A 55,872-nucleotide genomic window follows, 5' to 3' on the forward strand; every position below is an offset into this window, starting at 1 on the left:
GCGCAGGCCTATGATCTCGCGGCCCGCGATCGTCTGCGTGCACTCAGCCTGGAGCTCTGCGGACTGCCGGCGCGGCCCAGTGCCTGAAGCGCTTTCACTCTCTCATTCATCACAAGTCACGGAAGGAAATCATATTATGTCATCGCAACATGCAGTCATCGTAGGAGGCTCCTCGGGCGTGGGGCTGGCCACCGCGGGTACACTCCTAGCACGCGGATTTCGCGTCACCATCACCGGGCGCGATGCGCAGAAATTGGAAAAGGCCAAGGCATCGCTGAGGGGCGATATTCACGCTCTGGCGATGGATGCGGCCGATGCGGCAAACGTTGCGGAGGGCTTCGCGGCGATCGGTCTCTTCGATCATCTCGTGCTTGCCATGAGCGGCGGAAGGGGCGGTGGTCCCTTCGCCTCGGTGCAGGCAGCCGATATCAGGGCGGCCTTCGATGAGAAGATGTTTCCACATTTTACAACAACGCAGGCGGCGTTGCCGCGGCTTTCGAAGACCGGCAGCATCACCTTCGTCTCGGCTGTTTCGGCGCATGCCGCCTTGCCGGGAACCGCGGGTCTCGGCGCGGTCAATGCGGCGGTGGATGCGCTAGTGCCGATCCTTGCCAATGAACTGAAGCCTCTGCGCGTCAACAGCGTATCCCCAGGCGTTCTGGATACGCCGTGGTGGGATTTTCTGGCCGAGGAACAGAAGACGGCGCTGTTTACCGAATATGCGGCCAAGACGCCGGTCGGCAGGATCGGGCGTCCGGAGGATGTCGCCGAGGCGATCGCCTTCCTGATCGGCAACAGCTTCATGACCGGCCATGTCTTGATCTGCGACGGCGGCGTCCGGCTCGCGATCGCGAGCTAGCCGTTGGGTTCCAGAGCCGGCATTGCCGTCCCTGTCAGGCCGGCAATGCGCGTTTCGGCCTGTCGGCCGATCGCCTGAAGGTCGCGGGGCAGTCCGGCAAGCTTCTCCATCGCTGCGATCGCGACATCATTGGCGACATAGTCGGGCTTGTGGCCGAGATTTCTGATAGTGATGAGTTCGGCGCCGGGAATATCGCGCGCCAGGCCGCGGGAATGCAGCTCTTCGAGCACGACGCCATCACTGTCGCCGGTGATAATGACAGTCGGTGCGGTGATCTCGCGGTAGCGAGGCGATTCGGCGGTCACATAGGCCAGCAGCCGGGCGACATCGACGGCATTGTTGCGGAAGGCATGCGGCCGGAGCACCAGGGCAGGCCCGGTCTTTGCCACATAGTCTTCGGGCCGTGCATTCGGCCTGAAGACGCCAAGCGTGCCGCTTTCAAGCCTTCGCATGCCCATCGGTACGACAAGCGAGCGGGTGAATAGCCAGCCCAGGAAGGGCATTGCCGCGAGCGTATAGTACCAGTCTACGCCGCCGGGCCAGGGATGGGTTGCCGGCGCCAGAAACAGCACGCCGATCGTCCTGTCCGGGTGGCGCAACGCGAAGGCAGCGGCAATGGCTCCGCCGAAGGAGTGGCCGACGATGATGGCCTCGTTGATTCCCCGCTTCTCCATAAGCCTTGCGATCGAATCCGCCTGGCCCGAAGGAACGGCGTTTTCCGGGCCGCCGCGCTCGGAATAGCCGTGGCCCGGGCGGTCGACGAAAAGCATTTCCGCCCGTTGTCGGAGGGGATGGCTGAAAGCTTCGAACTGGTCGCGGAGATTGCCGCTGGCGCCGTGGATGAAGATGAGCGGCGGAAGATCCGCATCGGCCGGCCGTGCCAGATGGACGGCGTTCATGCGGAAGCCGCCGATGTCGGTCAGTTCGCCTATGTTCGGGTAAGTCCGTTCGATCTGCGCAGCATGATAAGCGGAATAGCCGAGACTGGCAGCGATCATCACAAGGAGAACGATGACAAATGTGAGCAGCATGGAGTCCAGGATCAAACTCGGTCAGACATCAGATGCATCGTCGCCAGTCCGACCATCGAAGTGTATTGCTTCAGGCTATGTTCGGCTGCCGGCGAGCTTTTCGGAAAGCGTGTCGACCTGCTGCTGGGCAGCACGGTTGGCGGGAAAGATTTCGAGGAACCGCTCCCAGGCCTTCAATGTCACCTGATCGTTGCCGCTGTCGCCGAGAATCGCGGCCATGCCGGCCAGCGCGCCGAAATGGCGCGGCTCGATGCGCAGCACCTGATCGATGTCTTCCATGGATTTGCGATAGTCGCCCAGCGCGTAATTCAGCGTGGCGCGGCGATTCCAGGCTTCGGCATAATCCGGCTTCAGCGCGATCGCCTGGTCGAGAAAATCATAGGCTGCCGCATTCCGCTTCTCGGCAATCGCCTTGTCGGCCCATTGCATCAGCAGATTGATCGTGGCGCTGCCCGAATCGGCCCATTCCATCCGAATCTGGTCGGCGATGATATTGGCCCGCTCAGGATCGCGCTCGCGCTTCAAGTCGGCGAAAAGCTGGTCTAACCGCTGCTTTGGGGTCGTGTCAGCGCCCTGCTGCTGCTCGGCAGGCTTCGAATCGTCAGCCGCCGCGAAAGAAGGAACGGTGAGACCAACAACGAGAAGAATCGGCAAGGCCGAGCGTGACAAAACATAAAAGCGCATGGCGGTCATAGTAGCCCGCCAGCGCTGAAGATCAAAGCAATTTTGATGTGATCACGGCAAAGCGACCTGTCTCAGGTCGTTCCGCGCGCCGGCTCAAGGCAACGGCGCGGCGGACAAGCGCACGCGAAAAATCAGCCCTGACGAGCCTTGTAGCGCGGGTTCAGCTTGTTGATGATGTAGATGCGGCCCTTGCGGCGAACCAGACGGTTGTCACGGTGGCGAGCCTTGAGCGACTTGAGCGAATTCTTGATCTTCATTTTTCTGATCCGCGATGTTTGGGGGAATGTCACATTCGCCCGTATCTCTATTAAACAATCAAAAGCGCGCTCAGGGCGCGCTCTTTAGGGTGGGGAGCAAATACCCTGTCGCCCTTTGCCTGTCAACCGGTGCGGCGGGGTTTTTCCCCTCCGTACTGGCAGGCATTCCCTAAAGAAGCTGCGTTATATGGCCCATTTTACGGCCGGGACGCGATTCCGTCTTGCCATAGAGATGGACGAGAACGTTGGGGCGCTTCAGCCAATCGGGCACGTCGAGAACGTCGTCGCCGATCAGATTCTGCATGACACAATCCGAGTGCCTAGCGGGATCGCCGAGCGGCAGGCCCGCTATGGCGCGGATATGCTGCTCGAACTGGGAGACGACGCAGGCCGCCTCCGTCCAGTGGCCGGAATTATGGACGCGCGGCGCGATCTCGTTGGCGATCAGGCTGCCGTCGGCAAGGACAAAGAACTCGATCCCGATCACGCCAACATAATTCAGTGCGGCAAGGATCTTCTCGGCGGCCTCACGGGCAGCCTCGGCGGTTTCGTCCGAAATGCGGGCGGGCAGTGTCGAGGTATGAAGGATGCCGTTGCGGTGGACGTTCTCTGCCGGATCGTAACAGGCGACCGTGCCATCGACGCTGCGAGCGGCGATGATCGAAATTTCGCGTTCGAAATCGACGAAGCTTTCCAGGATGAGAGGCACGCCGCCGAGCGCGTCATAGCCGCTCTGTGGATTATCCGCAGGCGAGCGATAGACGCGCTGGCCCTTGCCGTCATAGCCGAAGCGGCAGGTCTTCAGAACGCCTTTGCCGCCGAAATCCCGGAGGGCCGATTCGAGGTCCGCCTGGCTGTCGACCGCGTGGAACCGGGCGGTCTCTATGCCACAGCCGTTGATGAACTGCTTTTCTATCAGCCGGTCCTGCGCCACGTCGAGCGCTTTCGGCGGCGGATAGACCGGTACATCCTTTGCAAGACGCTCCGCTGCAGCAACCGGCACGTTCTCGAATTCGTAGGTGACGAAGTCGCAAAGGCCGGCCAGTTCGGCAAGCCCGGTCGGATCATCGTAAGCCTTGACGATCTGATGATTGGTCAGCTGCGCCGCGGGGCAATCATCCAGGGGTTCCAGGATGACGGTGTGGAAATTCAGACGTGAAGCCGCGATCGCGAGCATGCGGCCGAGCTGGCCACCACCGATAATGCCGATCGTCTGAGACATCACAAATCGTCCATTGGGTATTCGGCAACGGCGGCACTCTGGCGTGCGCGCCACTCGTCGAGCCGCTCGGCCACCTCTTCATCCGAAAGGGCGAGGACGGCTGCTGCAAGCAATGCGGCATTCACGGCTCCCGCCTTGCCGATGGCAAGCGTGCCGACCGGAATGCCGGCTGGCATCTGGACGATCGACAGAAGGCTGTCCTGTCCCGAAAGGGCTTTCGATTGCACGGGAACGCCGAAGACGGGCAGAGGCGTCATCGACGCCGCCATGCCCGGAAGATGGGCAGCACCCCCTGCACCGGCAATGATCACCTTGAAACCCTCGTCGCGCGCACCTTTGGCAAAATTCACCAGGCGGTCGGGTGTACGATGTGCCGAGATGATGCGGGCGTCATAGCTGATTTCCAGCGCTTCCAGCGTGTCTGCGGCATTCTTCATCGTCTCCCAGTCGGATTGACTGCCCATAATGATGGCAACGGGAGGTCTTTCTGTCATCGTGTCGTCTATTCCTCAGGCGATGATATCGGGAATAATCTGGTCTTCCAGCTTGCTCAGCTTGTCCTTGATTACAAGCTTCTTTTTCTTCATGCGCTGAACTCTGAGCGCGTCGCAGCCCGTTTGGATCATGGCGTTGATCGCGGCGTCATAATCTTCGTGCTCTTGGCGCAGGCGCGCTACCAAAAGCCTGACTTCCGCCTGTTCCTGATCGGCCATTTCAAAATCCCCAGTATCGCCGTCGGAATCGTATCTCCCCGGCGCATCAATTGCGCAAGCTCCTATCACCAAATAGTGGTAACGGGAAGTTATCCTTGATCACGAATTTGCCGCGGACAAGTCATGTTTTCGCCTTCGACACACACGGAATATTATGGCACACTAAATAGGTTGACACCTAGAGCCCCAGCGATGGATGGCTGGGGCGGGTAAGAGGAAGGAAGGGTCAAATGACTGTTCAAGCTCATCTTGAATCGCTCCAGAAAAAGCATGTCGCTCTTGAGGAGGAGCTGCATTACGCAATGACGTCTCCCTCTATGAATGATCGTGACATTGCAGAAATCAAACGTAGAAAGCTCCGTATCAAAGACGAAATCCAACGTCTGAGATCCTCAGTTCATTGATGACTGAACATGTCGAGGTCGCCGCATATTGGAGTTGTGACAGGGTGAAGTGAACTTCGAAGTTCCAAAATTCCATCCGAATGCGATGATCCGAAAAAAGAATTGATGCGCCAGCTTCTATAAGTGCGGAGTGAAGTTGGCGCCATCCTCGGTAAGGCAAAGCTTAAAGCCGGTCCGCAGCCCCCACATAATTCCGGCTTAACCCCAGAACTGATCCAGCCACAAATTCAGCTTGTCGAAGCCCCGGCTATTGACCGCATAGATGCGCTTGGTCCCATCAGAGGTCACCGAAACAAGATTGCTGTCGAGCAGCGCCTTGAGATGCTGGGATACGGCCGGGCGGCTGATCGGAAGGCCCTGCGCAAGCTCGTTCACCGTTTTGGGTGCCCGCCGCAGTTCCTCAAGCAGATAGCGCCGGTTCCGGTCGGCGATCGCGGCGAAGGGATCCATGTTCGACATGCCGAAAAGCTACGTCAAACGCCTGTAGGCGGCAAGTCAATTGTGCTGCGCAAAGGTAGTAGAGCACTATCAGTTCGAGGGTTCCGATCCGCCTGAGTTGTAGAAATTATCATCCATCCGGAGGTTATTCACTGCCTTTGCTTCGTTGCGGCGTTCGGTGGGGTAAAACCAGGCCTTGTTTTCACGACATCCTCTTGTCAGCCCGGCCCAACGGATTTACTCACACTGGATCGTTAGCGGCATGGTCCTATATGGCTGACCAGGCGCCCAATATGGAAGCTCGCATGACCGGACCGGAAAACCGCTGCCGCCTCGTTCTCATCGTCCCCGACATGGCGGACGCCAGCGAGCAGGCGACTATCGTTGCCGATGCGCTGAGGGGCGGGGATGTCGCCTCCGTCATCATTCCTCAATATGGTCTCGACGATGGAACCTTCCAGAAACATGCCGAGAAACTGGTGCCCGTGGTGCAGGCAGCGGGTGCGGCAGCCCTGATTGCCGGCGACACCCGCGTTGCGGGCCGCGCCAAGGCGGACGGATTGCACGTGACCGGCAGCCCTTCCGAACTCGAAGAGGCGATCGAGAAATTCGTGCCGAAGCTGATCGTCGGCGGTGGCAATGCGACGGACAGGCACCATGCGCTTGAAGTCGGTGAGTTGCGCCCCGACTACGTCTTCTTCGGCAAGCTAGACGGCGACATCAAGCCGGAGGCGCATCCGAAGAACGTGGCGCTCGGCGAATGGTGGGCTTCGATGATCGAGATCCCCTGCATCGTGATGGGCGGCACCGATCCGGCCTCGGTGCTGGATGTTGCGGCCGCGGGCGTGGAGTTCGTGGCGCTGCGTCTTGCGGTATTTTCCGATCCGGCGGGCGCACCTTCGATCGTTGCGCAGGTGAATGCGCTTCTTGACGAAAAAGCGCCACGGTTTGAAGATTGATATCACGGCATGTCGCTCACGCCCCAGCATCGGCTTCGGCCATTTCTTGTCACGCTCGCAGCCTGTCTGACGGCTTTGCCGTTGGTCGCGGCAGCGCAGCAGTCCGATCCCAGTGTCGTTACCCGTCCGCCGGTCGAAAATCCCGGGACATTCAAGAACGAGCGCGTCGAGCCATCCAATGAACCGAATGCGCAGCCTTCCCAGGGGGGCGACAAGCCGGCAGCGTCGGCAGGCGCCAATGACGTCAAGCCTTCCGAAGGCATCGGCATTTTCGACCGCATGGGCGCCAAGCTCCCCGATCTGCCGCCGGAAAAAACCTATAAGGGACCGGTCGACGACGCCTATGGTGCGTTTCAGCGCGGCTATTACCTGACGGCCTTCCAAAAGGCGTTGCCGCGCGCCCAGCTCGGTGATCCGGCAGCCCAGACGCTGATCGCCGAATTGATGTCGCAAGGCCTCGGCGTCAAGCGGGACACGAAGAATGCCGCCTTCTGGTATGGCAAGGCGGCCGAGGGTGGCGATGCCAGCTCGATGTTCAAGTATGCGCTTATCCTGATGGAAGGTCAGGACGTGCCGCGCGATCGCAAGAAGGCCGACGAGTGGATGAAGAAGGCGGCCGATGCCGGACAGGCTTCCGCCGAATTCAACTGGGCGCAGAGCCTGACGGCCGACAATCCCGGTCTCAAGGGTCTTCAGCTTGCGCTGCCTTATTACGAGAAGTCGGCGGCGCAGGGGATCGCAGATGCGGAATATGCAGTCTCGCAGCTTTACATGAGCCTTCCCGATATCTCGCCGGAGAAAAAGAGCGAGGCGCGCATATGGCTACTACGCGCAGCCAATGCGGGTTACGATACGGCCCAGCTCGATATGGGCGTCTGGCTGATCAACGGAACCGGCGGCAAGCCTGATCTCGAAGCGGGCTTCACCTGGATGAAGATCGCGGCCTATCGCGGCAATGTGGCCGCGCAGAACAAGCTCTCCCATCTCTATATCAATGCGATCGGCACGAAGCAGGATCCGATCGCAGCGGCCACTTGGTACGTCATCTCCCGCCGCGCCGGGTTCAAGGACCCGGAGCTCGAGGATTTCTATCTCGGTATCGAGGACGATCAGCAAAAGGCGGCGATCGACGCCGCCAACAAGTTCCATCCAGCAAAGTAAGGTCGGGCCGGGGACACGAATTTCGGTCCCGGGCCCAATCTTAGAACAGCGCGTCGGCGAAAAGGTCTTCGTCGTCTTTCTTTTCGGTTTCGACGAGAGTGAGGACCGGGGCGCCGTTTGCGGCCGGGATGACGTCGCGGTGGACGACGCGTTCCTGCGACATCGTATAGACCTTGAAGATGCGCTCGCTCAGCGGCGCAATGACTTCTTCGAGATCGGATATGTCGGCAATGTAGTCGCCGGCCATCTCGCTCAGGGTGTCGGCACAGCTGCTCAGAACCTCGCCGAGATCGTGCTGGAAGTCGAGCTTGCTGATCGACAGCGTAATCTTGCTTGCGACCTCGCGGCCGTGCTCCGATAGCGTGGCCAGTTCGCCTTCCATGACGTTTGCGGCGGAACGCAGGTTCTCGACAGCTCCGCTCAGGCGTTCGTCGAGGCGACGGCCGCCAGCCTCCTGGCCGGAGGCGATGTTTGACGCCGCGCCTTCAAGGCCGGTCAGGCCGGTGACGATGTGGTCGGCGGATTCATCGAGCTTGGCTGCAAAGATGCGAAGCTCGGCCGTCACGACGTTAATCGAGCGGCCTTCTTCGCCCATGCGGCTGCAGCGCAGGTTGGTGTTCAGCGCCATATAATGGATGTCGGTCTTGACGGCGCGGATGGTCTCGATGCGCTGAAGCAAGTTCGATGCGGTTCCGAGCGTCGACTGGCTGATCTTGTCGGCCTGAAGGCGTGCGGTTTCGACCTGACGGACGATGCCGAGGGCCGTCGAGACGCTCGCCTCCAGTTCGCGCATGAAATTGCCGTCGGCGCTGTCGCCCTGACCCTGCATTTCATCGCGAAGATCGAGAATGCCCTGCGTGTCGCCGCCGAAGCTCGCAATCGTCTTGACGACGCTGCTGGAGTCCCGCTGAAAATCCGCGACCATGTCGCGCATCTGCGCTGCGGTCAGGTGGTGAATGACGTTCTCGATACGCTCGCGCGCATCGGCATTGAGTGCCCGGCCTTCATCGCTGGCGAAGAAGTCCTCCAGGAAAGCGAAGGAGCTCTGTACGTGCTCGATGCGCTGGCGGGTAATGTCGCCGATCTGCAGGGCCGAAAGAGTGGAAGCGACCTTGCCCTGCACACCGCGGGCAATCGCGCCAACCTGGCTTGCAATCCTTGCCAGTTCCTTGCGGTGGCCGGAGATGGTCTGAACATCTCTTTGAAGTGCTTCGACGACCTTGGGGACCGTAGTGTCATAGGCCTTGGCCGTCGTCGAGCCGAAGCTCATTGCGACCTTCAGGTCTTTTTCAAGCGCATTCAGCTGTGCTGCGAAATCGTTGACTTCGGTCGTGCCGGAGTGGATGCGCTCCAGGATTTCTTCCGCGAAACCGGCAAATTCGGCAATGCCCGCACCGGTTATCTTTACGGTAACAGCGAAGGTGCGGAGGTAGCGCATCGTCTCCTGCATGTCGGTCACATGCGTGCGCAGTTTGGTACCGGCCTCGGAGAGCACACCAAAATTCTGCTGCCGCTTGGCTTCCATAGCAGGGAGGTCGAGCAGGCTCCTGATCGTCTGGGCAAGATCCGCTGCCGTATCGCTCGCGCCGTCGCTGTCGAGCGCCTTGGTCAGCCGGTCGAGGGAGTTCAGGAGCTGGTTCAGGACTTCCATGACGGAAAGCAGAACGGCGCCGCCGTCGAGAAAGCGCTTTTCGACCTGGCTGCGTGCTGATTCAAGGGTACGGCTTATGTCGATATTGGGTTTTGGTGCCGCCTGATACGCGAGTGCTGTTCCACTTGTCATTGTTATCTCTTTACTTTGTGAAAGGCCCTGTTTGACTCGGAACCTAACGCATAGATGGAAAATTCCGGTAAATTCCCCAGACTCGCGGACGTTGTATCGTGGTTAACGCAAGCCACAGTTAATAAGGGGCTAAGCGACTATTATCATTTCTAGGAATCGGAAATTATGCGTTTGAAAAACAACGTATTTTTCTAACTCATGTCGGGGCTCTACTATTTATATCGGGTAAAAAATAATCCCTCCGAGACTCGCGGGAATTGCAATTCCTGCAACCAGCATTTACGCGCTATTAAGGCTGACATGAGATTCCTAGATATGTTCCTCAAGTATTTATTTTGCCGGAAGGGGCAGTAATAGGATGGACTCTGCGTATTCTGAAGCTATTTCTATGCCTAATTCTTTGTTGATCAGGAATATTTCCGATCTGCACTCTACTATTACTGCGCAAATTCAAGGCGGAAAATCGATCGTCCTCGAAATCCCGCCGGACGCTGAGGCCGATCTCAGCTTCGTTCAACTGGTGGAGTCGGCGCGCATACACGCGAAGTCGTCCGGAAAATCCCTCCGTCTTTCTTTGCCCGCCAGCGGATCTGTTCTGAAAGTACTGCAACGGGGTGGGTTCATCGATGCTTTCTCGGTGGAGGACGCCCAATTCTGGTTACATAACGAGGTACATCAATGAGTGCGAAGATCCTGACGGTCGATGATTCCGCGAGCATCCGTCTTACAACCAAGATGACGCTGACCAATGCCGGCTACGATGTCACCGAAGCCGTGCACGGTGCGGAAGGCCTGGAAAAGGCGAAGGCCGGCCATTTCGATCTGATCGTGACCGACCTCAACATGCCGATTATGGACGGTCTGACGATGATCGAAGAGCTGCGCAAGCTGCCGGCCCATATGGGCGTACCGATCATCTTCCTGACCACTGAATCCGACGCGGACCTGAAGGCGCGCGCCAAGGCTGCAGGCGCCACCGGCTGGCTGACCAAGCCGTTCGATCCCGAAAATCTCGTCAAAATCGTGAAGAAGGTGCTGGGAAGATGAGTTCGCCTGATCCGATTGCAGTATTCCGTACAGAGGCTGCCGAATGCCTGGAGCAGATCGAAGCCGGCCTTCTCGACCTGACGCATCGCCTTGACGACAAGGCTCTGATCGACGCGGTGTTTCGCGGCCTTCATACGCTCAAGGGCTCCGGCGCAATGTTCGGCTTCGACGCGCTGGCCGCCTTCACCCACCATTGCGAAACTGCCTTCGATCGCGTCCGCAAGGGCGAAGTACCGGCAACGAGCGAACTGGTCGCCGCCGTCCTGAACGCGCAGGATCATATGCGTGCCCTGGTCGACGATCCGACCGGCGATCACGGCGCGACGAGCGAGCGCCTTCTGGCTCAGCTTCATGCTGCAGTCGGCGCCAAGGGCGAGGCTGCAAAGCCTGCACAAGCCGCCGCCGCCGTTGAGGCGGCTCCTGCCGCGCCGGCGAGCAAGGCCAAGACCTTCCGCATTCATTTCAGCCTGCCGCAGAATGCCATGATCAACGGCACCAATCCGCTGGGCCTTCTCGACGAACTGCGCGAGCTTGGCGATTGCCGGATCCTTGCAAACACATCGGCCGTTCCGTCGATCGATGCGCTCGTTCCGACCGAGCTGCACATTACCTGGGATGTCACCCTTACGACCGAGCAGCCACGCTCGGCAATCGACGATGTTTTCATCTTCGTCATGGATGACATGGTGCTTGAGGTCGAAGAAGTCGGCGCTGCAGCCGCTGCTCCGGCCGAGGTCAAGGTTGCCGCCCCCGCTGTGGTCGCCCCCGTCGCGGCGCCCGCTGCCCCGGCACCGGTCGTCGAGATCGCGCAGGTCAAGCGCGAGGCTGCACCGACGCAGCAGGCGCCCGCAGCCGCGGACAACCGCCAGGCAAAGGCGGCAGAGAGCGTGCGCGTTCCCGCCGAACGTCTCGACGAACTGATGGACCGCGTCGGCGAGCTTGTCATTGCGCAATCGCGCCTCAGCCAGCTTGCAAGCTCCAGCAGCGACATTGCGCTCCGTTCGGTCTCAGAAGAAATCGAGCGCCTCTCCGGCGAACTTCGCGACACGATGATGGTGCTGCGGATGGTGCCGGTCGCAACTCTTTTCGGTCGCTTTCGCCGCCTCGTTCACGATCTCGCCCGCGAAACGGGCAAGGTTATCGAGCTGGTGACGGAAGGCGAGACAACGGAAGTCGACAAGACAGTTATCGAACGGCTTGCCGATCCGCTCGTCCATCTGGTTCGCAATTCCATCGACCACGGCCTCGAGCCGCCGGAAGAGCGCCTTGCTGCCGGCAAGACGGAGGCCGGAACGGTCACCCTGTCGGCGCGCCAGGCAGGTGGCGAAGTCATCATCTCGATCAAGGACGACGGCCGCGGCATCAACCGGGACCGTGTCCGCGCCAAGGCGGAATCGTCCGGCCTGATCCAGCCCGGCCAGCAGCTCACCGACTCCGAGCTGCTGCAGCTGATCTTTGCTCCGGGCTTCTCGACGGCTGCCACGATCACCAATCTTTCGGGCCGTGGAGTCGGGATGGATGTGGTCAAGAAGACGGTCGAGGCCCTGCGCGGCGCGATCGACATCACCAGCCATAACGGCGAAGGCTCGGACGTTTCCCTGCGCATCCCGCTGACGCTTGCCATTATCGACGGCCTGCTCGTCCGTGTGGGAGCGGGAAGCTATGTCATTCCGCTTTCGGCGGTCGAGGAATGCCTCGAACTGTCGCTGGAGGAAGATCTTCGTTCGCGCGGCCGCAGCTTCATCTCGCTGCGCGACAGCCTTGTGCCCTTCCTGCGGCTGCGGGAAGTGTTCCGCACCGGCACCAAGCCGGACATCCATCAGAAGGTGGTCGTGATTTCGACCGGCACCGAGCGTGTCGGCCTGGTCGTCGACCAGATCATCGGCGATCACCAGACCGTCATCAAATCCATGTCGAAGCTGCATAGCGACGTTGCCCATTTCTCCGGTGCAACGATCCTCGGCGACGGTAGCGTCGCGCTGATCCTCGACGTGACCCATCTGGTCAGTGCCGGCCAGCAACAGGAGGCGCAATTGCGCGCAGTAGGATGAGCGAAGCAGCCCTGAAGATCGACAATCACTGGAACGATGCCGAGGAGATGGAGGTCCTGACCTTCGATCTCAACGGTGAAACCTTCGCTCTCGAGGCGGTCATGGTTCAGGAAATCCTGGATCTGCTTCCGGAAACCGCCGTTCCCGGCAGCCAGCCCTTCGTGGGCAGCGTCATCAACTTCCGCGGCAAGGTCATACCCCTTGCCGATCTGCGCCTCGCTTTTGGAATGGAAGCAGCAGAGGCAACCATCGATAGCCGCATCATCGTTATCGAACTTGACCTGCAGGATGAGCCCACGCTGGTGGGTCTGCGGACTGACAAGGTGAATGAAGTCACCACCCTTGCAAAAGCTTCTAGCGAAGCACCGCCGAGCGTGGGGATGCGTTGGCGTCCCGACTACATCAACTGCCTGGTCAAGCGCGGAGGAGAATTCATCATTCTTCCGAATCTCCAGGCAATTTTCGCAGCCAGACATGACAAGGCGGCTTCCGCCTAGCGTCTTCGGCCGCTTACTTCAGAGGGGACATACCGATGCGTTTAACAATTAAAGCCAAGCTGGTGGGGGCATTCACCTTCATCATTCTTATGCTCATAGGTACCGCGGGATATGCGGTCATGAGCCTCAGTTCTTTTAATGATACTATTAGCAATGTTCTAGAAGGTCCCGCAGCTCGCCTCGAGCTGACACAGGAAGTCAATATCGCGGTGCTGGAAGCTATCCGCGAACAGAAGAGCTTGCTGTCTGCCCGCAGCGATGACGACACGAAGAACGCTATCCAGCGTGGTGACGAGGCGCGCGGAGATATCGCAACAGCACTCGCCGGCCTCGACAAGGTCGCTACAGCAGAAAACGGTGCCCAGCTGACCGCGCTGAAGTCGATCATCGACCGCTTCGAGAAAGCAGATGACGAGATCAGGGATTATATAAAGGCAGGCAACAAGGACAAGGCTGCCGATGTTTCGTCGACAGACGGTAAGGCTGCCAACAATGATCTCGACACCAATATCGACAATATGTTGAAGGTCGAAAAGCAGGCGATGAAGGCAGCGGATGACGACGCCGACGTGCAGTTCGCCAACATTCGCAACATGATGATCGGGATTACCGCCGCCGCGCTGCTGATCGCTGCTATTACCGCTTTCTGGATCGCAAGCTCGATCAGCAAGGGCCTCAGCCGCGCCAACACCGTTGTTCGTGAAGTCTCCGAAGGCGATCTGACGAAGACGGCAGAGGTCACGAACCGCGACGAAATCGGCGAGCTGCTTGGCAACGTCAATGTCATGATCGAACGTCTCCGCGGCGTCGTCGGCGATGCGCTTTCCGCTGCAGACAATGTTTCGTCGGGCAGCCAGGAACTTTCGGCCAGCTCTGAGCAGGTCTCGCAGGGCGCGACCGAGCAGGCAGCATCTGCAGAAGAGGCTTCTGCTTCGATGGAGCAGATGGCGGCCAACATCAAGCAGAATGCCGACAACGCTGCCCAGACGGAAAAGATCGCCCGTCAGTCGGCCAAGGATGCCGAGGCTTCCGGTGAAGCGGTGACCCGTGCTGTCGGAGCCATGCGCACGATCGCCGAGAAGATCGGCATCGTCCAGGAGATCGCCCGCCAGACCGATCTTCTCGCTCTGAACGCAGCCGTCGAAGCAGCTCGTGCCGGCGAACACGGCAAGGGCTTTGCGGTCGTTGCGTCAGAAGTCCGCAAGCTCGCCGAGCGGTCGCAGTCGGCGGCTGCCGAGATCAGCTCGATGTCGGGTGACACCGTCAAGGCAGCCGCTGAAGCCGGTGACATGCTCGGCCGCCTTGTGCCCGACATTCGCAAGACCGCCGAGCTGGTTTCCGAGATCAGCGCCGCCTGCCGTGAGCAGGATATCGGTGCGGCCCAGATCAACGAGGCAATCCAGCAGCTCGACAAGGTGACGCAGCAGAATGCCGGCGCTTCCGAGCAAATGTCGGCAACCTCCGAGGAGCTTGCCGCCCAGGCTGAGGAACTGCAGACCTCGATCGCCTTCTTCAAGGTCGATACGGCCGGACACAAGGCTGCTGCCCCAAGGAAGGTGGCGGTCAAGGCAACGACCAAGGTGGTTTCCGCATCACCGACGGCTCGCAAGACAGCCCCCGCGCATGCACCCATCCATGTGGGCAGCAGTGTTGCCGCCCAGCAGGCACGCGCCAAGGGTTTTGCACTCGATCTCTCTATGGGCGGCCCTGACGCCAGCGACGCCGACTTCCGCGAGAGCGCCTGATAAGATCAAGGACGGCCTCGAATAGAGGCCGTCCTTTCGTGCATGCCGGACGCGTGAACGCGTCACGATCAGGGTTCATGAGGAGCCTGGTCCCAAGGTCGATCCGGGCTTTCGCCCTTTGGACGCCGAGTTTCAAAACCCGAACATGACCTGTTTCATTCCCGTCGGGAATAAGTGCCGCTATCGGTGCCTGTTTGAGGCCCCGATTATCCAATCCCCAACGTGTGTATGCGTTGGCGTGAACTGAAAGATGTCTGTCCGCCGGAGAAGTGAATGTCATCGCACATTCGTCGGAAGCCTTTCACCCGCCATGACGCGCTGCTCCCAAGGCTGCGTCAAACATCTGAAATTGCATTTACGTATGGGGTATTAAAATGCGTTTCACCATTAAGCTCAAACTGGCTTTGGCCTTTGGTTTTGTCATTGCGCTTCTGATCGGCAGCGCCGTCTATGGCGTTATCAGCCTCGGCTCGCTGAACGACGCTATCGGCGATCTCATCGCCGGACCTGCGGCCAAGTTGGAGGCTGCGGAAGAACTCAATATCAATATGCTTGAGCTTGTTCGCGACCAGAAGAACATCATCACGGCAAGCAACGCCGACGAGATGGCACAGTATGAGACCTCGGCCGAAGGCAACAAGAACGATGTCAACAAGATCATCACCGACCTGATAGCGGGCAGCACGTCCGACGACGCAAAAAGTCGTTGGCTGCAGTCCAAGGCGCTGATCGACAAATTCATCCAGACGCATGATCGCGTCGTCGGCCTGATGAAGGCTGGCAACGCGGCCGAAGCAGCAGGCCTTTCCAACAAGGACGGCCGACAGATCACAGACGAACTGGACAAGCTGATCGACTCTGCGATCGACAGCAGCAAGGGCAAGATGAAGGACGCGGACGATTCGACCGACGTCCTTTATGCCAATACGCGCCTGCTGATGATCATCACCGCCGCCGTCGCGAGCCTTATCGCCTTCGGCGCCGCGTTGTGGATTGCGCTCGGCATCAGCCGCGGCCTGAACAAGATCAAGATGGTCGCCAATGCGGTTGCCATCGGCGATCTCGAACAGAATGTCGAGATCAAGACCAATGACGAGATCAAGGATCTGGTCGACACGATCAACGTCATGACCGGCAACCTGCGTAACACCGCCAGGATCGCCAATACCATCGCCGAGGGCGACCTCACCGTCATGCCGACACCGCTGTCCGACAAGGATACGCTCGGTTTCGCGATGAAGGGCATGGTGACGAACCTGCGCGCAACATCCGATATCGCGACCCAGATTTCTACCGGCGACCTGTCCGTCACGGTCAAGCCGCTGTCCGACAAGGATACGCTCGGCCTTGCGATGCAGAGCATGGTGACAAACCTGCGGGCAACGTCAGAGGTCGCGAACCAGATCGCCGAGGGCGACCTGACCGTGATGACGAAACCGCTATCCGACAAGGATACGCTCGGCATCGCCCTGGAGCTGATGGTGGAACGCCTTCGCAGCGTTGTCGCCGATGCACTTTCGGCCGCTGACAACGTCTCTGCCGGCAGCCAGGAACTCTCGGCGAGCTCCGAGCAAGTCTCGCAGGGCGCGACCGAACAGGCCGCATCCGCCGAAGAGGCCTCCGCCTCGATGGAAGAGATGGCGGCCAACATCAAGCAGAACGCTGATAACGCGGCCCAGACGGAGAAGATCGCCCGCCAATCCGCCAAGGATGCGGAAGTGTCCGGCGAGACCGTCAATCGCGCGGTCAATGCCATGCGCACGATCGCCGAGAAGATCAGCATCGTTCAGGAAATCGCCCGCCAGACCGACTTGCTCGCTCTGAACGCCGCCGTCGAAGCTGCCCGTGCCGGCGAACACGGTAAGGGCTTTGCCGTCGTCGCTTCCGAAGTGCGCAAGCTTGCGGAGCGCTCGCAGGCCGCGGCGGCTGAAATCAGCTCCATGTCCAGCGACACGCTGAAATCCGCGCAGGAGGCCGGCGACATGCTCGGTCGTCTGGTGCCGGATATCCGCAAGACGGCAGAATTGGTTTCCGAGATCAGTGCGGCCTGCCGCGAGCAGGATATCGGTGCCGGCCAGATCAACGAGGCTATCCAGCAGCTCGACAAGGTGACGCAGCAGAATGCCGGCGCATCCGAACAGATGTCTGCAACGTCAGAAGAGCTCGCTGCCCAGGCGGAAGAACTGCAGGCCTCGATCGCCTTCTTCAAGGTCGAAGTCAGCACTGCGAAACCTGGCCGAGCGCCCGCCGCGAAATCGACCCGCTCGCATCTGACGGCGACAAAGAAGGCGCCTGCTGTCAAGGGCGCCAATACGGTTGCAGGCCAGCAGGCCCGTGCAAAGGGTTTTGCGCTGGACCTCGCAATGGGTGGTCCTGATGCCGCGGACGATGATTTCAAGGAAAGCGCCTAAGGCGCTTTCCACCCATTGGTTCCCCCGACCGTACGGCTCGGGGGAAAGGAATGACCAACGCGTGTATGCGCTGGCGCAGTGATGTTGAGATGTCCGGAAAAAGGGGAGGCGGATGAGCTGATCTCCCCGATTGGTAGGCTCTTTGGGGTGGCGCATTGCTCGAAGGTCGGGCCGCCGTTTGCCTTACCGTTTCTTTTTATCCTAGGGGATTATTCATGCGTTTCACCATTAAATTGAAACTCGGACTTGCATTCGGCGTTATGACGCTGCTGCTCATCGGCATTGCCGTATACGGCAGCATCAGTCTCGGCAATCTCAATGACTCCAGCGGCGCCATGATCGATGGCCCCGTCAAGCGCCTGCAATTGGCTCTGACTGCGAATGTCAACGTGGTCAACGCCATCCGTGCGCAGAAGAATGCGCTGCTGACGAGCGTCCCGTCCGAAACTGCGGCTTTCTACAAGGAGTCGGACGGATACATGCAGGCAGAGGCATCCAATGTCCAGGACGGCCTCGCCATCGCATCTCCTGAGGGAAAGCCTTACTGGGAGAAATTGGTTTCGCTCGGGCAGACCTTCCGTCAGCGTTCGAACGATCTTCAGGCATTGGACGCCAAGGGCGACCAAGCCGGTGCACAAGCTCTGTCGGTGGGTGAACTGCGTGACCTGACCAACCAGATGACGGACGCCGTCAATACCTTGATCCAGGTTCAGCAGAAGGGCCTTGCCACTGCAAACGCGAACAACGACGAGCTTTACGCCAGCACTAAGATGGCGCTGACAATTGCTTCGGTGGTCGCGCTGATCGTTGCTCTGGGTGCCGCATTCTGGATCACGCTTGGTATCAATCGCGGCCTTTCCAAGGTTGCCAGTGTCGCGAAGGCGGTTGCGCTCGGCGATCTGGGCGTGAAGGTCGAGGTCAAGACCAATGACGAGATCAAGGATCTGATCGACACCGTCAACGTTATGACCGCCAACCTTCGCGATACGGCTGCCACCGCTGACCGTATTGCTATCGGTGACCTTTCCGTCATGGCGAAGCCGCTGTCCGATAAGGACGTGCTTGGCATTGCCATGCAGAGCATGATCACCAATCTCCGTCAGACCGCTGAGATCGCCAAGCAGATCTCCGATGGCGATCTGATGGTCTCTCCGAAGCCCATGTCCGACAAGGATGCGTTGGGCCTGGCACTCGAGCAGATGGTCGAACGCCTTCGCGGTGTGGTCGCCGATGCGCTTTCCGCCTCGGAGAACGTCTCTGCGGGCAGCCAGGAGCTTTCGTCCAGCTCAGAACAGGTCTCGCAGGGCGCGACTGAGCAGGCAGCATCGGCCGAAGAGGCTTCGTCCTCGATGGAGCAGATGGCAGCCAACATCAAGCAGAACGCCGACAACGCCGCGCAGACGGAAAAGATTGCCCGCCAATCCGCGAAGGATGCCGAAGCTTCTGGCGAAGCAGTCAGCCGGGCAGTTGGTGCCATGCGCACGATTGCCGAGAAGATCGGCATCGTACAGGAGATCGCTCGCCAGACCGATCTGCTCGCTCTGAACGCAGCCGTCGAAGCCGCTCGTGCAGGCGAACACGGCAAGGGTTTTGCCGTCGTCGCCTCGGAAGTGCGTAAGCTTGCTGAACGCAGCCAGTCCGCCGCCGCAGAGATCAGCTCGATGTCGAGCGATACCGTCAAAGCGGCAGCTGAAGCCGGCGACATGCTTGGCCGTCTGGTCCCTGACATCCGCAAGACAGCTGAACTGGTCTCGGAAATCAGTGCGGCCTGCCGCGAGCAGGATATCGGTGCGGCCCAGATCAATGAGGCCATCCAGCAGCTCGACAAGGTAACGCAGCAGAATGCCGGTGCTTCCGAGCAGATGTCGGCGACTTCTGAAGAGCTTGCTGCGCAGGCGGAGGAACTGCAGGCCTCCATCGCGTTCTTCAAGGTCGATACATCAGGCACCAAGAGCAACCGTGTCGCCGCTGCTGTGGTGAAGACGCGCAAGCCGCTTCCGGCCACTCGCAAACCGCAAATGACCAAGACCGGGGCAACCGTTTCGGCGCAGCAGGCGCGCGCCAAGGGTTTTGCACTCGATCTGTCGATGGGCGGGCCGGATGACGGCGACGCCGACTTCCGCGAGAGCGCGTGACGATCGCTGGTGCGGCACCACAAACGTATCCCGCGGGGGTTCAAACCTGCGGGATGCAAGGAAAATGTCCCTCACGATGGGCATTTCTTAATGAATTCAACAAAATATCTGTAGCGAGGAACAGCCAATGACCACCAGCCGCAAAAAAGGAATTTTCCGTTCCATCGGCGCCAAAATTCTTGCAATCCAGGTTAGCTCCAGCATTGCGATTGCCGGGGTGATCGGTGGTGGCGCCTATTACGGCATGAACGCCATGACCGAGTCGATGAAATCGATCTATGACGACCGGGTCGTTCCGCTGCAGCAGTTGAAGCAGGTCTCGGACGCTTACGCCGTCAGCATCGTTGACACGACACATAAGTTGCATGCGGAGAAACTGGACTGGCAGCAGGCGGCCACCAATATCGAAACCGCGAAGCACGTGATTTCCGACCAATGGTCTGCCTATCTGGCGACCGAACTGACGCCTGAAGAAAGCGCGATCGTCGAAAAGGTAAAGGCCGACATGGCCCAGTCCGACGTAAAGGTCGGCGAGCTGCAGAACATCATTCAGGCCCGCGACGCGACGAGGCTCGATACATTTGCCAAGAACGATCTCTATCCTGCGATCGATCCCACGACGGGTGGTATCAGCAAGCTTACCGAATACCAACTCGAAGCCGCCAAGGAGCTGCGTGAGCAGGGTATAGCGCTGTTCCACTCTCTCATTGAGATGACGATAATTTCGGGTCTTCTGATTACGCTTGCCGCAATCGGTATCGTCGTATTCGTGACCAATGCCATTAAGCGCAATCTCTCTTCGGCCACCGAACTTGCAAACGCCGTAGCGCGAGGTGACGTCTCTGCAACGGCCTCGGTCAATTCGAATGACGAAGTCAAGGATCTCGTCGACGCTCTCAACACCATGACGTCGAACCTCCGCGGCACCGCTGAGATCGCCGACAAGATTGCCAATGGCGATCTGACGGTTTCGCCAAAGCCCATGTCCGACAAGGATACGCTCGGCATCGCCCTGGAGCAGATGGTCGAGCGCCTGCGCGGCGTGGTCGCCGATGCGATCTCTGCCGCCGAGAATGTTTCGGCCGGTAGCCAGGAACTGTCTTCGAGCTCGGAACAGGTGTCGCAGGGCGCGACCGAGCAAGCAGCATCCGCTGAGCAGGCCTCGTCTTCGATGGAAGAGATGGCAGCCAACATCAAGCAGAACGCCGACAATGCAGCACAGACGGAAAAGATCGCCCGCCAGTCTGCAAAGGATGCGGAAGCGTCCGGCGATGCGGTTTCCCGTGCTGTCAGTGCCATGCGCACCATCGCCGAGAAGATCGGCATCGTCCAGGAGATCGCCCGCCAGACCGACCTTCTGGCTCTCAACGCCGCCGTCGAGGCCGCTCGTGCCGGCGAACACGGCAAGGGCTTTGCGGTCGTCGCTTCCGAAGTGCGCAAGCTTGCCGAACGCAGCCAGTCGGCTGCTGCCGAGATCAGCGCCATGTCGGGCGATACCGTCAAGGCTGCCGCCGAAGCCGGCGACATGCTTGGCCGCCTTGTGCCCGACATTCGCAAGACCGCCGAGCTTGTCTCCGAAATCAGCGCCGCCTGCCGCGAGCAGGATATCGGTGCCGCCCAGATCAACGAGGCAATCCAGCAGCTCGACAAGGTGACCCAGCAGAATGCCGGCGCGTCGGAAGAGATGTCGGCTACCTCGGAAGAGCTTGCCGCGCAGGCGGAAGAACTGCAGGCCTCCATCGCCTTCTTCAAGGTCGATACGGCTGGACACAAGGGCGGACGGGCTGCGGCACGCGTGACGGTCAAGGCGCCAGCAGCGCTGGTACGCAAGCCCAAAACCGTGAAGCCTGCCAACACGGTTGCGGCGCAACAGGCACGCGTAAAGGGCTATGCCCTCGATCTCTCCATGGGCGGTCCCGATGATGGCGACGCCGAATTCAAGGAAAGCGCATGATCATGGCGACAACATCAACGGAATCTCAATTCGTTACTTTCAGCCTCGGCGAGGAAGTCTTCGCCGTCCCGGTGGAAGTGGTCCGGGAAATTCTCGACTATGCCGAGGCCTTCAAGATCCCGAACGGCCCTGACTATCTTCTCGGCCTCAGGGACGTCCGCGGCCAGGGCGTGCCGACGATCGACCTGCGGCTGAAGCTCGGCCTGTCGAAGACGGTGCCGACCTCCCATACGCGCGTGCTGGTGCTCGATGTGCCGATCGAAAGCCGCGTGCTGACGCTCGGCCTCGTCGCCGACCGCGTCTTCGAAGTCACGCCGTTCCGCCAGGATCAGATCGAGGCGGCACCCGATATCGGCATTCGCTGGCGCTCGGATTATATCGCCGGCGTGGTGCGCCGCGAGAACGGCTTCGTCGTCATCGTCGATCTCGCGCGGCTGCTGTCGCGCGAAGACACCATGGCGCTTGATCCGCGCGCTGCAGGACATGCTGCATAATCTGGGAGTAGGGGGACATGTTTGGCATGGGGAATGCTGCAATAAAAGAAGGTCAGCAGCTGGTCGGTGATCACATCAGCAAGCGGAACTTCGAGAAGCTCGCGCGCTTCATCTACGACTATAGCGGCATCAAGATGCCACCGACAAAACTGACCATGCTCGAAGGGCGCCTGCGGCGTCGCCTGCGGGCAACCAATATTTCGTCCTTTGACAGCTACTGCGACTTCCTCTTCGACGGGGGCGGGTTGGAGCAGGAGGTCGTGCATCTCATCGACGCAGTGACCACCAACAAGACCGACTTCTTCCGCGAGGCGAAGCATTTCGAATATCTGCAGACGGTTGCCCTGCCTGATCTGGTCAAACGTGGCAGCCGTCGCCTTCGCGCCTGGAGTTCCGCCTGCTCGACGGGAGCCGAGCCATACACGCTAGCGATGGTTCTCGCCGATTTCGTTGCCGACCGCTCCGACGTCGACTATTCCATCCTTGCGACCGATCTCAGTACCGATGTGCTGCAGGTCGCAAAGCGCGGGATTTACGCCGATGATGTCGTCGCGCCTGTCCCGACGGATCTCAGGCGCAGATATGTCATGACGGCGTCGCAGCCCGGACGGCGCGAGGTCCGCATCACGCCGCGGTTGCGATCCAAGATCGGCTTCGGCCGGATGAACCTGATGGACAAGACCTATTCCGTCGGGGATCCCATGCACATCATTTTCTGCCGCAATGTGCTGATCTATTTCGACAAGCCGACGCAGGCCGACGTACTTGGCCGCCTGTGCGATTGCCTGGCACTGGGCGGGTACATGTTCATCGGCCATTCCGAGTCGATTTCGGGCTTCGACCTGCCCTTGAAACAGGTTTCGAACACCGTCTTCCAGCGCTACTAGTCGAAGGAGCGAGCATGCAGAAAAAAATCCGCGTTCTCATCATCGATGACTCGGCAAGCGTTCGTCAGACCCTGGCAACGATCCTGTCGGAGGATCCGGAAATCGAGGTGATGGGGGTTGCGACCGATCCTTTCATGGCCGCGCGCAAGATCCAGGAAGAGATTCCTGATGTCATCACGCTCGATGTCGAGATGCCGCGCATGGATGGCATCACCTTCCTGCGCAAGCTGATGTCGCAGCGGCCCATTCCCGTTGTCATGTGCTCCTCCTTGACCGAGGCGGGGTCTGAGACCCTGCTTCAGGCCCTCGAGGCCGGCGCGGTCGATGTCATCCTCAAGCCGAGGATCGGCGCTGCCGACCATCTCGCCGACGAAGCCATGCGCATTCGCGAAGTGGTCAAGAGCGCCTCGCACGCGCGGCTTCCCAATCTGAGGCGCAGTGAAAGCCGGTCGGCTTCGGCCACCGGTCCGGCCAAGAAACTGACGGCGGATGCGATGCTGCCGCCGCCGACGGGCAGAGCCATGGCGAAGACCACGGAAATGGTCGTCTGCGTCGGGGCATCGACGGGCGGAACAGAAGCCCTGCGCGAAATGCTGGAGGCGCTTCCCGCCAACGCGCCGGGCATGGTCATCGTGCAGCACATGCCGGAGAAGTTCACTGCCGCCTTTGCCAAACGCCTCAACGGGCTTTGCGAAGTCGAGGTCAAGGAGGCGGTTGACGGCGATCCCGTGCTGCGCGGCCATGTGCTGATCGCGCCCGGCGACAATCACATGCTGCTCGAGCGGCAGGGCGCCCGCTACTATGTTACCGTCAAGACGGGGCCGCTGGTGTCGCGTCATCGCCCTTCCGTCGACGTGCTCTTCCGCTCGGCTGCGCGTGCGGCCGGCTCGAATGCCATGGGCGTCATCATGACGGGCATGGGCGACGACGGCGCGAAAGGCATGCTGGAGATGCACCAGGCCGGCGCCTTTACCATTGCCCAGGATGAAGCGACCTCCGTTGTCTTCGGCATGCCGAAGGAAGCGATCGCCAAGGGCGGCGTGGACCGCGTCGTCCCGCTCGATCACATCGCCCGGGAAATCCTGATGGCGCAGCAGAAGTTTTGAAGTTCGGCAAAGGGCGACAGGTGTCGCCCTTTCTGTTCCGGGCGATCAGGCGAGATAGCCGCCGTCGATCGTCAGCGCCGAACCGGTGATGAAGGCCGCTTCGGGGCCTGCGAGATAGGCGGCAAAGCCGGCGATCTCTTCATCCTTGCCCATCCGGCCGACCGCGAGAAGCGGCTTCGTCATCTCTTCGTGTTCGGCAGACATGTCCGTCAATGTCGGACCCGGCTGGATCGCGTTGACCGTAATGCCGCGCGGGCCGAGATCGCGTGCAAGGCCGCGGGTCATGGCGGCGACGGCTCCCTTGGTCATGCTGTAAACCGAAGCGCCGGGAAAGCCCGAGCGGTCGGCGGCGACGCTGCCGATGGTGATGATCCGTCCGCCCTGGCCCATCTCCCTTGCGGCTGCCTGTGTGGCGACAAAAACCGCACGCACATTGACGGCGAACATGCGGTCGAAATCTGCAAGATCATATTCGCCGACATCGCCGCGGATCAGAATGCCGGCATTGTTGACAAGGATGTCGATGCGGCCAAGGCGTTCGACCGTTTGCGCGACGGCTGAGCGTACGGCATCCGCATCGGCGCTATCGGCACGGATCGCCAGCGCCGAGCCGCCGGCCTCGTTGATCGTGCGCGCCAGCAATTCGGCCTTTTCGCTCGAGCTCGAATAGGTGAAGGCTACGCTTGCGCCTTCGTCGGAGAGACGCTGGACGATGGCGGCGCCGATGCCGCGCGAGCCGCCAGTGACCAGGGCGATTTTTCCGGCGAGCGTCCTGACGATCGATAGAGACACTGTAATTTCCTTTCCTTTTTTGGACTGATTAATCTAGAATTGAGCATGCAAAAGCGGCTCTTCAAAGTGCAGTCTTAGGTGAGGCTTCGAAGCGCCATGCGGGCGATAGCGCGCAGCGTCTCAGGGGAGGCACCGTTGCGGGCGCCGACCTTCAGGCCAGAGAGGGTCGAGCCGAGGAAGTGGACGGCCGTCTTCACATCGAGATCCGAGGCGAATTCGCCTTTCGCGACGCCGTCGCGCAAAACGGTCTCGATAGCGGATGACAAGATGCGGCTGGCGCTATCCGTGAGCATCGAGACTTCGGCATCCGAACGTCCGAATTCGCAGACGGCGCTGACGCCGAGACAGCAGCGCGCGGCTTCTTCGGGCGGTCGCGAGGCAAAGGTGACGAGGGCTGCTTCTAGCCCCTTGCGCGGTGAACCATCGCTATTGATATCGGCGATCAGCCTAGAAATGCTGCCGGCATTATACTGCTGGAGTGCCTCGAGATAGAGGCTGCGCTTGTCGCCGAAGGTGTCGTACATGCTCTGCCGGCTGATCTTCATCGCCTTCAAGAGGTCGTCCGTCGACGTGCCTTCGTATCCATGATCGGAAAAAACCTGGATCGCAGCAGCCAGCGCCTCGTCGCGCTCGAATTCCTTGTGTCGTGCCATGAATCTCATTTAGTATTTCTGGATCAATCTGTCCAGAAATATTTCCGACGACGCGTTTCTGCTCTTTGTCGCATTGCGGGTCGGCTGTGATTGCAGCAGTTTGCGGTTTGGTCGAGAGGCGGACATTACGTCTCAGAGAGGATTTCAGATTTTGAAAACCGATGCCGGCGGGTGTGACAAGTCCGAACCCCGCGTGGATGCGGCAAGCTTCATTGCGGCAAACATGGTGATCGCGCCTGCGCCCTCCGTTCCGGAGATCAACCTCTATACCGCCCATCCCGGCAGCGGGCTCTGGCGGCTGGTCGGGCGAGGCGAGGCAGGCGAAGAGCCACCATACTGGGCTTATCGCTGGGCCGGCGGGATGGTGCTTGCGCGCTACATCCTCGACCATCCGGAAACGGTATCGGGAAAACGCGTGCTTGATCTCGGCGCCGGCTCCGGAATCGTCGGAATTGCGGCGATGAAAGCTGGGGCAACGAGCGTGGTCGCAGCCGATATCGACGAGAATGCCGTTATCGCGATTGGCCTCAACGCGGCGCTGAACCATGTGCCGGTTGAAGCCATGCTTGGTGATCTCACCATCGGCCCGCCGCCTGCTGTGGACCTTATCGCCGTCGGCGATCTCTTCTACGAGCCGTCGCTAGCTCTTCGGGTCACAGCCTTTCTCAGGCAATGCCTAGCCGCCCGCATCCAAATACTGGTCGGCGATCCGGGTCGTGCCTTTCTACCGCATGCCCATCTGCTGCCTGTCGCTGAATATCCGGTCTCGGATTTCGGAGAAGGCGATGCGATCGAGAGGAAGCCGAGCGTGGTGTTTTCATTCATAGAAGCAGAGGAGTGATCGGCGAAGCGGTTGCCGATAAGTGTTCCAAATGGACGGAATGACATTTGCGTCCGTCGAAGAGCGATACTAAGCTCCGCAACCTTGGAATGCGCTGCGATTACCGATATGGGCCAGCGATCAAATGGTTGAAAGGAACCGATCTTGGGCTCGCTGATCCTCGGGGGAATTGTCAGTGTCTGTCTGTGTATTGCGACCGGGCTCGGGATGTGGATGCGCGCGAGGCTTCCGGACCATCATTTGAATGTCGATTCCAAGGAAGTCATCCGTCTTGCGACCGCGGTGGTCGGCACGCTTTCCGCACTTGCGCTGGGGCTGTTGATCGCATCGGCGAAGTCAGCCTATGACAATGCCGATCTGGAGCTGAAATCGTCCGCCGCCCATGTGGTGTTGCTCGATCGCCTCATGGCGCATTATGGCCCGGAGACCAGCGATGCCCGCGATCTCCTGAAGAGCATTATCGAGAAGCGGCTGGAGCGCGGCTGGACGGTCGATGACTCCGACGAGACGACAGGGCAATTCCGGGGGGAGTTCCAGGATATCGAGGCGGTCCAGAACAGCCTTCGGACGCTCAAGCCGCAGACCGATGCCCAGCGTCTGATCCAGACGCGTGCGCTTGACGTCAGCGGCGTCGTTGCAGAGGGCCACTGGCTGTTGGTCGAGAGGAACAATGAAGGCTTGCCCTGGGCGTTCCTGACAGTTCTGATTTTTTGGCTTGCGCTGCTTTTTGCAACCTTCGGCCTTCAGGCGCCGACGAACGGTACGGTCGCAATCATCCTCGTGGTCTGCTCGATCTCGGTCGGCGGCGCCGTTTTCCTGATTGTCGACATGGCGAAGCCCTATACCGGTGTGATCCATGTCTCCGACACGCCGTTGCGCGCCGCCCTTGCACGCCTGGGGCAGCCGTGAGACGGATGGAGGTGGGCACAGGATCCGTGGTAGCGAGCTCAGGATGGAAGCCGGAAAACAAAGCCGCACTTGAAATTCGCCCCATTTTGTGTTCTTGAGGCCGCCAATCATTTTCGCGCTGCCGATCTTGCTCCGCCGGGGCTCCTTTTCAGGTCCGGCTGGCGCCTTTTGCGTTACCCAAGGAAAACCCGATGGCCCGTTCTGCTCTTCTCAATGTCATGGTTCAGGCCGCCCTGAAGGCTGGCAAGTCGCTCAGCCGCGATTTTGGCGAAGTGCAGAACCTGCAGGTTTCGGTCAAGGGACCGGGAGATTTCGTGACCCAGGCCGACCGCAAGGCGGAAAAGGTCATTCGCGAAGACCTGCTGAAGGCGCGGCCCACCTACGGCTTCCTCGGCGAGGAGAGCGAGGAGATCAAGGGAACGGACGGCGCGCATCGCTGGATCGTTGATCCCCTTGATGGCACGACCAACTTCCTGCACGGCATTCCGCTGTTTTCCGTCTCGATCGCGCTGGAGCGCAATGGCGAGATCGTCGCCGGCGTCGTCTTCAACCCGGCGACCGACGAGCTTTACACCGCCGAGCGGGGCGGTGGGGCCTTCCTTAACGATCGCCGTCTGCGGGTTGCGTCGCGCCGGGTGCTTTCGGATGCGGTCATCGGTTGCGGCATTCCGCATCTCGGCCGCGGAAATCACGGCAAGTTTCTCGTCGAGCTGCGCCATGTGATGGGCGAAGTGGCCGGCATCCGCCGTCTCGGTTCAGCGGCTCTGGATCTGGCCTATGTGGCGGCTGGCCGTTTCGACGGCTTCTGGGAGGTCGGTCTTTCGCCCTGGGACATCGCTGCCGGCGTGCTTCTCATCCGTGAAGCTGGTGGTTTCATCAGCGACTGGGATGGCGGCACTGATATGGTCGAGAGCGGTTCCGTCATCGCTGGCAACGAGCATATCCAGAAGTTGCTGTCCGAAGTCGTCAAGCGGCCCGTTCCGACGCGTTAATGCCGCACCCTGCGGCGCATTTACCCTGCGGCGAAACTGTCTGTTGCCAAGCCAAGCTTTTATGCTTGCGACTCTTCAATTCGGCGCAATGTTGCTCTAGTCTCCGCGACGGAAACTGCGGTGGCTGAGGTACCCATGGAAAATGTGAAATTGACGGAGTTGGGGTCGACGGACAATTCTCTCGATGATCGTGCCTACAAGCTTTCCAGCCCGATGGCCTTCTTCTGGACGATGATCCTGTTCCTGATCATTGTTGGCTTCATCGCCGCAATCCTCTTCAGGCAAGCACAGACGGCCTTCATGCACAATCCCGGCCTGAACGGGCTCATCCTCGGCGTCCTTGCCGTCGGTATTATTCTGGTCTTCAATCACGTTCTGTCGCTGAGACCGGAAGTTCGCTGGTTCAATTCCTTCCGCGCCGTCGGCAGCATCGACAAGGTCGGCCGGACTCCGAAGCTGCTCGCGCCGATGCGCTCGCTGATCGGCAGCCGCAAGTCGATGGCGCTGTCGACCACCACCTTGCGCTCCATCCTTGATTCCATTGCCACCCGCTTGGACGAATCGCGCGACACCTCGCGCTACCTCATCGGCCTTCTGGTCTTCCTCGGCCTGCTCGGCACCTTCTGGGGCCTGATCGGCACGATCGGCTCGATCAACCAGGTCATCCAGTCGCTGGACGCCGGCTCGGGCAACACGGCCGATATTCTCGGCGCGCTCAAGGAAGGCCTTGCCGCGCCGCTGGTCGGCATGGGCACGGCCTTTTCGTCCTCGCTGCTCGGTCTTTCCGGTTCGCTGATCCTCGGCTTTCTCGATCTGCAGGCTGGCCGCGCCCAGAACCGCTTCTATACCGAGCTGGAAAACTGGCTGTCCTCGGTGACGGACATCGGCTCCGATCTGACGCCGGTCATCGATGCGGCCGCGGCCGGTGGTGCGTCCTCCGAAGATGTCCGGGCGCTTTCGGAATATCTGAAGCGTATTGCGGAAGAGGGCGGTGGCGGCGGCCAGCGTTCGGTAACCGCGATGGCCAATCTCGCCGAGGGTATCCAGGGTCTGGTCAAGAACATGCGCAACGAACAGCAGATGCTGCGCGACTGGATCGAGGCGCAGCAGGAAGAGTCCAAATCCATGCGCCGCACGCTGGATCGCCTCTCCGATCGTATCGGCAGCATCGAAAAGACCGGGAGCAAGTAAGCCATGGCGCTCGCGAGAAATCGTCGCACCCAAAGGAGCGTCGACTATTGGCCGGGCTTCGTGGATGCGCTCTCCACGCTGCTGATGGCGATCATGTTCCTGCTGACGGTTTTCGTGATCGCGCAGTTCGTCCTCAGCCGCGAAATCAGCGGTCGTGACGAGGTACTGAGCCGGCTCAACAGCCAGGTCAACGAGCTGACGCAGCTGCTGGCGCTGGAAAAGAGTGGCAAGCAGGACCTGGAAGATACCGTCGCCAACCTCCAGGCCTCGTTGACGTCGGCCCAGAGCGAGCGGTCGCGGCTGCAGGCTCTGCTTGATGCCGGTTCCGGAAATTCGCAGGCAGCGCAGCAGCAGATCGGCACGCTCACGCAACAACTCGACGAGCAGAAGCAGACGAGCACGCGCGCTCTCAGCCAGGTCGATCTCCTGAACCAGCAGATCGCCGCGCTGCGCAGCCAGATTGCTGCCGTAGAGGCGGCGCTGCAGGCTTCCGAGGACAAGGACCAGAGTTCGCAGGCCAAGATTGCCGATCTCGGACGCCGGCTGAACGTGGCATTGGCGCAGAAGGTGCAGGAACTCAACCGCTATCGCTCGGATTTCTTCGGACGCCTGCGGGAGATCCTCTCCGATCGCGACAATATCCGCGTGGTGGGCGACCGCTTCGTATTTCAGTCCGAAGTGCTGTTCCCGACCGGTGCCGCCGATCTCAATCCTGTCGGCCAGGCCGAGATGACCAAGCTTGCCGCGGCATTGATCGATATCGCCAAGGAAATTCCGCCTGAGATCAACTGGGTGCTGCGCGTTGACGGACATACGGACAACGTGCCGCTGTCAGGCACTGGCCGCTATCCGGATAACTGGGCGCTCTCTTCAGCGCGTGCCATCTCGGTGGTCAAGTATCTGATTTCGCAAGGTGTTCCGGCTGATCGGCTCGTCGCTGCCGGCTTCGGGGAATTCCAGCCGATCGATCCGGCCAACACGCCGGAAGCGCGCGCAAACAACCGCCGCATCGAACTCAAGCTGACCGAAAAGTGATCAAAGCCTTGCGGTCAGCGCAGCTTGTCGATCGCTGAGGAACCGGCGAACGGCGGCGCTCTCGCTAAGGCCGATGGCAGTCATATAGGCTTCTGAAGCGGCGGCTACATCGCCCTTCTGCGCAAGAAGATGGGCGCGCACGGCCCAATAGGGCTGATAGCTTGCAACCTCCTTACTATCGATCGCTTCCAGCGCGGTAAGTCCGGCCTCGATGCCTTCGCTGCGGGCAATGACTGCGGCCTGGCTGACGCGGCATCCCAGCGTCGGCTTGATCAGCATCAGCGCCCGATAGAGGGTTTCCAGCGCTTGCCAATCGGTCCTGCCGGAGCGTCGGCGCTGTGCATGGACGGATTGGATCGCCGCCTGGCATTGAAAAGTGCCGAAGCGATCGAAGTTGCCGGCGTCGTGCAGAAGCCGGTCGGCCTCGGCGATCACGATGGCGTTCCAGCGCGTGGCGTCCTGCTCGTCGAGCGGCACGTAGTCGCCCTCGGTGGTGCGGCGTGCATTGCGGCGCGCTTCGCAATAGAGCATCAGCGACAGCAGGCCGAAGACTTCCGGCTCTTGAGGCAGCGTTGCAAGCAATGCGCGCCCGAGCCAGATCGCCTCCTCGGTCAGGGCCAAGCGGCTGTCGTCCTCGCCATCGAGCCCGTCCCATCCCAGCCCGTAGGCCGCATAGATGGCGGAGAGGACAGTGGCCAATCGCGCCGAAAGCTGGGATGTGTCGGGAACCTGAAACGGAATACCGGTATCGCGGATCTTGGTCTTTGCCCGCACTAGCCGCTGGCTCATTGTCGTCGGCGACACGACGAATGCCAGCGCGATCGTTCTTGCATCGATGCCGAGCACCGTCTGCAGCATCAGCGGCGTGTGGATTGCGGCATCGATGGCGGGATGGGTGCAGGCAAAGAGCAGCTTGATGCGCTCGTCGGGGAAGGGCGTGTTGCCGGCGGCGTTCATCCGCTGCTCCGCCTCATCGAAGGCCATGGCAATGGTATCTGCGCCGTTCGCCTCAGTGTGGCGACGGCGGGCCATGTGATTGAGGTTGCGCCGAGCCGCGACCAGAAGCCATGCCTCCGGATTGCCGGGAATGCCACGTTCGGGCCAGACGAGCAAAGCGGTCGTCAGCGCCTCCGACAAGGCATCCTCGGCTGCGGGAACATCGCGCGAGCGGGCGGCCAGGAAGGCAACGAGCTTGCCATAGGATTGGCGCGCCACCTTCTCGGCAGCGCGCGCAGCGTCAGGGCTCATCGCCGTCTCACATCTGCAGGCGAGCGCGGATCTCGACCGAGCCATCAGCGGAAACCGGAACGCGCATCGCCCATTCCAGCGCCGCGTCGAGATTCGGCACGTCGATCAGATAGAAGCCGCCCAGCTGCTCCTTTCCTTCCGGATAGGGGCCGTCCTGGACATCATGATCCTCGCCGCGGCGACGCACGACCGTTCCCGTTTCCGGCGTCGTCAGGCCGGCGCCGCCGGTCATGATGCCTGCCTGCACGAGAGCCTGGGTATAGGCGATCCAGCCGTTCTTATAGTTCGGGTCTTGGCGCTTGGCGAAGTCTGCGGCGGATTCGCGAATGATAAGGGCATATTGCATTGCTCACTCCTGCTCGTGGTTTGCGTTGATCCGGCGGGCTGTCCTATCTAAGGACCTGATCTCAGAGACGGCAACCGTTTCCCGGGAGAGCGGCTTCCAGCCGTTCCGATACAATGAGCCGTAAAGCGAATGCATTTCGACAGCGCGGTCGAAATTTTTTCGTTCAGCCTGATTTAGGCAACAAAAAAGCGCGCAGACCATCCCGCGCGCTTCCAGGAAATTTCGAACTGTCGGTAGGCGTCAGGCGACAGCAGTGGTCTGGTCGTCGATCGCGGCGCCGGGAGTGTGTTTCTGGATAGACTCAATGGCGTGCATGGCCGAAGCCTTCGCCTTGTAGCCTTCCGAGGAGAACATCGTTTCACCATTCGAGGCCTTGAAGCGGAAACGGAATTCGCCAGCCTTGTCCTTGTAAACTTCGAACTTATACATTCATCGTCTCCCAATGTCGCATGATGCGCCCTGACAACATTGGCAATCTATAACAAGTCTTTGGCTATTTCCACCATCTGCATCAGTGGTGTCCGATGCTCAACACCTTCTATTTGAAGAAAAAAGACAGCATCGCGATCACGATGTGGTGGGCAGATTATTTTACAGCGGTCAGCCGGTCTTCCACTCCGGCATCAAACTGAAGCCGGGCGAGCTTGGCGTAGATGCCGCCATGGCTGACCAGAGTCTGGTGCGTGCCTTCCTCGACGATCCGGCCGTTGTCCATCACAAGGATGCGGTCGGCCTTGAGAACGGTTGCCAGCCGATGGGCGATCACGATGGTGGTGCGTGCCCGCATCAGGCCGTCGAGCGCCTTCTGGACCAGCGTCTCACTCTCGGCATCGAGCGCCGAGGTTGCCTCGTCGAGCAGCAGGATCGGTGCGTTCTTCAGGATGGCGCGGGCAATTGCGATGCGCTGGCGCTGGCCGCCTGACAGCGTGATGCCGCGTTCGCCGACCTGCGTCTCATAGCCTCGATCCAGCCGCGAGATGAATTCGTCGGCCTGGGCTGCGATGGCTGCCGCACGCACTTCGTCTTCCGAAGCGCCGGGACGGCCAAAGGCGATGTTGTCGCGAATGGATGCTGCGAAGATCGTCACATCCTGGGGCACGATCGCGATCCGGTCGCGCAATGCATCGGGATGAACGCGGCGGGCGTCGATGCCGTCGATTGCGACGCTGCCCTGCTGCGGGTCGTAGAAGCGCAACACCAGCGAGAAGACGGTGCTCTTGCCGGCGCCGGAAGGCCCGACGATCGCGACGGTTTCGCCGGGATTGACCTTGAGTGACAGGCCATGCAGCGCGGATCTGCCTGGGCGGGACGGGTAGGAGAAATGCACGTCGGAGAATTCGACGCGGCCGAGCGGCGGCTGTGGCAGGGGCAGCGGATCGGAAGGGACGGAGATCGGCGAGACTTCAGCGAGCAATTCGCCGAGACGATCGGCGGCGCCCGCTGCTTGAGACAGTTCGCCCCAGACTTCGGAGAGTGCGCCCAGCGATCCGGCGGCAATGACGGAGTAGAGCAGGAACTGGCCAAGCGTTCCCGCAGACAATGTTCCGTCGAGGACATTGTGCGCGCCGACCCAGAGGACCGCAACGACGCTGCCGAAAACCAGGGTGATCGCAAAGCCGGTCAGCAGCGAGCGCGACTTGATGGCGGAGCGAGCGGCCTGATAGGCATCTTCAACCGCGTTGCCATAGCGGGCGGCTGCCGAATCCTGGCCATTGAAGGCCTGGACGGTGCGCGTGGCGGCAATGGTTTCGTTGGCGAAGGCCGATGCGTTGGCAAGCGTATCCTGGGCCGCACGTGAACGCTTGCGGACCGACCTGCCGAAGGCGACCAGCGGAAAGACGATCAGCGGGATTGCGAGCAGCACGATGCTCGAAAGCTTGGGGCTGGTGACGATCATCATCACGATGCCGCCGAGACAGAGGATGAGGTTGCGCAGTGCAACAGAAGCCGTCGCACCGACGGCGGACTTGATCTGCGTGGTGTCGGCCGTCAGCCGCGAAACAATCTCGCCGGATTGGTTGACGTCGAAGAAGGAAGGCGACAGGCGCGTGACGTGGTCGAAGACCTCGCGGCGAAGGTCCGAGACGATGCGCTCACCGAGCGTGATGACGAAGTAATAGCGCATGGCGCTCGCAACGCCGAGCACGATCGCCATGATCAGGATGACGACAAAGTAGCTGTTGATGAAGGTGCTGTCGGAATGCGTGAAGCCGTGATCGATCATCCGGCGGACGGCCAGCGGCAGGGCAAGCGAGGTGATTGCCGCGAGTGCCAGCGCAATGAGCGCGCCTGCCGCCATGCGCTTGTAGCGCTTGAGATAGGGCGTCAGCCGCGCGAGCGGCCGGATCGAGCCGCGTTTCTTCTCTTGCGCCTGTGCAGCTTCTGACAAAACCTATTCCATCTCCATAAAGCCTGCGGATCTTGGCCCGGTTGGCTCTTGTTATCCTCGGCACCTTCATGTATAGGCACGGCATCTTAATTGGAAGCCGTAGCCTTAATCGGACTGCGGCTTCATTTATTCAATCGGCTCGGTTGCCGCAATGGCTTGCGACAAATCGACCCCCGCCTGGCAGGAAGATTGTTATGAAGGCAAGCATCCATCCCGACTACCACATGATCAAGGTTGTCATGACCGATGGCACCGAATACGAAACCCGTTCGACCTGGGGTTCGGAAGGCGCCGTCATGAACCTGGAAATCGACTCCAAGTCTCATCCGGCCTGGACCGGCGGTAACCAGCAGCTCATGGACCGCGGTGGCCGTCTCTCCAAGTTCAACAAGCGTTTCGGCGGCCTCGGCCTCTAATCGCTTCGCGATATCGAATATTAAAAAAGCCCGGCTTGGACCGGGCTTTTTTATTGCCGTAGGTTTCGACGCGGGGCAGGGCGGATGCGTTCCAGATCCCAACCGTCCTACTGAAGCTGTGGTTTCTTCAAGAAGCTGTTCCTGTCGGCGGACTTGACGCGCAGCCATGCCTCGCGACCGTCGCGCAGGATCCGCATCGGGATCTCTGCGCCGGCGGGGCCGCTCTTCCAGACCTTGCGGTAGAAATCGGCAAGTCCATCCACTTCGCCATCCCTGATCTCGGAGATGACGTCGCCCTGGCGCAATCCTGCCTGGGCGGCCGGGCTTCCCTCGGCAACACTCATGACGACGACTTCGCCGTTGCTCTCGGCCGAGAAGGCGCCGAGCCATGGCCGCGGCGGCTTATCGATCTGGCCGCGGTTGAGCAGATCGTCGAGGATCGGCAAAAGCAGGTTGATGGGCACGACCATATTGATGTCGGCCACTTCCTGGTTCTGGACCATCTGCAGGCGGAGCGAGCCGATGCCAAGAAGCTTGCCGTCGGAGCCGATCAGTGCAGCGCCGCCCCATGACGGGTGAGCGGGCGCGGTGAAAATCGCCTCGTCCAGCAGGTATTCCCAATAGCCGGCGAATTCCTGTCTGGCGACGATATTTGCCTCGACGAATTGACCTATACCATCCGCAAGCACCACATCGTCGCCGACATCTGCTTTGGTTGAATCGCCAAACTGCAGCGCCGGGACGTCGAGGTCGCCGAGAGCCTGCACGAGGCCGAAGCCAGTCTCCTGATCATAGGCAAAGGGGTGGGCGGGAATGACCTTGCCGTCATGGCGGGTCAACCAGACCTCTGTCGCTTCGGTGATCAGGTAGCCGATCGTCAATACCAGCCCGTTCTCCCTGATGACGACGCCACTGCCCTCTCTCTCGGTGCCGAGCGCAGAGGCAGTGAAGGCGTCTTCCGGAACTGAAGCTCGCAGAGCTACGATGGATCGCAAAACCGTGTCGATGTTCATGCTCTTAGTCCTGTGAGATGGGGCGTCGGGGCAAGAAGCCCACCAAGCCGGCGGGAGCCGACATATACCGTCCCCTATAGGTATGAGTTTAATGCCTGGGGTGCAAGACCTTGCGCCGGGGAAGGTCGGGACTCAGCCCCAGCTTTGGGGTGGTGGCAAAACAAAACCGGCCGCGCAGGGAGCGGCCGGTTCGCTTTTCAAATGAATAAAATATACCTCAGTTCGTGCCAAATGCAGTCTGAAGCAAATTCAACTGAGCCTTGACACTGTTCTGGTTGTCCGGAACGATCGCAGCTTCTGAAGGACGGTAGATTTCGCGGTCGAGTAGGGCGATACGGTTCTGAAGGCGCAGCGAGCGCTCAACGAGGCTGCGGAAGGATTCCGGCAGATCGTTCCAGCCCGGTGCGTTGCGGTCGACGTTGAAACCGTCGAGGCGAACCTTGCTCTTTTCGTTCAGCACCTGGTCGCGGGACATTTCGCCATTGTTGACGGCGCGCTGCAGGAGAAGCCAGGAGGCCATCTGCATCAGGCGGGTCGTCAGTCGCATGGATTCCGCTGCGTAAAGCACCGAGGCCATGCGCGGCAGAACCTTGGAGGCTGCGCGGCCATCGCCATCGAGGTAGCTTGCGGTTTCCTCGACGAGGGTCATGCCTTCAGAATAGAGCGCCTTGAATTGCGACGAGGAAGCTGCACGTCCTGCGAAACTGACCGTATTCAATCCAAGTTCAGACATTAAGGTAATCCCTGTTCCACGCATCACTTTTGTTCAGGTAACGCCGGCCAAGCAAAAAAGGTTGCGCCCGCCTCGTTCTTATAGGTTCAACATGGTGGTTTTAGCCGAAATTCGCAAGGCGTTTCTTAAGAAAGGGTTAATCTCCACAGTTTCGTTAACCTCTTGGGCGAGATCAACAAAAAGAAGAGCCGCAAACGCGGCTCTCAAGGTAAAACAGGGAGAAAAATCAGACCATTCGCCAAGTGGAGAAACTGTCTGAGTCCGGATAAAAACCCGGATAGACACAGTAATATCTCGTAAAGCTTAATATTTCGTTAAACCTGTCCCGAAGTTGTACTTCGGCGCTGGATTTTCGCCTTACGCAGCGTGCAGCGATATCAGGAACGGAAGAGATTTTCCGCTGCCTGGCGGCCCGAGGCTTTCCTTGCCATCTCCGACTCGAGGCGGGCGATTTCGGTCTGCATCAGGGCGATGCGGGTTTTCAGCTCATCGACGGAAAGCAGCGAAAGGTCGCTGCCGATCTCGTGAGTGACGGGCTTCTTCGGCCGGTCGTCGTCAAAAAGGCTCATGGGCGCTCCTCCTTTATCAGCCGTAGTTTACCGCAGGATCCTCGGGCGGGGGAGCGTTTTCGCTGCGCGATTTCATTGCCAAGCTCTCCGGCGTGATCATGTTCGCATTGCCGGAAGGCAGGTTGGTGTAGGCATCACGCTCGCCGGCGGGAACGGCTGCGCGCATGCGGCTGCGAATGATCGCGTAGCTCGTGATCAGGACGTGAGCGACGGCGGTGACGAAGAACAGCGCATAGGGGCCAACGCTTGCCATGACCGGGCCGCCGACGGTCGGGCCGATGATCGTGCCTATGCCGTAGAGCAACAGCAGGCCACCCGAGACCTTTACGAAGTCCTCTGACGAGGCGAAGTCGTTGGCATGGGCAACAGCGATCGGATAGAGCGTGTTAGCGACGGCGCCGTATAGAATGACGAGGCCGATGAGGAGGTAGGGCGTCGACGGCTGGAGCAAGAAAAGCAGCAGTCCGGCAATGGCTGCCACCGCCGACATTCCCGCCAGGACGTAGCGCCGGTCGATGCGGTCGGAAAGCCGGCCGGCCGGCAACTGCATGACAGCGCCGGCAAAGATCGTGGAACTCATCATGATGGCAATGTTGCTATCGGAAAGGTGGGCTCCGGCGCCGAAGACGGCGCCGAGCGTGCCGTAGGCGCCGTTGGCGATGCCGACGAGGAGAATGCCGAGGCAGGAGACCGGCGAATTGCGATAGAGCGCCGGCAAGTCCAGCCGCACGGCCTTCAGCGGCTGCGGCGAGGCGGCGTTGGAAAGCGTCGTCGGCAGCATGGCGATGCAATAGCAGATGCCGCAGACCATGAAGAGTATCGGCGTGTGGATGTCGGCAAACGGCACCATCATCTGGCCCGCGACCGCGCCGAGCAGCGTAATGCCGATATAGAGCGAGAAGATTGCGCCGCGGCTCTCGTTCGTCGCGCGTTCGTTCAGCCAGCTTTCGATGATCATCGAGGTGCCGGCGGTGCAGAAGCCGGTGACCGCGCGCAGGGCGACCCACCAGATGGGATCGACGATCATGCCGGTCAGAAGCGCGATGATGGCGATAATGGCAATGAAGCCGGAGAAGGCGCGAACATGGCCGATGCGACGCACCAGCTTCGGCGCCGTCAGGCAGCCGAGCACAAATCCCGTCGCCCAGGTGGTGCCGAGCAGGCCGAGCGTTGTCGTGGGATATCCCTCGGCTGTGCCGCGCACCGGAAGCAACAGGCCGTGCAGGCCATTGCCGGTGAACAGGAACAGCGTGCCGAGCAGCAGCGCAAGGACTGGTAAAAGGTTTCTTCTCATTTCCCCCACTTTTGGTTGTTCCCGCTTAAAAAACAGATAAGGCGGGATGAAATCTTGCCAAGCGCTGCAATGCGTTGATTGTACGACGAATAGTCTCTATCGGCTGGAAGAGCTTGTCTGTTGGCGCGCAAAAGTGTCGGCCATATGACCGTTTCGAAATATGCTGCGCGGTGGGGAAGATATGACGAAAGTGATCGCGGTCTTGCTGCTGCTGGCCATGGTGGTTCACATCATCAAGCCGCTCAATCTCCCCGGCCTTCGGCGTCGCGCCGACTTCTGGAAGATCGCTATTTTTGCCTTCGCGATCTGGACGATCGCGCTTGTGATCAACGAGAGTTTCTAGAGCCGGATCGTGCCCTGCATCACATCGACGCACCGGCCTGCGATTTCGACATCGGTGATTTCGCCCGACGATTTTTGGACCACGAGTTCGATCATGCTGCGCCGTCCCATCTCGACGCCCTGTTCGATGGTGATGCTTATCTTGGCGTCGGCATCCGGCAGGAGCGAGACGAGGTAGGCGCCGAGTGCTGCCGAGGCGCTGCCGGTTGCGGGATCCTCGGTGACATTATCGAGCGGTGCAAACATGCGTGCGCGGATCTGCCAGGGGCGATCCGTGCTGCGCGTATAGAGGAAGAGCGAAAAGTCGTGATTGCCGTTGCCCTGACCGTCGGCCGCCTCGGCGAAGATCGCGGCATTGGGTCTCGCAGCGGCAAGCGCATCCAGGCCATCGACTTCGGCAAGCACGAAGGGCAACCCGACCGAGGCAAAAACAGGCGCATGGGTGGACAGACGGATGGCTGCCGCGTCGAGGGATGCGCAACGGGCGACGAGCTCGGCTGCGACGCTTCTTCCGACCGTCAGCTTACGCGGTGCTCTGATGGCCGCGCCGACGACCACGTCATGCTTGCGATGGAGCTTGACGTCCACCAGGCCGGCCTTCTCCTCGAAGCGTAGCGTATCGCCGACCGGACTCCCGAACAGTTCATTTCGCTGCCCGAGCACGAAGGCCGTGCCGACATTCGGGTGGCCGGCGAAGGGTATTTCCATGGTCGGCGTGAAAATGCGCACCCGGGCGCTGTTGGCCGGATCTTCCGGCGGCAGGACGAATGTCACCTCGGAATAGTTGAACTCCGCCGCAATCTTCTGCATCGCCTCATCGCTGAGCCCTCGAGCATCCGGGAAGACGGCAAGCGGATTGCCGGCGAAACGCTCCGACGTGAAGACATCGACGGTGACATAGGCAGCGTTGGTCATGGTGTCTCCGCGTCATTGGTGTCATTCGGATTTATCGCCAATTGCGACTGTTCCAAAGGCCCGACTTGTGGCGGTGACAATTGTGGACAGCAGGGCAAGCCAAGCAAGCCCGGCCGCGACCATTTTAACGGCATCGCTTGGGAAGCCCCTATTGGGTGTCCTTGATATCGAAGCGCGTGATCTTCCCGCCCTCGACGCGAAAGATGTGCAGGACAGTCTTGTCCTTCAGCCCATGCGTCTGCTCCGTCAGCGGCCGGCCTTCGAGATCGAACACGGATTGGATCACCTCGACGGTGATGACACCGTCGTCCTTCGTCTGAATTGCCACCGGCTCGACGTGCGGGCTGATGACCGCCCATTGCCGTGTCCAGTAATCGCGGACGGCCTCGCGGCCATGAACGTGACCTCCGTCCATGCCGTTCGCCCATGCAACATCATCGGCAAGCTCTGTCAGCACGCCGTCGATGTCTCTCGCGTTAAACCGGTCGTAGATGCGTTTGATAAGTTGGGTATGAGCTTCAGACATATCGTTTCCTCACTGTGGGACCAAGGGATCATTGGGCGGCGTGGAACCGAGCTTGCCAGCGCGCCCCTCAATATATATACGTACATATGTAATTTGCAGTCAACCATGGACAAGGGATAAGATCGAAGATGAAGAACGACGTGCTTTCCACGCCCGGGCATCTCATCAGTCTCGCTGCGCGGGCATTTGCTCGTCTAAGCGAGGCGCGTCTGAAGCCGCTTGGGTTCGGCGTCGGCCAATTGCCTGTCTTGGTCGCGCTGCAGGATGGGAAGGCGAGCACGCAACGCGATCTGGCCCGTTTCGCCAAGGTCGAACAGCCGCCGATGGCACAGATGCTCGCCCGCATGGAGCGGGACGGCCTGATCGAGCGGACACCTCACCCGGAAGACGGTAGAAGCAGCCGCATAGTCCTCACGAAGGCGGCGCAGGACCGTATGCCCGATGCGGTTGAAACTCTGTTCAGGGGAAATCGTGAAGCAATGGATGGCTTCACGGAAGAAGAGGCGACACAGCTTGTCGCCTTGCTCACCCGGCTGATTGCAAATCTGGATCAACTGACCAGCACAGAGCCATCGTCACAAAGCTCCTGAGCGGCATCGCCTCCGCCACCCGGATGCGCCGGAGATTTCATAGTCACAACGGAAGCCGGAAGGCCCGTCCTTCCGGGTCCCGAAATCCGAAGCCGGACTACTTCTGAGCGGTGAGTACAGCGACGCCGGGCAGGACCTTGCCTTCCATCCATTCGAGGAAGGCGCCGCCGGCGGTCGAGACATAGGTGAAATCGTCAGCCACGGTTGCATGGTTCAGTGCCGAGACCGTGTCGCCGCCACCGGCGACCGAGGTCAGCTTGCCGCCCTTGGTGCATTCGGCTGCATATTTGGCAACAGCAACCGTTGCGGCATCGAAGGGCGTGATCTCGAAGGCGCCGAGCGGGCCGTTCCAGACGAGCGTAGTGGCGCGGCCGATCCATGCCTTGATGGCTTCCACCGACTTCGGACCGACATCGAGGACCATTGCATCCGAGGGGATGGCGTCGATGGCGACGGTTTCGTTATCCGCCCCTGCCTTGAATTCGCGGGCAACGACGCCGTCTTCCGGCAACACAATCGCGCAGCCGGCGGTGGCGGCCTCGATCATGATCTGCTTGGCGGTCGCGGCGAGATCGTGTTCGCAGAGCGACTTGCCGACATCGGTGCCGCGGGCGGCAAGGAAGGTGTTTGCCATGCCGCCACCGATGACGAGTGCGTCGACCTTCTTCACGAGGTTCATCAGGAGATCGATCTTGCTGGAAACCTTGGCGCCACCGACGATCGCGACAACGGGGCGGACGGGATTGCCGAGGCCTTTTTCGAGCGCTTCGAGCTCGGCCTGCATCGTGCGGCCGGCATAGGCCGGAAGATGATGGGCAAGGCCCTCGGTCGAGCTATGCGCGCGGTGGGCAGCGGAGAAGGCGTCGTTGACATAGATGTCGCCGTTGGCGGCGAGCGCCTTGGTGAAGCCGGCCTCGTTCTTTTCCTCTTCCTTGTGGAAACGGGTGTTTTCCAGAAGCAGGATATCGCCGTTGCTCATCTTCGCAATCGCGTCCGTCACCGGGGTGCCGATGCAGTCGGAGGCGAAAGCAACGTCGCGGCCAAGCACGCTGTTGACGGCAGGAACGATCTGGGAGAGCGAGAATTCATCGGACGGGCCATCTTTCGGGCGGCCGAAATGGGCGAGCAGAATGACCTTGGCGCCCTTGTCGGCCAGTTCAAGGATCGTCGGGGCGACGCGTTCGATGCGCGTTGCGTCGGTGACCTTTCCGTCCTTGACCGGCACGTTGAGGTCGACGCGAACGAGTACGCGCTTGCCTGCGATATCCGTGAGGTCGTCGAGAGTCTTAAAGGCGGGCATAGGGAGTATCCAATGTTGTTAAGGACGAAATTCGGGCCGACCTTACTACGGATGAGGTGAGACGCAAGGCATTCAGTCCTCCTTTTCGCCTCCGTCCAGCGTCTGCGAAACCGGCGACGCCGAGGCCTCGCGGCGGCGCGTAAGTGCGCTGCGGATGCGCTGGGCGATTTCGTGAAAATTGAGGAAGATCGGCAGGTTCATGGCCGGCTCGACCGCTTCCAGCGACATGCCGACGGAGCTGATATGGTCGGTCTCGTCGATGTCGCGCACGATCAGGATGATCGAGCCCAGGCGGACGCGGTCGGCATATTCCGCTCTGCCGCCGAGGCGCTGGCGCATCAGTTCGGCGATGGTCAGCGTCTTTTCGTGCTCGGAAAGGAGACCCGGCCCGTAGGCAGCGTCCAGATCCGATGCGGGGCGCAGAGGCGATAGCGAGAACGCGCCGAAGAAATCGGCATCTTCCGGATCGACCGGCGGGCGGCTGGCAAAGAGCCGGTCGAGAAGACGCGAATAGCTCGGCACGATGAAGAGATAGACGAGATCGTTTTCCCTGAGCCTGCCGGCATATTGATAGCGCATCGACCTGCCGTCACGCACGACGAGCGAGGGCATCGCCCAGCGCGGGATGCGCTCGCCCTTCAGCACCGGGCTGTCCTTGGCAACGCGATAGGAGAGGAGTTCGTGATTGACGGCGCCCGGCAAATCGACCTCGACCTTGTCGACTGCGCCGAGGCGCGGCGGGATTATGAGATTGAGACGCCGCGCCATCGGCTTGATCGTCCACCCTTGCACGAGCAGCGAGACGAGCACGACGATGAAGGCGACGTTGAAATAGGTGCGACTGCCATCGAGATTGCCGAGGATCGGCATGATGGCGAGCAGGATGGAGACGGCGCCGCGCAGGCCGACCCAGGCGAGAAAGCCGGTCTCTGGCTGGGTATAGTCATAGGGCAGCAGGCAGAGCCAGACGGCAAGTGGGCGCGCGACGAAGATCAGGAAGAAGGCGAGCAGGATGGCGGGAACGGCGATCGCCGGAAACTGCGATGGTGTCGCCAGGAGGCCGAGTACGAGGAACATGATGATCTGGGCAAGCCAGGTCATGCCGTCCTGGAAGCGTTTGATGCTCGCGGAGTTGGGGATGCGCCGGCTGCCGGCATAGATGCCGGCGACGTAGACGGCGAGAAAGCCGCTGCCGCCGACGGCGCCGGTGAAGGAAAAGACGAGCAGGGCGAGTGCCAGCACGAAGATCGGCGTCAGGCCGCGATCCGTCTCAAGCTTACCGGCCACGAGCACGATCATCATGCCGCCCAGCAGGCCGAGAATGACGCCGAGGCCCATTTCCTCGATGAACATCACAAGCATGCCGATATTGATGCCGTGATAGCCCTGGCCACTGCCAATCACCTCGACGAGGGCGATCGTCAGGAAGATGGCCATGGGATCGTTGGTGCCGGACTCCACCTCGAGGGTCGAGCGCACCTTGTCGCGGATGTTGATGCCGCCGATGCGCAGCAGGAAGAAGACGGCCGCCGCATCCGTTGAAGCGACGATGGAGCCGAGCAGCAGACCCTCCAGCCAGGAAAAGTGGAGCAGCCATGAGGCGGCGAGGCCGAAGATCGCGGCGGTCAACAGGACGCCGACCGAGGCGAGCGTTAAGGCAGGCGCCGCCGCGAGCTTGAAGGCCTGGATCGGCGTGCCGAAGCCTGAGTCGAAAAGGATGATGGCGAGCGCCAGCGAGCCGAGGATATAGGCAAGGTAATTGTTGCTGAACTCGATGCCGAGGCCATCCGTGCCTGCAAGCAGACCGATGACGAGGAAGAGCAACAGCAAGGGTGCGCCGAAGCGAAAGGCGAGCAGACTCGAAAAAGCCGCGATCAGGATGAGCGCCGTTGAGACCAAGACCACGATGTAGAAGGCTTGCAACGTCCGTCCCTTTCATTTCTCGATAGGACCCTGCCAATCTGGCTGGCGCCGCCACCGATCACTTGCCCCGATCCTTGATCCTCCGCGACATTCCCCTTTCTCCAGTAGACGGCAAAAGACAGCATAAGGGTAGGCCCTGCGGCTTAACCTCTATGATGCGACGTCATGCTGCTGAACGGGCGGCCTGTGGCCGGGTGAAATGGAATGCTGCGAAGAAATACCTATAGGAAATTTATAGGAAAATCAGGCAATAGCGGGGCGGAATTGGGGAGAATGTTTTTTATTGTCGGATTGTGTCGACAGAGGTCATTGTGGCCTGCATCCATACGCCTGTCTTCCGGTCGTGCTGAGGAAGAGGGCGGAGCTATCTTCATGCACGGTTCAAGCCAATAGATGTATGGCGAAACTGAAAAATCCGGGTACTGCTTCGAATGCCATGCCGGCGTCATCCTGTATCGATACAAGGGCTGGCCAATTCTCGGAACCGCTATAGATTGACAGGATTGGACGGCCGCAAACCTTTAATTTATAATCGATTTTATGATCGGAGCCAGGGTTTGGGGCGTTGACAACTCATATCAAACGTAGGGGTATGGCGCGCCTACGAAGGAATCTTAATCTGGCGCCGCTTCCGGACGTGCAAAATTGTACCGAGTGAAGCGTGGGGGCCGAATGCAGCTGAAGGAGCAAGGAGAGAGAGATGGTCGACGCTAAGCAGATGTCGCAGATGGCCGAAAAGAAGGGCTTCATCGCCGCCCTCGATCAGAGCGGGGGCTCCACTCCGGGCGCTTTGCGCCTCTATGGGATCGCTGATTCCGATTATAGCGGCGACGAGGAGATGTTTCGCCTGATGCATGAGATGCGCGTGCGCATCATGACGGCGCCGAATTTCTCCGGCGACAAGGTTATTGCCGCCATCCTGTTCGAAAAGACCATGGATGGCGAAGCCCAGGGTAAGCCGGTTCCTACCTATCTTTGGGAAGATCGCGGCGTTGTTCCTTTCCTCAAGGTCGACAAGGGCCTGGAGGCCGAGGCAAACGGCGTTCAGCTGATGAAGCCGATGCCTGATCTTGACACCCTGCTCGCCCGTGCCGTCAAGAAGGGCATCTTCGGCACCAAGATGCGTTCTGTCATCGCCAATGCCGACAAGACCGGTATCGCGGCCATCGTCAAGCAGCAGTTCGAAGTCGGCCGCCAGATCCTCGGCCACGGCCTCATCCCTATCATCGAGCCGGAAGTCTCGATCAAGAGCCCGACGAAGCAGGAAGCGGAAGCCATCCTGCGCGACGAGATCACCAAGGAACTCGACGGGCTGCCTGAAGGCACCAAGGTCATGCTGAAGCTGACCATTCCGACGGTGCCGGATTTCTACAAGCCATTGATCGACCACAAGGCGGTCGTCCGCGTCGTGGCGCTCTCGGGCGGCTACAGCCTGGCCGATGCCTGCGAGAAGCTCAGCCATAACCACGGCATGATCGCGAGCTTCTCGCGCGCCCTGACGGAGGGCCTGCGCGTCTCGATGAGCGATGGCGAATTCGACGCCGACCTCGGCAGGACCATTGGTCAGATTTACACGGCCAGCGTCGACAAGGTCTGACCTCACAGGCAGTTCCGGCCAACCGGAACTGCCAAGAGCTACAGTCTTTCAGCCATTCAAAACAAAAAAGCCGGCCGTTCGGATGAACGGCCGGCTTTTTCATGTCTGTCGATCGTCTCAGATCGTCTTCGCGAAGGCGACTGCGGTGTCGGACATGCGGCTCGAGAAGCCCCATTCGTTGTCGTACCAGGAGAGCACGCGCACGAAATTGCCTTCCATGACCTTCGTCTGATCGGTTGCGAAGATCGAGGAGTGGCTGTCGTGGTTGAAGTCGCGGGAAACCAGCGGCTCGTCGGTGTAGCCGAGGATGCCCTTGAGCTTGCCGTTAGCGGCAGCCTTGATCGCTTCGTTGATTTCGCCGACGGACGTTGCCTTCTTGGCGACGAACTTGAAGTCGATGACCGAGACGTTCGGGGTCGGAACGCGGATCGACGTGCCGTCGAGCTTACCCTTCAGATGCGGCATGACGAGGCCGACTGCCTTGGCAGCGCCCGTCGACGTCGGGATCATGGACAGGGCTGCGGCGCGGGCGCGGTACAGGTCCTTGTGCATGGTGTCGAGCGTCGGCTGGTCGCCGGTGTAGGAGTGGATCGTCGTCATGAAGCCGTGGTCGATGCCGACGGCGTCATCGAGAACCTTAACGACCGGCACGAGGCAGTTCGTCGTGCAGGATGCGTTGGAGATGACCAGGTGTTCCTTGGTGAGCTGGTCGTGGTTGACGCCGAAGACGACGGTCAGGTCAGCGCCGTCGGCAGGTGCCGAAACGATGACGCGCTTGGCGCCGGCCGTCAGGTGGGCAGCAGCCTTGTCGCGGGCGGTGAAGATGCCCGTGCATTCCATGGCAATGTCGACGCCGAGGTCGCGATGCGGCAGGGTTGCCGGATCCTTGATTGCCGTCACCTTGATCGGCTTGCCGCCGCCGACGATGATCGTGTCGCCTTCGACCTTCACTTCAGCCGGGAACTTGCCGTGGATCGAGTCATAGCGCAGCAAGTGGGCATTGGTCTCGACCGGTCCGAGGTCGTTGATCGCTACGATTTCGATGTCGGTACGGCCGGATTCGACGATGGCGCGCAGAACGTTGCGGCCGATGCGGCCAAAACCGTTGATGGCAACTTTTACAGTCATTCTATCCACTCCCATTAAAGCAGGGCGTTACGTTTCAGTGAGTGGAGGACGCCGTGGGCGCCCTCCCAATTCGCCGTCAGGCGAGCTTTGCTTCCGCAGCAGCGACAACGGCATCCGCCGTGATGCCGAAATGCTTGAAGACATCCTTTGCCGGGCCGGAAGCGCCGAAGCTCTTCATGCCAACAAAAGCGCCTTCCGGTCCGATAAAGGCATCCCAGCCTTCGCGAACGGCGGCTTCAGCGGCGATCTTGACCGGCGAGTTGCCGATGACTTTCTTGCGATAGTCTTCCGGCTGTTCGAAGAACAGTTCCGTGCAGGGCACGGAAACCACGCGAGTCGAGATTCCCTTGCCTTCGAGCGTCGCACGAGCGGCGACGGCAAGCTCAACTTCGGAGCCGGAGGCGAAGATCGTGACCTTGGCGTCGTCGGAACCGGCGAGCGTGTAGGCGCCGAGTTCGCAAAGGTTCTTTTCGCTATACTCGGTGCGAGCCGGAGCCAGGTTCTGGCGGGTCAGCGCGAGAGCCGACGGACGGTTATGCGTCTTGATGGCGATCTGCCAGCATTCTGCCGTTTCCGTGGCGTCAGCCGGGCGGAAGACCATGAGGTTCGGCACGGCGCGCAGACCGGCGATCTGCTCGACCGGCTGGTGCGTCGGTCCGTCTTCGCCGACGCCGATCGAGTCATGCGTCAGAACGTGAATGACGCGGATGCCCATCAGCGAAGCGAGGCGGATCGGAGGACGGCAATAATCCGAGAAGATCATGAAGCCGCCGCCGTAGGGGATCAGGCCGCCGTGCAGCGAGATACCGTTCATGGCAGAGGCCATGCCGTGCTCTCGAATGCCCCAGTGCATGTAGCGACCGGAGAAATCCGTCGGGGTGATCGAGACCATCTGGCTGGTCTTGGTGTTGTTCGACGGCGTCAGGTCGGCGGAGCCGCCGAGCGTTTCCGGCAGGAAGCCGTTGATGACTTCGAGCGCGTCTTCGGAAGCCTTGCGGGTTGCGACCGTCGGCTTGGTTTCGGCGAGCTTCTTCTTGTATTCGCTGATTGCGGCGTCGAAGCCTTCCGGCAGTTCGCCGGCGAAGCGACGGTTGAATTCTGCCTTGGCCGGAGCGTTGGCGAGAATGCCTTCCCATTCCTTGACGATGTTTTCAGAACGCGTGCCGGCAGCGCGCCATGCATCGAGAACGTCCGAAGGAATGACGAAGGGTTCGTAATCCCAGTTCAGCGCCTTGCGGGTCGCCGCAATTTCCTCGGCGCCGAGCGGCGAGCCGTGAACCTTGTGGGTTCCCTGCTTGTGCGGTGCGCCGAAGCCGATGACGGTCTTGCAGGCGATGAAGGTCGGACGGTCGGACTGGTGAGCGGCTTCGATGGCGGCAGAGATCGCGGCCTGGTCGTGACCGTCGACTTCGATCGTGTTCCAGTGAACGGCCTTGAAACGAGCGATCTGGTCGGTCGAGTCCGAGAGCGAGAGAGCGCCGTCGATGGTGATCGAGTTGTTGTCCCAGAAGAGGATCAGCTTGTTCAGCTTCAGGTGGCCGGCAAGCGCGATTGCTTCATGGCTGATACCTTCCATCAGGCAGCCGTCGCCGTTGATGACGTAGGTATAGTGGTCCTGCAGGTTGGCGCCGAATTCCTCGCGCAGCTTGCGCTCGGCGATCGCCATGCCGACAGCGTTCGCGATGCCCTGGCCGAGCGGGCCGGTCGTCGTTTCGATGCCCGTTGCATGGCCGTATTCCGGATGGCCGGCGGTCTTGGAACCAAGCTGGCGGAACTGCTTCAGGTCTTCGACTGTCATATCAGGATAGCCGGTTAGATAGAGCAGCGAATAGAGCAGCATGGAGCCGTGGCCGGCCGACAGTACGAAGCGATCCCGGTTCGGCCAATGCGGCTTCTTCGGATCAAACCGCAGATATTTGGTGAACAGAACCGTTGCGACGTCGGCCATGCCCATCGGCATGCCCGGGTGGCCAGAGTTCGCCTTTTCGACTGCATCCATGGCAAGGAAACGGATCGCATTTGCCATCCGGTCGTGTTGTTCGGGAGAGATCATCGTCGTTCCGCAGGTTCCGGGTCTCGGGAGATGGTCTCAATGTGGGAGGCAGACCATCGGTTGAAAGGCCTTCTTAGATGGAGCACCTTATACACTCCCAATCCAGGTCAGCCTCAGGCGGCTGAGACATAGCAGTTGGGGCGAGCAAGTCAACAAATCGAACCCCAGTTCAGGGGTGGGTGCGGCAATTTTTTGACATTTGCCCGCGGCCTTGTACAAAAGACGACATCCTTCCCGAGCGCCCGCCGACAGCAAGAAACCGTCCGTTCATCCACAGATAACGCCACCTGCCGCACGGGTGCCTTTATTGACGGGCAGTTGCCGAGGTGAATACTGTTTGTAAATCAGACAAGTGGCCCGATAAACGATTCGGAATCTTGCGCGGGAACCGGAAGACATGATGCCCACGGGGAAAACCATGGATGCGGCGCTCAGCGAATTGCGACAGGCGATCGCGGCGCTGGAGAATGCCGTCGATATGCGGTTCGAGCGGGAGCGTGAGAGAAGCGAAATCGACGGTGAAGTCCGCCGGGTGCATGCCGACCGCTCGCGGCTGGCACAGGAACTCGATCAGGCCGAGTTCCGCGCAAACCGTCTGGAAGAAGTCAATCGCGAGGTTTCCCGCCGGCTAGTCACTGCGATGGAAACCATAAGGGCCGTGCTCGACCGCTGAGGATTTGCCTTGTGCGGGGCGGGCGATAACGGCCAGGAACGAGAAGTCGAATGGCGCAGGTAACGGTAACGATCGACGGCAAGGCCTATCGGATGGCCTGCGAAGAGGGCCAGGAAGAACACCTGACGGATCTTGCCACCCGCTTCGACCGTTATGTCGGTCATCTCAAGGATCAATTCGGGGAGATCGGCGATCTTCGCATCACCGTCATGGCCGGCATCATGATCATGGACGAGGTTTCGGAGCTTTCCCGCCGGGTTTCCTCTCTGGAAGGCGAGCTGGAGACGCTGCGCAGCAATCGCGACACCGCGCTTGCGACCAGCGCCCGGTCGGAGGAGACGCTGGCACAGGCTCTCAACGAGGTCACGGCCAATATCAGGGGTATCACCGAGAAGCTGGTGGCGCGACCTAGCGCAGAGGTCAACTAATTTCGAGGGTTCAGTGCCGTGCTACTGGTGCGGCGCGCCGAATGCCTCTATATACTCGGATGCGGTCTGCGCTTCCCGACAGGAACCACAATCCCTGGGGCCATACTCGATCCAAAGGGAGCTGTCCCTGACCAGGCTCGTGGGCTTGGTCATATGGCGCCCACCTACGTTTGTAGGCACCCAGGATCGTAAATCTCCATCGGTCGCCGTGGATCGCACTTTTTCCCCCTGAACGACGCGATCATTTTGGCGCGCCCTGCACCGACGTCTATGCTCTGTCGGCCACTGCTATGGGGCAATCCGACATCTGTCTCGTTGCAGCCCAGAAGATCAGCGCCGTGACGCTTATGCCGGCGCCAAGGATGCAGACGCCGGGCCAGCCTGCAATTCCGTAGACGATCGTCGAGCCGCTGGCGCCAGCCGCGCTGCCAATCGAATAAAATACCATGTAGCCGGCGACCAGTCGGCTGCGCGCTTCCGAGTGCAGGGTGAAGATCATGCTCTGGTTTGTAACGTGGACGGCCTGGATAGCCAGGTCCAGAGCAACGACGCCGAGGACAAGCAGCCAGATCGACCAGTGAAGCATCGCAATCGGCAGCCACGCGGCCAGCATGAGAGCAAGCGAGAGACCGGTCGTCCTTTCGCCGTATCCGCGATCGGTGAGCCGTCCGGCGCCACCGGCTGCCACGGCGCCCGCCATGCCCGCCAGGCCGAACAACCCGATTTCCGTATGCGACAGAGATAGAGGCGGTGCGCTCAGCGGCAGAACCATTGCCGTCCAGAATGTGCTGAAGGCGGCGAAGATCAAGAGGGCCAGCGTGGCGCGAACGCGCAGAAGCCGTTCCCTTGCAAAAAGAGCAAACAGGGAGCGCAGCAGATCGCCATAGGATTCCGTTTTTCCTGATGATCGTTGTCGGGGCAGCGTCCAGGCAAGCAGGACCGCCATCGAAAGGGTCATGGCGGCGGATACGAGATAGACGCAACGCCAGCCGCCGATATCGGCAAGCATGCCGGAAGCGAAGCGCGCCATCAGGATGCCGATCACCACGCCACTGGTCACCAAGCCGACAGCCCTGCCGCGCTCGGCAGGTGCTGCCAATGTAGCAGCGAAGGCAACGAGGCTTTGGACGACCACGGCCAATAGACCGACCGCAGCAATTGCGGCAAGCATGACCGCAAATCCCGATGCGGTGCCGACGATCGTCAGGGCAATTGCTGACAGAACCGCCTGACTGACGATCAGCTTGCGGCGATCGATGGTGTCGCCAAGCGGAACGAGAAAGATAAGGCCGAGCCCATAGCCGACCTGCGTCATGGAGATGATGATGCCGATGGATGCGGGATCGACGTCGAAATCCCGCGCCATCGCATCGAGCAGGGGCTGCGCGGCATAGATGTTGGCCACACTCAGACCGCAGGCGATCGCAAAGATCATTGTCATGGCGGGTGTCAGTCTTCCGTCGGCGGCATCTCCCCTGATGTCATCAGGAATTTGGTCGTAGCTTTCAGTCATTCCATTCGTCCCTTCTATTTGGTCCTATAATAGGACCAGTTGTCATGGGACTTGTCTAGTCCTATGTTGAGACCAAGTAATCGGGATGCGAAGGAGACCTGTCTTGGTCAGGCGAACCAGTCTCAGAGAGGCGGATTGTCCTGTCGCGCGGTCGTTGGACACGATCGGCGATTGGTGGTCGCTTCTCATCATTCGCGATGCTTTTGACGGCATGCGGCGGTTCGGCGAATTCCAGAAGAGCCTCGGTGTGGCAAAGGGCATCCTGTCTGCGCGGCTGAACAGCCTCGTGAACGCGGACGTCCTGGCGCTAGTCCCTGCCTCGAACGGCAGTGCCTATAAGGAATATGTGCTGACGGAAAAGGGGCGTGGTTTGTTTCACGTCATCGTCGGGCTGCGACAATGGGGAGAAGCCCATCTTTTTGCGCCGGGGGAACCGCATTCCGAACTGATCGATATTGCCGCAGGCCAGCCGGTCGGCCCGCTCGAATTCCACTCGCTGGATGGTCGTGTTCTCGGTTGGGAGGGCACGGTGGTCCGAAAAGTATCGGCGAAGACCTGACGCCGGTAGAGGTCACATTGGTGGTTCACGTCCTGATTGCTCAGGAATCCCACTATGTCCGATTTTCCATGTGGATAAGCTCAAATACGGCGTGAACAAGAAATTCCTTACAATAAGAAGAGATTCTCGGCTTGGGGGCGAGTCCTGCGCCAAAATTGCCCAAATTGCTGATAATGGGAGCGCGTAGAGAAAAGAGCCTGCCAAAGGCGTGCAGACGGTCATAACAAACTTAAGATTTATCTTTACTGCACATCTGCTGAGTGGGCCCGGCGAAAGCCAGATCAAAACAGGAAAATCATGTCGACTCCAATCGATTTGGAAAAGTCCGAAGAGGAAGTGGAAGAGCGCGGCTGGCTGAGAAGCATCCTCGGCAGCTACAAGACACAGATCGTCGCGGTTCTCAGCGTCTTCGTCTTCGGGCTGGTGGCGCTTGCGATTTTCCATATGACGCAGGAGGTGCGCTATGACGATGTCGTCCTGGCGCTCGCCGAGACCAAAGTCAGCTCGATCCTGCTTGCCTTGTTCTTCACGGGCCTCAGCTTCTTCGCGCTCGTCTTCTACGACCAGAACGCGCTGGAATATATCGGCAAGAAGTTGCCGTTTCCGCATGTGGCCCTGACCGCCTTCAGCGCCTATGCGGTCGGCAATACCGCCGGGTTCGGCGCGCTCAGCGCCGGCGCGATCCGCTATCGCGCCTACACGCGCCAGGGACTGACGCCGGAAGAGATCACGCGCGTCATCGCCTTCGTGACGCTCTCCTTCGGTCTCGGCCTTGCTGCCGTTGGCTCCATTTCCCTGCTTATCATTGCCGATGAGATCGGGCCGTTGATCAATGTCAACGGTATTTGGCTGCGCGTGCTCGCTTCGGTGATCATACTGATGCTTGCGATAGTCGTTGTCCTTGGGCGCGACGAGCGCGAGGTTTCCATTGGCCCGATTTCGTTCCGCCTGCCGGATTCGCGCACATGGTCGCGGCAGTTCCTGGTCACGGCATTGGATATCGCCGCTTCGGCTTCGGTACTCTATGTGCTGCTGCCGGATTCGGCCATCGGCTGGCCGGCGTTCCTGGCGGTCTATTCCATCGCCGTCGGGCTTGGCGTTCTCAGCCACGTTCCGGCAGGGCTTGGTGTCTTCGAAACCGTCATCATCGCCTGGCTCGGCAATGCGGTGAACGTCGATGCCGTCCTCGGTTCACTCGTTCTCTACCGCGTCATCTATCACGTCATTCCGCTGCTGATCGCGATCCTTGCGGTCGCGGCTGCCGAGTTGCGTCGTTTCGTCGACCACCCGGCGGCATCAAGCGTACGCCGCATCGGTGGGCGGCTGATGCCGCAGCTGTTGTCGGCTTTCGCCCTGCTTTTGGGCGTCATGCTGGTGTTTTCGAGCGTGACGCCGACACCGGACGAGAATCTCGAATTCCTGTCGGACTATCTGCCGCTATCCGTCATCGAAGGTGCGCATTTCTTCTCGAGCTTGCTCGGGCTTGCGCTCGTCGTTGCCGCCCGCGGTCTCGGCCAGCGACTGGATGGCGCCTGGTGGGTTTCGGTTTCGGTCGCGGTCGCCTCGTTGATGCTGTCGCTACTGAAGGCGATCGCGCTGGTCGAGGCGAGCTTCCTTGCCTTCCTGATCTTCGGTCTTTTTGTCAGCCGGCGGCTCTTCAACCGACCGGCTTCGCTGTTGAACCAGGCGCTCACTGCCGGATGGCTGATGGCGATCGCGGTCATCTGCATCAGCGCCATCGTCATCCTGTTCTTCGTCTATCGCGACGTGGACTATAGCAACGAGCTCTGGTGGCAGTTCGAATTCGTCGGCGAAGCGCCGCGCGGCCTGCGTGCAGCACTCGGCATTTCGATCGTCGCCTCGGCCTTTGCGATCTTCAGCCTGCTGCGTCCTGCAACCGCGCGGCTGCAGCCGGTCAGCGACGATGCACTGGAGCGGGCCGTCACCATCGTCGAAAAGCATGGCGTCGCCGACGCCAATCTGGTGCGCATGCGCGACAAGAGCATCATGTTCTCCGAAAAGGGCGATGCCTTCATCATGTATGGCAGGCAAGGACGCTCCTGGATCGCGCTTTTCGATCCGATCGGGCCGCGCCAGGCCATGTCGGATCTTGTTTGGCGCTTTGTCGAGGCCGCACGTGCCGCAGGCTGTCGGGCCGTGTTCTACCAGATATCGCCGTCGCTTCTGCCCTATTGCGCCGACGCCGGCCTTCGCGCCTTCAAGCTCGGTGAGCTCGCCGTCGTCAATCTTGCGAATTTCGAGCTCAAGGGCGGCAAGTGGGCCAATCTTCGCCAGACGGCGAGCCGCGCGCTGCGCGACGGACTGGAATTTGCCGTTATCGAGCCGCAGGATGTGCCTGCGGTCATAGATCAGCTTGCCGCGGTTTCCGATGCCTGGTTGTCTGATCACAACGCCAAGGAGAAAGGTTTTTCTCTCGGTGCCTTCGATCCGGATTACGTTGCCTCGCAGCCGGTCGGGATTTTGAAGAAGGATGGCAAGATCGTCGCCTTCGCCAACATCCTGCAGACGGAGACCAAGGAAGAGGGATCGGTCGACCTGATGCGCTTTTCGCCGGATGCGCCGAAGGGCTCGATGGATTTTCTGTTCGTTCAGATACTCGATCACCTTAGGAATGCCGGATTTCAGCGCTTCAACCTCGGCATGGCACCGCTCTCGGGCATGTCGAAGCGTGAATCTGCCCCTGTCTGGGACAGGGTAGGCGGGACGGTCTTCGAGCACGGTGAACGGTATTACAACTTCAAAGGGCTAAGAGCCTTCAAATCGAAATTTCACCCCGAATGGCAAGCACGCTATCTTGCAGTGTCAGGTGGGGTAAGTCCGATGATTGCTTTGATGGATGCGACATTCCTGATCGGCGGCGGACTGAAAGGGGTCGTCAGGAAATGATCTTGAAATACGCAATGTCGTTCGTCGCTGCCGCGCTTATCGCAGCCGGTGTGGCGAGAGCGGACGAAGACAATACCAAATATGATCTCGGCATGATCTCGCCGCCGCATATCATGCGGCCACAGGGCAAGGTCACGAGCGAAATCGTGCTGATCTCCGATGGAGACGGCTGGGGCGATAAGGAGAATAATGTTGCCAAGAAGCTGGTGGCCGGTGGCTCGCTGGTGATCGGCATCGATTATCCGTCCTTCCTGGCGTCGCTCAACAAATATGATGTCAGCAAGAACGATGGCTGTATCTACATGGTGTCCGACATCGAGTCGCTCAGCCAGCAGATCCAGCGCTCCATCGCCGACAGCACCTACGAGCTGCCGATCATCGCCGGCGTCGGCGAAGGCGGAGCGATGGCGCTGACGATCGCGGCGCAGACGCCTGATGCGACGGTCGCTGGAACGTTGGCAGTCGATCCGACGCCGGGCATTGGCCTGAAGCAGGAGCTGTGCACGCCGGCCGAGAAGACGACCTATGGCGACAATATCGCGTTCGGTCTCCAGGACGGCACCTTGCCCAATCCTGTTGTCGCGACCTTCACGGAAAATGCCAACAAGGATGGCCGCACGCATGTCGAGGATATCCAGAAGGTGCATCCGGATGTCCAGATCACTGATTCCGACGATAGCGATCCCTATCAGGCGCTGAGCGACGGGCTGGTCAACTTCATCAAGGTTCTCGACAGCGAGAAGTCATCACTCAACCTGCCGCTCGATCTGATGAATGCCAAGCCGAGCATGGACACGGTCGCGATCGTCTATTCGGGCGACGGTGGCTGGAGAGACATCGACAAGGAAGTGGGCGGCTATCTGCAAGACCAGGGCATCCCCGTGGTTGGTGTCGATACGCTTCACTATTTCTGGTCGGAGCGGACGCCACAGGAAACGGCCAAGGATCTCGGTCGCATCATCGACTACTACACCAAGCGGCTGAAGGTGCGCCATGTCGTGCTGGTCGGTTATTCCTTCGGGGCTGACGTATTGCCGGCGAGCTACAACATGCTGACCCCGGAACAGAAGAACAAGGTCGCGCAGATATCGCTTCTGTCGCTGTCGCGTAAGGTCGACTACGTGATCTCGGTCATGGGCTGGCTCGGCGCGGCAAGCGA

54 protein-coding genes, 1 other RNA gene and 2 pseudogenes (2 of these 57 cut by a window edge) are annotated in these 55,872 nt (G+C 60.2%); 32 read left to right on the forward strand and 25 right to left on the reverse strand.

Annotated features, from left to right (window positions below; all coding sequences use genetic code 11):
• On the forward strand, positions 1–87 hold the 3' portion of the coding sequence (locus EV561_RS04800) for an SDR family NAD(P)-dependent oxidoreductase (protein WP_132518210.1). The gene continues 747 nt to the left of window position 1, outside the view; the window shows 87 of its 834 coding nt (coding positions 748–834); its start codon lies beyond the left edge, outside the window; the stop codon is at positions 85–87.
• Positions 88–136: 49 nt separating this feature from the next.
• Positions 137–859, forward strand: a complete 723-nt coding sequence (locus EV561_RS04805) for an SDR family oxidoreductase (protein ID WP_132518212.1) — start codon at positions 137–139, stop codon at positions 857–859.
• Here EV561_RS04805 and EV561_RS04810 read toward each other — a convergent pair.
• The 6 genes from EV561_RS04810 to EV561_RS04835 form a co-directional block, all read right to left on the reverse strand.
• The gene (locus EV561_RS04810) at positions 856–1,890 is read right to left on the reverse strand and encodes an alpha/beta hydrolase (protein WP_132518214.1); all 1,035 of its coding nucleotides are present in this window, start codon (positions 1,888–1,890) and stop codon (positions 856–858) included. The genes EV561_RS04805 and EV561_RS04810 overlap by 4 nt on opposite strands.
• Before the next feature lie 75 nt (positions 1,891–1,965).
• Complete coding sequence (locus EV561_RS04815) at positions 1,966–2,583, reverse strand: tetratricopeptide repeat protein (protein WP_132518216.1); 618 nt, start codon at positions 2,581–2,583, stop codon at positions 1,966–1,968.
• Between the two features lie 122 nt (positions 2,584–2,705).
• Positions 2,706–2,831, reverse strand: coding sequence for a type B 50S ribosomal protein L36 (ykgO, locus tag EV561_RS04820; protein WP_003582204.1), 126 nt, complete (start codon positions 2,829–2,831; stop codon positions 2,706–2,708).
• 169 nt (positions 2,832–3,000) lie between these two features.
• The gene (locus tag EV561_RS04825) at positions 3,001–4,056 is read right to left on the reverse strand and encodes a 5-(carboxyamino)imidazole ribonucleotide synthase (RefSeq protein ID WP_132518218.1); all 1,056 of its coding nucleotides are present in this window, start codon (positions 4,054–4,056) and stop codon (positions 3,001–3,003) included.
• Positions 4,053–4,547: a 5-(carboxyamino)imidazole ribonucleotide mutase gene (gene purE / locus EV561_RS04830; RefSeq protein ID WP_132518220.1), complete on the reverse strand. Its 495-nt coding sequence runs from the start codon at positions 4,545–4,547 to the stop codon at positions 4,053–4,055. The genes EV561_RS04825 and purE overlap by 4 nt, the downstream gene beginning before the upstream one ends.
• A 15-nt stretch (positions 4,548–4,562) precedes the next feature.
• Positions 4,563–4,766, reverse strand: a complete 204-nt coding sequence (locus EV561_RS04835; RefSeq protein WP_132518222.1) for a DUF465 domain-containing protein — start codon at positions 4,764–4,766, stop codon at positions 4,563–4,565.
• 230 nt (positions 4,767–4,996) lie between these two features.
• Here EV561_RS04835 and EV561_RS04840 point away from each other — a divergent pair, with 230 nt between their 5' ends.
• Complete coding sequence (locus EV561_RS04840; RefSeq protein ID WP_132518224.1) at positions 4,997–5,170, forward strand: DUF465 domain-containing protein; 174 nt, start codon at positions 4,997–4,999, stop codon at positions 5,168–5,170.
• 198 nt (positions 5,171–5,368) lie between these two features.
• Here EV561_RS04840 and EV561_RS04845 read toward each other — a convergent pair whose 3' ends face one another.
• A complete protein-coding gene (locus tag EV561_RS04845) occupies positions 5,369–5,629 on the reverse strand; it encodes a metalloregulator ArsR/SmtB family transcription factor (RefSeq protein ID WP_132518226.1) in 261 nt (86 codons plus the stop codon).
• Between the two features lie 284 nt (positions 5,630–5,913).
• Between EV561_RS04845 and EV561_RS04850 the strand changes: the two genes are divergently transcribed.
• Together EV561_RS04850 and EV561_RS04855 are read left to right on the forward strand one after the other, a co-directional pair.
• A complete protein-coding gene (locus tag EV561_RS04850) occupies positions 5,914–6,567 on the forward strand; it encodes a thiamine phosphate synthase (protein WP_132518228.1) in 654 nt (217 codons plus the stop codon).
• 9 nt (positions 6,568–6,576) lie between these two features.
• Positions 6,577–7,728 (forward strand): tetratricopeptide repeat protein, encoded by a 1,152-nt coding sequence (locus EV561_RS04855; protein WP_132518230.1) that lies wholly within the window; start codon positions 6,577–6,579, stop codon positions 7,726–7,728.
• A 40-nt stretch (positions 7,729–7,768) separates the two neighbouring features.
• On the opposite strand, the gene EV561_RS04860 is transcribed toward EV561_RS04855, so the two are convergent.
• Positions 7,769–9,511: a chemotaxis protein gene (locus tag EV561_RS04860; protein WP_132518232.1), complete on the reverse strand. Its 1,743-nt coding sequence runs from the start codon at positions 9,509–9,511 to the stop codon at positions 7,769–7,771.
• A 358-nt stretch (positions 9,512–9,869) separates the two neighbouring features.
• Between EV561_RS04860 and EV561_RS04865 the strand changes: the two genes are divergently transcribed.
• The 12 genes and pseudogenes from EV561_RS04865 (at position 9,870) to EV561_RS04915 (ending at position 23,838) form a co-directional block, all read left to right on the forward strand.
• Positions 9,870–10,193 (forward strand): STAS domain-containing protein, encoded by a 324-nt coding sequence (locus tag EV561_RS04865; RefSeq protein WP_132518234.1) that lies wholly within the window; start codon positions 9,870–9,872, stop codon positions 10,191–10,193.
• Entirely contained in the window at positions 10,190–10,558 is a 369-nt protein-coding gene (locus EV561_RS04870) for a response regulator (RefSeq protein WP_132518236.1), read from the forward strand. The genes EV561_RS04865 and EV561_RS04870 overlap by 4 nt, the downstream gene beginning before the upstream one ends.
• Positions 10,555–12,609, forward strand: a complete 2,055-nt coding sequence (locus EV561_RS04875) for a chemotaxis protein CheA (protein WP_132518238.1) — start codon at positions 10,555–10,557, stop codon at positions 12,607–12,609. The genes EV561_RS04870 and EV561_RS04875 overlap by 4 nt, the downstream gene beginning before the upstream one ends.
• Complete coding sequence (locus EV561_RS04880) at positions 12,606–13,106, forward strand: chemotaxis protein CheW (protein WP_132518240.1); 501 nt, start codon at positions 12,606–12,608, stop codon at positions 13,104–13,106. The genes EV561_RS04875 and EV561_RS04880 overlap by 4 nt, the downstream gene beginning before the upstream one ends.
• 35 nt (positions 13,107–13,141) lie before the next feature.
• Positions 13,142–14,851, forward strand: a complete 1,710-nt coding sequence (locus tag EV561_RS04885) for a methyl-accepting chemotaxis protein (protein WP_132518242.1) — start codon at positions 13,142–13,144, stop codon at positions 14,849–14,851.
• A 374-nt stretch (positions 14,852–15,225) separates the two neighbouring features.
• On the forward strand, positions 15,226–17,262 hold the full coding sequence (locus EV561_RS04890) for a methyl-accepting chemotaxis protein (protein ID WP_132518244.1): 2,037 nt from the start codon (positions 15,226–15,228) through the stop codon (positions 17,260–17,262).
• Positions 17,263–17,477: 215 nt separating this feature from the next.
• On the forward strand, positions 17,478–19,397 hold the full coding sequence (locus EV561_RS04895; protein WP_132518246.1) for a methyl-accepting chemotaxis protein: 1,920 nt from the start codon (positions 17,478–17,480) through the stop codon (positions 19,395–19,397).
• Positions 19,398–19,524: 127 nt separating this feature from the next.
• A pseudogene (locus EV561_RS38530) lies at positions 19,525–20,073 on the forward strand (MCP four helix bundle domain-containing protein); the annotation flags it as partial.
• A 48-nt stretch (positions 20,074–20,121) separates the two neighbouring features.
• Positions 20,122–21,351: pseudogene (locus tag EV561_RS04900) on the forward strand (methyl-accepting chemotaxis protein); the annotation flags it as partial.
• Positions 21,348–21,845, forward strand: coding sequence for a chemotaxis protein CheW (locus EV561_RS04905; protein WP_188079871.1), 498 nt, complete (start codon positions 21,348–21,350; stop codon positions 21,843–21,845). The pseudogene EV561_RS04900 and the gene EV561_RS04905, both read left to right, overlap by 4 nt.
• Positions 21,846–21,871: 26 nt before the next feature.
• On the forward strand, positions 21,872–22,732 hold the full coding sequence (locus EV561_RS04910; RefSeq protein WP_132519814.1) for a CheR family methyltransferase: 861 nt from the start codon (positions 21,872–21,874) through the stop codon (positions 22,730–22,732).
• Between the two features lie 14 nt (positions 22,733–22,746).
• Positions 22,747–23,838, forward strand: coding sequence for a chemotaxis response regulator protein-glutamate methylesterase (locus EV561_RS04915; protein WP_132518252.1), 1,092 nt, complete (start codon positions 22,747–22,749; stop codon positions 23,836–23,838).
• A 45-nt stretch (positions 23,839–23,883) separates the two neighbouring features.
• Here EV561_RS04915 and EV561_RS04920 read toward each other — a convergent pair whose 3' ends face one another.
• Positions 23,884–24,618, reverse strand: a complete 735-nt coding sequence (locus EV561_RS04920) for a 3-oxoacyl-ACP reductase family protein (protein ID WP_132519817.1) — start codon at positions 24,616–24,618, stop codon at positions 23,884–23,886.
• A gap of 86 nt (positions 24,619–24,704) precedes the next feature.
• Positions 24,705–25,283: a TetR/AcrR family transcriptional regulator gene (locus tag EV561_RS04925; RefSeq protein ID WP_132519820.1), complete on the reverse strand. Its 579-nt coding sequence runs from the start codon at positions 25,281–25,283 to the stop codon at positions 24,705–24,707.
• A 223-nt stretch (positions 25,284–25,506) separates the two neighbouring features.
• On the opposite strand from EV561_RS04925, the gene EV561_RS04930 reads away from it, so the two are divergent.
• From EV561_RS04930 to EV561_RS04950, 5 genes are all read left to right on the forward strand, one after another.
• Positions 25,507–26,124: a 50S ribosomal protein L11 methyltransferase gene (locus tag EV561_RS04930; protein WP_132519823.1), complete on the forward strand. Its 618-nt coding sequence runs from the start codon at positions 25,507–25,509 to the stop codon at positions 26,122–26,124.
• A 144-nt stretch (positions 26,125–26,268) separates the two neighbouring features.
• The gene (locus tag EV561_RS04935) at positions 26,269–27,033 is read left to right on the forward strand and encodes a DUF4239 domain-containing protein (protein ID WP_165927751.1); all 765 of its coding nucleotides are present in this window, start codon (positions 26,269–26,271) and stop codon (positions 27,031–27,033) included.
• Positions 27,034–27,224: 191 nt separating this feature from the next.
• Positions 27,225–28,025 (forward strand): inositol monophosphatase family protein, encoded by an 801-nt coding sequence (locus tag EV561_RS04940; protein ID WP_132518254.1) that lies wholly within the window; start codon positions 27,225–27,227, stop codon positions 28,023–28,025.
• 135 nt (positions 28,026–28,160) lie between these two features.
• A complete protein-coding gene (locus tag EV561_RS04945; RefSeq protein ID WP_132519829.1) occupies positions 28,161–29,216 on the forward strand; it encodes a MotA/TolQ/ExbB proton channel family protein in 1,056 nt (351 codons plus the stop codon).
• 3 nt (positions 29,217–29,219) lie between these two features.
• Positions 29,220–30,251, forward strand: coding sequence for a peptidoglycan -binding protein (locus tag EV561_RS04950; RefSeq protein ID WP_132518256.1), 1,032 nt, complete (start codon positions 29,220–29,222; stop codon positions 30,249–30,251).
• On the opposite strand, the gene EV561_RS04955 is transcribed toward EV561_RS04950, so the two are convergent.
• The 4 genes from EV561_RS04955 to EV561_RS04970 form a co-directional block, all read right to left on the reverse strand.
• Positions 30,252–31,499, reverse strand: a complete 1,248-nt coding sequence (locus EV561_RS04955) for a DUF6596 domain-containing protein (RefSeq protein WP_132518258.1) — start codon at positions 31,497–31,499, stop codon at positions 30,252–30,254.
• Between the two features lie 7 nt (positions 31,500–31,506).
• Positions 31,507–31,845, reverse strand: coding sequence for a YciI family protein (locus EV561_RS04960; protein ID WP_132518260.1), 339 nt, complete (start codon positions 31,843–31,845; stop codon positions 31,507–31,509).
• Between the two features lie 240 nt (positions 31,846–32,085).
• Entirely contained in the window at positions 32,086–32,274 is a 189-nt protein-coding gene (locus EV561_RS04965) for a YegP family protein (RefSeq protein ID WP_132518262.1), read from the reverse strand.
• Positions 32,275–32,431: 157 nt separating this feature from the next.
• Positions 32,432–34,234, reverse strand: a complete 1,803-nt coding sequence (locus EV561_RS04970; protein ID WP_132518264.1) for an ABC transporter transmembrane domain-containing protein — start codon at positions 34,232–34,234, stop codon at positions 32,432–32,434.
• Positions 34,235–34,428: 194 nt separating this feature from the next.
• On the opposite strand from EV561_RS04970, the gene rpmE reads away from it, so the two are divergent.
• Positions 34,429–34,650, forward strand: coding sequence for a 50S ribosomal protein L31 (rpmE, locus tag EV561_RS04975; protein WP_132518266.1), 222 nt, complete (start codon positions 34,429–34,431; stop codon positions 34,648–34,650).
• 107 nt (positions 34,651–34,757) lie between these two features.
• Here rpmE and EV561_RS04980 read toward each other — a convergent pair whose 3' ends face one another.
• From EV561_RS04980 to EV561_RS04995, 4 genes are all read right to left on the reverse strand, one after another.
• Positions 34,758–35,663 carry a S1C family serine protease gene (locus tag EV561_RS04980; protein ID WP_132518268.1) on the reverse strand — a complete coding sequence of 302 codons (906 nt, stop codon included), beginning with the start codon at positions 35,661–35,663 and terminating at the stop codon, positions 34,758–34,760.
• 217 nt (positions 35,664–35,880) lie between these two features.
• Complete coding sequence (locus tag EV561_RS04985) at positions 35,881–36,396, reverse strand: DUF1465 family protein (RefSeq protein WP_132518270.1); 516 nt, start codon at positions 36,394–36,396, stop codon at positions 35,881–35,883.
• Positions 36,397–36,773: 377 nt separating this feature from the next.
• Complete coding sequence (locus EV561_RS04990; protein WP_132518272.1) at positions 36,774–36,965, reverse strand: DUF1192 domain-containing protein; 192 nt, start codon at positions 36,963–36,965, stop codon at positions 36,774–36,776.
• Between the two features lie 16 nt (positions 36,966–36,981).
• Positions 36,982–38,259, reverse strand: coding sequence for an MFS transporter (locus tag EV561_RS04995; RefSeq protein WP_132518274.1), 1,278 nt, complete (start codon positions 38,257–38,259; stop codon positions 36,982–36,984).
• Positions 38,260–38,440: 181 nt separating this feature from the next.
• On the opposite strand from EV561_RS04995, the gene EV561_RS37075 reads away from it, so the two are divergent.
• The gene (locus EV561_RS37075) at positions 38,441–38,602 is read left to right on the forward strand and encodes a hypothetical protein (protein WP_165927752.1); all 162 of its coding nucleotides are present in this window, start codon (positions 38,441–38,443) and stop codon (positions 38,600–38,602) included.
• Here the strand turns inward: EV561_RS37075 and EV561_RS05000 are convergent.
• Positions 38,599–39,516 (reverse strand): PhzF family phenazine biosynthesis protein, encoded by a 918-nt coding sequence (locus EV561_RS05000; RefSeq protein WP_132518276.1) that lies wholly within the window; start codon positions 39,514–39,516, stop codon positions 38,599–38,601. The genes EV561_RS37075 and EV561_RS05000 overlap by 4 nt on opposite strands.
• 148 nt (positions 39,517–39,664) lie before the next feature.
• Positions 39,665–40,042, reverse strand: a complete 378-nt coding sequence (locus tag EV561_RS05005; RefSeq protein ID WP_132518278.1) for a nuclear transport factor 2 family protein — start codon at positions 40,040–40,042, stop codon at positions 39,665–39,667.
• A gap of 128 nt (positions 40,043–40,170) precedes the next feature.
• Here EV561_RS05005 and EV561_RS05010 point away from each other — a divergent pair, with 128 nt between their 5' ends.
• Positions 40,171–40,632: a MarR family transcriptional regulator gene (locus EV561_RS05010; RefSeq protein WP_132518280.1), complete on the forward strand. Its 462-nt coding sequence runs from the start codon at positions 40,171–40,173 to the stop codon at positions 40,630–40,632.
• Positions 40,633–40,729: 97 nt separating this feature from the next.
• Here the strand turns inward: EV561_RS05010 and EV561_RS05015 are convergent, their stop codons facing one another.
• Together EV561_RS05015 and EV561_RS05020 are read right to left on the reverse strand one after the other, a co-directional pair.
• Positions 40,730–41,932: a phosphoglycerate kinase gene (locus EV561_RS05015; protein ID WP_132518282.1), complete on the reverse strand. Its 1,203-nt coding sequence runs from the start codon at positions 41,930–41,932 to the stop codon at positions 40,730–40,732.
• A 72-nt stretch (positions 41,933–42,004) separates the two neighbouring features.
• A complete protein-coding gene (locus EV561_RS05020) occupies positions 42,005–43,855 on the reverse strand; it encodes a potassium/proton antiporter (protein ID WP_132518284.1) in 1,851 nt (616 codons plus the stop codon).
• Positions 43,856–44,555: 700 nt separating this feature from the next.
• On the opposite strand from EV561_RS05020, the gene EV561_RS05025 reads away from it, so the two are divergent.
• On the forward strand, positions 44,556–45,452 hold the full coding sequence (locus EV561_RS05025) for a fructose bisphosphate aldolase (protein ID WP_132518286.1): 897 nt from the start codon (positions 44,556–44,558) through the stop codon (positions 45,450–45,452).
• Between the two features lie 117 nt (positions 45,453–45,569).
• Here the strand turns inward: EV561_RS05025 and gap are convergent, their stop codons facing one another.
• Positions 45,570–46,580, reverse strand: a complete 1,011-nt coding sequence (gene gap / locus EV561_RS05030) for a type I glyceraldehyde-3-phosphate dehydrogenase (protein WP_132518288.1) — start codon at positions 46,578–46,580, stop codon at positions 45,570–45,572.
• A gap of 76 nt (positions 46,581–46,656) precedes the next feature.
• Complete coding sequence (gene tkt / locus EV561_RS05035) at positions 46,657–48,633, reverse strand: transketolase (RefSeq protein ID WP_132518290.1); 1,977 nt, start codon at positions 48,631–48,633, stop codon at positions 46,657–46,659.
• Between the two features lie 397 nt (positions 48,634–49,030).
• On the opposite strand from tkt, the gene EV561_RS05040 reads away from it, so the two are divergent.
• From EV561_RS05040 to ssrS, 3 genes are all read left to right on the forward strand, one after another.
• The gene (locus EV561_RS05040) at positions 49,031–49,306 is read left to right on the forward strand and encodes a DUF4164 domain-containing protein (protein WP_132518292.1); all 276 of its coding nucleotides are present in this window, start codon (positions 49,031–49,033) and stop codon (positions 49,304–49,306) included.
• Positions 49,307–49,356: 50 nt separating this feature from the next.
• Positions 49,357–49,734 (forward strand): cell division protein ZapA, encoded by a 378-nt coding sequence (locus EV561_RS05045; RefSeq protein ID WP_132518294.1) that lies wholly within the window; start codon positions 49,357–49,359, stop codon positions 49,732–49,734.
• A 60-nt stretch (positions 49,735–49,794) separates the two neighbouring features.
• Positions 49,795–49,953: non-coding RNA, 6S RNA (gene ssrS / locus EV561_RS05050), on the forward strand.
• Between the two features lie 49 nt (positions 49,954–50,002).
• Here ssrS and EV561_RS05055 read toward each other — a convergent pair.
• Positions 50,003–51,247: an MFS transporter gene (locus EV561_RS05055; RefSeq protein WP_132518296.1), complete on the reverse strand. Its 1,245-nt coding sequence runs from the start codon at positions 51,245–51,247 to the stop codon at positions 50,003–50,005.
• Between the two features lie 103 nt (positions 51,248–51,350).
• Between EV561_RS05055 and EV561_RS05060 the strand changes: the two genes are divergently transcribed.
• The 3 genes from EV561_RS05060 to EV561_RS05070 form a co-directional block, all read left to right on the forward strand.
• A complete protein-coding gene (locus EV561_RS05060; protein ID WP_132518298.1) occupies positions 51,351–51,806 on the forward strand; it encodes a helix-turn-helix domain-containing protein in 456 nt (151 codons plus the stop codon).
• 297 nt (positions 51,807–52,103) lie between these two features.
• Positions 52,104–54,713, forward strand: coding sequence for a bifunctional lysylphosphatidylglycerol flippase/synthetase MprF (gene mprF, locus EV561_RS05065; RefSeq protein ID WP_132518300.1), 2,610 nt, complete (start codon positions 52,104–52,106; stop codon positions 54,711–54,713).
• Positions 54,710–55,872: the 5' portion of an AcvB/VirJ family lysyl-phosphatidylglycerol hydrolase gene (locus tag EV561_RS05070; RefSeq protein WP_132518302.1), read on the forward strand. The gene runs 220 nt beyond the window's last position; the window shows 1,163 of its 1,383 coding nt (coding positions 1–1,163); its start codon is at positions 54,710–54,712; its stop codon lies beyond the right edge, outside the window. Before mprF ends, EV561_RS05070 begins: the two co-directional genes overlap by 4 nt.

Source organism: Rhizobium sp. BK376 (assembly GCF_004341625.1).
Lineage (GTDB): Bacteria > Pseudomonadota > Alphaproteobacteria > Rhizobiales > Rhizobiaceae > Rhizobium.

What these genes read in the sequence shown, in the direction of transcription:
- tkt (WP_132518290.1), bottom strand. Translation starts at nt 48,633, where the DNA reads ATGATCTCTCCCGAACAACACGACCGGATGGCAAATGCGATCCGTTTC.
- gap (WP_132518288.1), bottom strand. Translation starts at nt 46,580, where the DNA reads ATGACTGTAAAAGTTGCCATCAACGGTTTTGGCCGCATCGGCCGCAAC.
- EV561_RS04880 (WP_132518240.1), top strand. Translation starts at nt 12,606, where the DNA reads ATGAGCGAAGCAGCCCTGAAGATCGACAATCACTGGAACGATGCCGAG.
- EV561_RS04885 (WP_132518242.1), top strand. Translation starts at nt 13,142, where the DNA reads ATGCGTTTAACAATTAAAGCCAAGCTGGTGGGGGCATTCACCTTCATC.
- EV561_RS04805 (WP_132518212.1), top strand. Translation starts at nt 137, where the DNA reads ATGTCATCGCAACATGCAGTCATCGTAGGAGGCTCCTCGGGCGTGGGG.
- EV561_RS05055 (WP_132518296.1), bottom strand. Translation starts at nt 51,247, where the DNA reads ATGACTGAAAGCTACGACCAAATTCCTGATGACATCAGGGGAGATGCC.
- EV561_RS05010 (WP_132518280.1), top strand. Translation starts at nt 40,171, where the DNA reads ATGAAGAACGACGTGCTTTCCACGCCCGGGCATCTCATCAGTCTCGCT.
- ykgO (WP_003582204.1), bottom strand. Translation starts at nt 2,831, where the DNA reads ATGAAGATCAAGAATTCGCTCAAGTCGCTCAAGGCTCGCCACCGTGAC.
- EV561_RS05000 (WP_132518276.1), bottom strand. Translation starts at nt 39,516, where the DNA reads ATGACCAACGCTGCCTATGTCACCGTCGATGTCTTCACGTCGGAGCGT.
- EV561_RS04945 (WP_132519829.1), top strand. Translation starts at nt 28,161, where the DNA reads ATGGAAAATGTGAAATTGACGGAGTTGGGGTCGACGGACAATTCTCTC.
- EV561_RS04855 (WP_132518230.1), top strand. Translation starts at nt 6,577, where the DNA reads ATGTCGCTCACGCCCCAGCATCGGCTTCGGCCATTTCTTGTCACGCTC.
- EV561_RS05040 (WP_132518292.1), top strand. Translation starts at nt 49,031, where the DNA reads ATGATGCCCACGGGGAAAACCATGGATGCGGCGCTCAGCGAATTGCGA.
- EV561_RS04905 (WP_188079871.1), top strand. Translation starts at nt 21,348, where the DNA reads ATGATCATGGCGACAACATCAACGGAATCTCAATTCGTTACTTTCAGC.
- EV561_RS04865 (WP_132518234.1), top strand. Translation starts at nt 9,870, where the DNA reads ATGGACTCTGCGTATTCTGAAGCTATTTCTATGCCTAATTCTTTGTTG.
- EV561_RS04925 (WP_132519820.1), bottom strand. Translation starts at nt 25,283, where the DNA reads ATGGCACGACACAAGGAATTCGAGCGCGACGAGGCGCTGGCTGCTGCG.
- EV561_RS04840 (WP_132518224.1), top strand. Translation starts at nt 4,997, where the DNA reads ATGACTGTTCAAGCTCATCTTGAATCGCTCCAGAAAAAGCATGTCGCT.
- EV561_RS04950 (WP_132518256.1), top strand. Translation starts at nt 29,220, where the DNA reads ATGGCGCTCGCGAGAAATCGTCGCACCCAAAGGAGCGTCGACTATTGG.
- EV561_RS04955 (WP_132518258.1), bottom strand. Translation starts at nt 31,499, where the DNA reads ATGAGCCCTGACGCTGCGCGCGCTGCCGAGAAGGTGGCGCGCCAATCC.
- EV561_RS04850 (WP_132518228.1), top strand. Translation starts at nt 5,914, where the DNA reads ATGACCGGACCGGAAAACCGCTGCCGCCTCGTTCTCATCGTCCCCGAC.
- EV561_RS04835 (WP_132518222.1), bottom strand. Translation starts at nt 4,766, where the DNA reads ATGGCCGATCAGGAACAGGCGGAAGTCAGGCTTTTGGTAGCGCGCCTG.
- EV561_RS05015 (WP_132518282.1), bottom strand. Translation starts at nt 41,932, where the DNA reads ATGCCCGCCTTTAAGACTCTCGACGACCTCACGGATATCGCAGGCAAG.
- EV561_RS04860 (WP_132518232.1), bottom strand. Translation starts at nt 9,511, where the DNA reads ATGACAAGTGGAACAGCACTCGCGTATCAGGCGGCACCAAAACCCAAT.
- EV561_RS04930 (WP_132519823.1), top strand. Translation starts at nt 25,507, where the DNA reads ATGGTGATCGCGCCTGCGCCCTCCGTTCCGGAGATCAACCTCTATACC.
- EV561_RS04995 (WP_132518274.1), bottom strand. Translation starts at nt 38,259, where the DNA reads ATGAGAAGAAACCTTTTACCAGTCCTTGCGCTGCTGCTCGGCACGCTG.
- EV561_RS04965 (WP_132518262.1), bottom strand. Translation starts at nt 32,274, where the DNA reads ATGTATAAGTTCGAAGTTTACAAGGACAAGGCTGGCGAATTCCGTTTC.
- rpmE (WP_132518266.1), top strand. Translation starts at nt 34,429, where the DNA reads ATGAAGGCAAGCATCCATCCCGACTACCACATGATCAAGGTTGTCATG.
- EV561_RS04980 (WP_132518268.1), bottom strand. Translation starts at nt 35,663, where the DNA reads ATGAACATCGACACGGTTTTGCGATCCATCGTAGCTCTGCGAGCTTCA.
- EV561_RS04870 (WP_132518236.1), top strand. Translation starts at nt 10,190, where the DNA reads ATGAGTGCGAAGATCCTGACGGTCGATGATTCCGCGAGCATCCGTCTT.
- EV561_RS04990 (WP_132518272.1), bottom strand. Translation starts at nt 36,965, where the DNA reads ATGAGCCTTTTTGACGACGACCGGCCGAAGAAGCCCGTCACTCACGAG.
- EV561_RS04810 (WP_132518214.1), bottom strand. Translation starts at nt 1,890, where the DNA reads ATGCTGCTCACATTTGTCATCGTTCTCCTTGTGATGATCGCTGCCAGT.
- mprF (WP_132518300.1), top strand. Translation starts at nt 52,104, where the DNA reads ATGTCGACTCCAATCGATTTGGAAAAGTCCGAAGAGGAAGTGGAAGAG.
- EV561_RS04875 (WP_132518238.1), top strand. Translation starts at nt 10,555, where the DNA reads ATGAGTTCGCCTGATCCGATTGCAGTATTCCGTACAGAGGCTGCCGAA.
- EV561_RS04895 (WP_132518246.1), top strand. Translation starts at nt 17,478, where the DNA reads ATGCGTTTCACCATTAAATTGAAACTCGGACTTGCATTCGGCGTTATG.
- EV561_RS04915 (WP_132518252.1), top strand. Translation starts at nt 22,747, where the DNA reads ATGCAGAAAAAAATCCGCGTTCTCATCATCGATGACTCGGCAAGCGTT.
- EV561_RS04890 (WP_132518244.1), top strand. Translation starts at nt 15,226, where the DNA reads ATGCGTTTCACCATTAAGCTCAAACTGGCTTTGGCCTTTGGTTTTGTC.
- EV561_RS05025 (WP_132518286.1), top strand. Translation starts at nt 44,556, where the DNA reads ATGGTCGACGCTAAGCAGATGTCGCAGATGGCCGAAAAGAAGGGCTTC.
- EV561_RS04960 (WP_132518260.1), bottom strand. Translation starts at nt 31,845, where the DNA reads ATGCAATATGCCCTTATCATTCGCGAATCCGCCGCAGACTTCGCCAAG.
- EV561_RS05045 (WP_132518294.1), top strand. Translation starts at nt 49,357, where the DNA reads ATGGCGCAGGTAACGGTAACGATCGACGGCAAGGCCTATCGGATGGCC.
- EV561_RS05005 (WP_132518278.1), bottom strand. Translation starts at nt 40,042, where the DNA reads ATGTCTGAAGCTCATACCCAACTTATCAAACGCATCTACGACCGGTTT.
- EV561_RS04940 (WP_132518254.1), top strand. Translation starts at nt 27,225, where the DNA reads ATGGCCCGTTCTGCTCTTCTCAATGTCATGGTTCAGGCCGCCCTGAAG.
- EV561_RS04815 (WP_132518216.1), bottom strand. Translation starts at nt 2,583, where the DNA reads ATGACCGCCATGCGCTTTTATGTTTTGTCACGCTCGGCCTTGCCGATT.
- EV561_RS04845 (WP_132518226.1), bottom strand. Translation starts at nt 5,629, where the DNA reads ATGTCGAACATGGATCCCTTCGCCGCGATCGCCGACCGGAACCGGCGC.
- EV561_RS37075 (WP_165927752.1), top strand. Translation starts at nt 38,441, where the DNA reads ATGACGAAAGTGATCGCGGTCTTGCTGCTGCTGGCCATGGTGGTTCAC.
- EV561_RS04985 (WP_132518270.1), bottom strand. Translation starts at nt 36,396, where the DNA reads ATGTCTGAACTTGGATTGAATACGGTCAGTTTCGCAGGACGTGCAGCT.
- purE (WP_132518220.1), bottom strand. Translation starts at nt 4,547, where the DNA reads ATGACAGAAAGACCTCCCGTTGCCATCATTATGGGCAGTCAATCCGAC.
- EV561_RS04910 (WP_132519814.1), top strand. Translation starts at nt 21,872, where the DNA reads ATGGGGAATGCTGCAATAAAAGAAGGTCAGCAGCTGGTCGGTGATCAC.